General features: G+C 37.0%; 50 protein-coding genes (2 of these 50 cut by a window edge). 11 read left to right on the forward strand and 39 right to left on the reverse strand.

The features are described from left to right. Positions 1 to 38, forward strand: partial view of a M23 family metallopeptidase gene (locus tag QWY86_RS05790; RefSeq protein WP_290239704.1) — the 3' end only. Its footprint begins 604 nt before the window's first position; only the last 38 of its 642 coding nucleotides appear in the window; the start codon falls outside the window, past its left edge; it ends in the stop codon at positions 36 to 38. Next, positions 1 to 1227: the 3' portion of an ArdC family protein gene (locus tag QWY86_RS05795; protein ID WP_290239706.1), read on the forward strand. 15 nt of this gene lie to the left of the window's left edge; 1227 of the gene's 1242 nt are visible here — the last part of the coding sequence; its start codon lies off the left edge, out of view; its stop codon occupies positions 1225 to 1227. Before QWY86_RS05790 ends, QWY86_RS05795 begins: the two co-directional genes overlap by 53 nt. 3 nt (positions 1228 to 1230) lie before the next feature. After that, positions 1231 to 2010: a DUF4099 domain-containing protein gene (locus tag QWY86_RS05800; protein WP_290239708.1), complete on the forward strand. Its 780-nt coding sequence runs from the start codon at positions 1231 to 1233 to the stop codon at positions 2008 to 2010. A 26-nt stretch (positions 2011 to 2036) separates the two neighbouring features. Beyond that, positions 2037 to 2858: a hypothetical protein gene (locus QWY86_RS05805; RefSeq protein WP_290239710.1), complete on the forward strand. Its 822-nt coding sequence runs from the start codon at positions 2037 to 2039 to the stop codon at positions 2856 to 2858. Between the two features lie 318 nt (positions 2859 to 3176). Here the strand turns inward: QWY86_RS05805 and QWY86_RS05810 are convergent, their stop codons facing one another. Next, positions 3177 to 3392: a hypothetical protein gene (locus tag QWY86_RS05810; protein WP_290239712.1), complete on the reverse strand. Its 216-nt coding sequence runs from the start codon at positions 3390 to 3392 to the stop codon at positions 3177 to 3179. A gap of 272 nt (positions 3393 to 3664) precedes the next feature. Here QWY86_RS05810 and QWY86_RS05815 point away from each other — a divergent pair, with 272 nt between their 5' ends. Both QWY86_RS05815 and QWY86_RS05820 read left to right on the forward strand, forming a co-directional pair. Continuing rightward, positions 3665 to 4030: a response regulator transcription factor gene (locus QWY86_RS05815; RefSeq protein ID WP_290239713.1), complete on the forward strand. Its 366-nt coding sequence runs from the start codon at positions 3665 to 3667 to the stop codon at positions 4028 to 4030. 260 nt (positions 4031 to 4290) lie between these two features. Next, complete coding sequence (locus QWY86_RS05820; RefSeq protein ID WP_290239715.1) at positions 4291 to 5016, forward strand: glycosyltransferase family 2 protein; 726 nt, start codon at positions 4291 to 4293, stop codon at positions 5014 to 5016. A gap of 458 nt (positions 5017 to 5474) precedes the next feature. Here QWY86_RS05820 and QWY86_RS05825 read toward each other — a convergent pair whose 3' ends face one another. Both QWY86_RS05825 and QWY86_RS05830 read right to left on the reverse strand, forming a co-directional pair. Next, positions 5475 to 6494, reverse strand: coding sequence for a PorP/SprF family type IX secretion system membrane protein (locus QWY86_RS05825; RefSeq protein WP_353958900.1), 1020 nt, complete (start codon positions 6492 to 6494; stop codon positions 5475 to 5477). After that, positions 6469 to 13044 (reverse strand): Ig-like domain-containing protein, encoded by a 6576-nt coding sequence (locus QWY86_RS05830; protein ID WP_290239720.1) that lies wholly within the window; start codon positions 13042 to 13044, stop codon positions 6469 to 6471. Before QWY86_RS05830 ends, QWY86_RS05825 begins: the two co-directional genes overlap by 26 nt. Before the next feature lie 1001 nt (positions 13045 to 14045). Here QWY86_RS05830 and QWY86_RS05835 point away from each other — a divergent pair. The 3 genes from QWY86_RS05835 to QWY86_RS05845 are packed head-to-tail and all read left to right on the forward strand — an operon-like array spanning position 14046 to position 15517. Beyond that, on the forward strand, positions 14046 to 14261 hold the full coding sequence (locus tag QWY86_RS05835; protein ID WP_290239722.1) for a helix-turn-helix domain-containing protein: 216 nt from the start codon (positions 14046 to 14048) through the stop codon (positions 14259 to 14261). Continuing rightward, positions 14251 to 14586 (forward strand): HipA N-terminal domain-containing protein, encoded by a 336-nt coding sequence (locus QWY86_RS05840; RefSeq protein ID WP_290239725.1) that lies wholly within the window; start codon positions 14251 to 14253, stop codon positions 14584 to 14586. The genes QWY86_RS05835 and QWY86_RS05840 overlap by 11 nt, the downstream gene beginning before the upstream one ends. Next, positions 14579 to 15517 (forward strand): HipA domain-containing protein, encoded by a 939-nt coding sequence (locus QWY86_RS05845; RefSeq protein ID WP_290239727.1) that lies wholly within the window; start codon positions 14579 to 14581, stop codon positions 15515 to 15517. Before QWY86_RS05840 ends, QWY86_RS05845 begins: the two co-directional genes overlap by 8 nt. A gap of 673 nt (positions 15518 to 16190) precedes the next feature. Here QWY86_RS05845 and QWY86_RS05850 read toward each other — a convergent pair. Further along, positions 16191 to 16907, reverse strand: coding sequence for a golvesin C-terminal-like domain-containing protein (locus tag QWY86_RS05850; protein ID WP_353958904.1), 717 nt, complete (start codon positions 16905 to 16907; stop codon positions 16191 to 16193). Positions 16908 to 17330: 423 nt separating this feature from the next. Here QWY86_RS05850 and QWY86_RS05855 point away from each other — a divergent pair, with 423 nt between their 5' ends. Then, positions 17331 to 18710 carry a sensor histidine kinase gene (locus QWY86_RS05855; protein WP_290239729.1) on the forward strand — a complete coding sequence of 460 codons (1380 nt, stop codon included), beginning with the start codon at positions 17331 to 17333 and terminating at the stop codon, positions 18708 to 18710. Between the two features lie 940 nt (positions 18711 to 19650). On the opposite strand, the gene QWY86_RS05860 is transcribed toward QWY86_RS05855, so the two are convergent. The 35 genes from QWY86_RS05860 to QWY86_RS06030 form a co-directional block, all read right to left on the reverse strand. Further along, positions 19651 to 20202 (reverse strand): WcaF family extracellular polysaccharide biosynthesis acetyltransferase, encoded by a 552-nt coding sequence (locus tag QWY86_RS05860; RefSeq protein ID WP_290239732.1) that lies wholly within the window; start codon positions 20200 to 20202, stop codon positions 19651 to 19653. Positions 20203 to 20246: 44 nt separating this feature from the next. Further along, the gene (gene xrtY, locus QWY86_RS05865; RefSeq protein ID WP_290239734.1) at positions 20247 to 20822 is read right to left on the reverse strand and encodes an exosortase Y; all 576 of its coding nucleotides are present in this window, start codon (positions 20820 to 20822) and stop codon (positions 20247 to 20249) included. 17 nt (positions 20823 to 20839) lie between these two features. Next, a complete protein-coding gene (locus tag QWY86_RS05870; RefSeq protein ID WP_290239736.1) occupies positions 20840 to 21691 on the reverse strand; it encodes a glycosyltransferase family 2 protein in 852 nt (283 codons plus the stop codon). After that, entirely contained in the window at positions 21688 to 22893 is a 1206-nt protein-coding gene (locus QWY86_RS05875; RefSeq protein WP_290239738.1) for an XrtY-associated glycosyltransferase XYAG1, read from the reverse strand. The genes QWY86_RS05870 and QWY86_RS05875 overlap by 4 nt, the downstream gene beginning before the upstream one ends. Positions 22894 to 22905: 12 nt before the next feature. Next, on the reverse strand, positions 22906 to 24318 hold the full coding sequence (locus QWY86_RS05880; protein WP_290239740.1) for an exosortase Y-associated Wzy-like protein: 1413 nt from the start codon (positions 24316 to 24318) through the stop codon (positions 22906 to 22908). After that, on the reverse strand, positions 24308 to 25402 hold the full coding sequence (locus QWY86_RS05885) for a glycosyltransferase family 4 protein (protein WP_290239742.1): 1095 nt from the start codon (positions 25400 to 25402) through the stop codon (positions 24308 to 24310). Before QWY86_RS05885 ends, QWY86_RS05880 begins: the two co-directional genes overlap by 11 nt. A gap of 64 nt (positions 25403 to 25466) precedes the next feature. After that, the gene (locus QWY86_RS05890) at positions 25467 to 26759 is read right to left on the reverse strand and encodes a glycosyltransferase (RefSeq protein WP_290239744.1); all 1293 of its coding nucleotides are present in this window, start codon (positions 26757 to 26759) and stop codon (positions 25467 to 25469) included. After that, on the reverse strand, positions 26749 to 27915 hold the full coding sequence (locus QWY86_RS05895) for a glycosyltransferase family protein (RefSeq protein ID WP_290239745.1): 1167 nt from the start codon (positions 27913 to 27915) through the stop codon (positions 26749 to 26751). Before QWY86_RS05895 ends, QWY86_RS05890 begins: the two co-directional genes overlap by 11 nt. A gap of 53 nt (positions 27916 to 27968) precedes the next feature. After that, the gene (locus QWY86_RS05900; protein ID WP_290239747.1) at positions 27969 to 28691 is read right to left on the reverse strand and encodes an FkbM family methyltransferase; all 723 of its coding nucleotides are present in this window, start codon (positions 28689 to 28691) and stop codon (positions 27969 to 27971) included. Position 28692: 1 nt separating this feature from the next. Continuing rightward, entirely contained in the window at positions 28693 to 29706 is a 1014-nt protein-coding gene (locus tag QWY86_RS05905) for a glycosyltransferase family 4 protein (RefSeq protein ID WP_290239749.1), read from the reverse strand. 2 nt (positions 29707 to 29708) lie between these two features. Further along, positions 29709 to 30683: a glycosyltransferase family protein gene (locus QWY86_RS05910; protein ID WP_290239751.1), complete on the reverse strand. Its 975-nt coding sequence runs from the start codon at positions 30681 to 30683 to the stop codon at positions 29709 to 29711. A 60-nt stretch (positions 30684 to 30743) separates the two neighbouring features. Further along, positions 30744 to 31907, reverse strand: coding sequence for a glycosyltransferase family protein (locus QWY86_RS05915; RefSeq protein ID WP_290239753.1), 1164 nt, complete (start codon positions 31905 to 31907; stop codon positions 30744 to 30746). Then, the gene (locus QWY86_RS05920) at positions 31904 to 32851 is read right to left on the reverse strand and encodes a hypothetical protein (RefSeq protein ID WP_290239755.1); all 948 of its coding nucleotides are present in this window, start codon (positions 32849 to 32851) and stop codon (positions 31904 to 31906) included. Before QWY86_RS05920 ends, QWY86_RS05915 begins: the two co-directional genes overlap by 4 nt. Continuing rightward, a complete protein-coding gene (locus QWY86_RS05925) occupies positions 32848 to 33840 on the reverse strand; it encodes a glycosyltransferase family 2 protein (protein WP_290239757.1) in 993 nt (330 codons plus the stop codon). Before QWY86_RS05925 ends, QWY86_RS05920 begins: the two co-directional genes overlap by 4 nt. Further along, entirely contained in the window at positions 33837 to 34772 is a 936-nt protein-coding gene (locus QWY86_RS05930) for a glycosyltransferase family 2 protein (RefSeq protein WP_290239759.1), read from the reverse strand. The genes QWY86_RS05925 and QWY86_RS05930 overlap by 4 nt, the downstream gene beginning before the upstream one ends. 36 nt (positions 34773 to 34808) lie before the next feature. Then, positions 34809 to 36149 carry a glycosyltransferase family 4 protein gene (locus tag QWY86_RS05935; protein ID WP_290239761.1) on the reverse strand — a complete coding sequence of 447 codons (1341 nt, stop codon included), beginning with the start codon at positions 36147 to 36149 and terminating at the stop codon, positions 34809 to 34811. After that, on the reverse strand, positions 36134 to 37129 hold the full coding sequence (locus QWY86_RS05940) for a class I SAM-dependent methyltransferase (protein ID WP_290239763.1): 996 nt from the start codon (positions 37127 to 37129) through the stop codon (positions 36134 to 36136). Before QWY86_RS05940 ends, QWY86_RS05935 begins: the two co-directional genes overlap by 16 nt. 43 nt (positions 37130 to 37172) lie before the next feature. Beyond that, positions 37173 to 38003, reverse strand: a complete 831-nt coding sequence (locus tag QWY86_RS05945; RefSeq protein WP_290239765.1) for a glycosyltransferase family protein — start codon at positions 38001 to 38003, stop codon at positions 37173 to 37175. Positions 38004 to 38312: 309 nt separating this feature from the next. Next, positions 38313 to 39515 carry a glycosyltransferase gene (locus tag QWY86_RS05950; protein ID WP_290239767.1) on the reverse strand — a complete coding sequence of 401 codons (1203 nt, stop codon included), beginning with the start codon at positions 39513 to 39515 and terminating at the stop codon, positions 38313 to 38315. Then, the gene (locus QWY86_RS05955) at positions 39499 to 40617 is read right to left on the reverse strand and encodes a DegT/DnrJ/EryC1/StrS family aminotransferase (protein WP_290239769.1); all 1119 of its coding nucleotides are present in this window, start codon (positions 40615 to 40617) and stop codon (positions 39499 to 39501) included. Before QWY86_RS05955 ends, QWY86_RS05950 begins: the two co-directional genes overlap by 17 nt. Further along, positions 40614 to 41372, reverse strand: a complete 759-nt coding sequence (locus tag QWY86_RS05960) for a class I SAM-dependent DNA methyltransferase (RefSeq protein ID WP_290239771.1) — start codon at positions 41370 to 41372, stop codon at positions 40614 to 40616. The genes QWY86_RS05955 and QWY86_RS05960 overlap by 4 nt, the downstream gene beginning before the upstream one ends. Next, a complete protein-coding gene (locus QWY86_RS05965; RefSeq protein WP_290239772.1) occupies positions 41372 to 41674 on the reverse strand; it encodes a cupin domain-containing protein in 303 nt (100 codons plus the stop codon). Before QWY86_RS05965 ends, QWY86_RS05960 begins: the two co-directional genes overlap by 1 nt. 310 nt (positions 41675 to 41984) lie before the next feature. Continuing rightward, positions 41985 to 42749: a hypothetical protein gene (locus tag QWY86_RS05970; RefSeq protein WP_290239774.1), complete on the reverse strand. Its 765-nt coding sequence runs from the start codon at positions 42747 to 42749 to the stop codon at positions 41985 to 41987. Then, positions 42750 to 43721 (reverse strand): glycosyltransferase family 2 protein, encoded by a 972-nt coding sequence (locus QWY86_RS05975; RefSeq protein WP_290239775.1) that lies wholly within the window; start codon positions 43719 to 43721, stop codon positions 42750 to 42752. A gap of 28 nt (positions 43722 to 43749) precedes the next feature. Next, positions 43750 to 44598, reverse strand: coding sequence for an alpha-1,2-fucosyltransferase (locus tag QWY86_RS05980; protein WP_290239778.1), 849 nt, complete (start codon positions 44596 to 44598; stop codon positions 43750 to 43752). Then, positions 44591 to 45382: a DUF268 domain-containing protein gene (locus tag QWY86_RS05985; RefSeq protein ID WP_290239780.1), complete on the reverse strand. Its 792-nt coding sequence runs from the start codon at positions 45380 to 45382 to the stop codon at positions 44591 to 44593. Before QWY86_RS05985 ends, QWY86_RS05980 begins: the two co-directional genes overlap by 8 nt. A gap of 31 nt (positions 45383 to 45413) precedes the next feature. Continuing rightward, complete coding sequence (locus QWY86_RS05990) at positions 45414 to 46100, reverse strand: class I SAM-dependent methyltransferase (protein WP_290239782.1); 687 nt, start codon at positions 46098 to 46100, stop codon at positions 45414 to 45416. A gap of 1 nt (position 46101) precedes the next feature. Next, the gene (locus QWY86_RS05995; protein ID WP_290239784.1) at positions 46102 to 47373 is read right to left on the reverse strand and encodes an ABC transporter ATP-binding protein; all 1272 of its coding nucleotides are present in this window, start codon (positions 47371 to 47373) and stop codon (positions 46102 to 46104) included. Between the two features lie 58 nt (positions 47374 to 47431). Continuing rightward, positions 47432 to 48286 carry an ABC transporter permease gene (locus tag QWY86_RS06000; RefSeq protein ID WP_290239786.1) on the reverse strand — a complete coding sequence of 285 codons (855 nt, stop codon included), beginning with the start codon at positions 48284 to 48286 and terminating at the stop codon, positions 47432 to 47434. Between the two features lie 21 nt (positions 48287 to 48307). Then, a complete protein-coding gene (locus QWY86_RS06005; RefSeq protein WP_290239787.1) occupies positions 48308 to 49465 on the reverse strand; it encodes a glycosyltransferase family 4 protein in 1158 nt (385 codons plus the stop codon). Next, positions 49455 to 51242, reverse strand: coding sequence for an asparagine synthase (glutamine-hydrolyzing) (asnB, locus tag QWY86_RS06010; protein WP_290239790.1), 1788 nt, complete (start codon positions 51240 to 51242; stop codon positions 49455 to 49457). The genes QWY86_RS06005 and asnB overlap by 11 nt, the downstream gene beginning before the upstream one ends. Before the next feature lie 192 nt (positions 51243 to 51434). Beyond that, a complete protein-coding gene (locus tag QWY86_RS06015) occupies positions 51435 to 51938 on the reverse strand; it encodes a UpxY family transcription antiterminator (protein ID WP_290239792.1) in 504 nt (167 codons plus the stop codon). 12 nt (positions 51939 to 51950) lie between these two features. Next, positions 51951 to 54359 carry a GumC family protein gene (locus QWY86_RS06020; RefSeq protein WP_290239794.1) on the reverse strand — a complete coding sequence of 803 codons (2409 nt, stop codon included), beginning with the start codon at positions 54357 to 54359 and terminating at the stop codon, positions 51951 to 51953. Then, positions 54359 to 55171 (reverse strand): polysaccharide biosynthesis/export family protein, encoded by an 813-nt coding sequence (locus tag QWY86_RS06025; RefSeq protein ID WP_290239796.1) that lies wholly within the window; start codon positions 55169 to 55171, stop codon positions 54359 to 54361. The genes QWY86_RS06020 and QWY86_RS06025 overlap by 1 nt, the downstream gene beginning before the upstream one ends. Before the next feature lie 248 nt (positions 55172 to 55419). Next, a complete protein-coding gene (locus tag QWY86_RS06030; protein WP_290239799.1) occupies positions 55420 to 55773 on the reverse strand; it encodes a hypothetical protein in 354 nt (117 codons plus the stop codon). 937 nt (positions 55774 to 56710) lie between these two features. Here QWY86_RS06030 and QWY86_RS06035 point away from each other — a divergent pair. Further along, the gene (locus QWY86_RS06035; RefSeq protein ID WP_290239802.1) at positions 56711 to 57121 is read left to right on the forward strand and encodes a hypothetical protein; all 411 of its coding nucleotides are present in this window, start codon (positions 56711 to 56713) and stop codon (positions 57119 to 57121) included. Positions 57122 to 57671: the final 550 nt, after the last annotated feature.

The raw sequence follows: 57671 nt of genomic DNA on the forward strand, positions 1-57671 counted from the left end.
TACCAATTGAGCAGGAGGGAGGAGAAGATGCTTACTAAAAATATTCCCCTTCACGAGCAGGTTGCAATTTTGCTAATTGAGCAGTTGCAAAAAGGAACCGCCCCCTGGCTCAAACCCTGGAGCGGAGGCGCTAAGTTTGAATTGCCCTACAACCTCATCTCATCTAACCGATACAGAGGGATAAATGTAATGAATTTGCTTTTAAAGGGATATGAAGATCCCAGGTGGCTAACCTTTAAGCAGGCCGAATCAATTGATGCTACCATAAACCGTGGAGAAAGGGGTACCCTCATCCAATACGTTAAAACCCATCAGCAAAAATCGCTTCGTGATGATAGCGGTAAGCTGCTTTTCGATGATTTAGGGAATCCGCTTATCCAAAAGCTTCCGCTCCAGAGGCCAGTTATTTCCTCAGCATGGGTATTCAATGCAGAACAGGTGAGCGGGCTTCCGGATTTAAAAACCAATCAATCTGCAGAAACTTCCTGGGATCCGCTCACCAGGGCGGAAAACCTACTCAAATCTTCCGGTGCAGAAATTCAACACCGCTATCTGGACGCAGCATATTATGATGTCCGGTATGATACCATTACCCTTCCCGAACGCTCCCAGTTTTCTTCTGCCGATAATTACTATGCTACTGCGCTACACGAGCTCTCACATTGGACCGGGCATCCTTCCAGATTAGACCGCGCCTCGCTATTAACAAATGGGATGATAGCTTATAGTAAAGAAGAACTTCGCGCCGAGATAGCCTCGATGATTATTGGCGCAGAGCTCGGCATTGGCCACGACCCAGCTCAGCATGCATCTTATGTGGACAGCTGGGTGTCGATACTGAAAGATACGCCATTGGAAATTCACGCAGCCGCGGCAGATGCCGAAAAAATCTTTGATTTTTTAATGGACATTGAGCGCAAAAGAATACTTGAAACTGCTGTTGCCCAGGACATCCCGCAGGTAGGGGAAAAACAGCTAAAATTTTTATCGACAGGGGATGAGGTCCTTTATAAGGACAATATCTACAAGGTCGAGGGGCATTTAAAGCAAGGCAGACTTCGAATGTCGCAAATGCCATCGGGTATCCATTTTTCGCTTTCCAGCGCTGACCCGCTCTATGCCGCCTTGTTGGCTGAAAAGCTTAGCCAATCTGCGCATGTGGCTTTGATATTGCCCCCATCCCAAAATGCAGCAGACTACAACATTTTTCAAAACTTAAAACGATGAACTATGAAAACCCAGTTTAATATCAGTGAACTCCCTTTAAGCCAGTTTGAGGCTTTAGGGATATATCAGGACAGGCAACTGCTGTTAGAACCAGAAGAAATTGCCTGTCTGCTTTCCGGCAGAAGAACCACACTGGTTTCCCTGCATGAGCTTAAAGGAAAAGATTTTACGATTGAAAGGCTGGATGCCAGGCTTTCCCTTCAGCGTGCCCCATCAGGGCAGGTAGAGTTACTGCTTCATCCAATTTATAAAAATCCCAGGGCTCATCCTTTGCTTAGCGACGATGAGATGCAGGAATTGATTTCAGGAGATAAGTCGTTTGTCGCCAGAGCTATCGAACGGGAAGAGGGATGGGCAACTATGTATAACATTGAATATGATAAGTTAACAAAAGATTTTGTGGGTTATGATGTATCTAAAGTCCAGGCGCCTGAAAGAGTGAACGGGATGTTGCTTGATGAAGAAGAAAAATCAGCTTTTCAGCGCGGAGAAATACTCGAGCTCGCTGACGGAACAAAAATCCAGCACCGCGCCAGTGAACCCAAGGGCATTCTTTCTGACCGAAAGGCGCTGGTGCTTTCTGTTTTACTGGATGGCGGGATAAGTTATCTGCTGGTTCGCGGCATCCGGTCACTTTATGAAAATACAGAGCAGAAAGACCACCGCAGTCCTGCTTTTAATTCAGCACTTGCAGAGATGGAGGGTGCGAAAGCGGCAAGACAACGCGAATTTGGGGTGCCCGAATTAATACAAGACTCAACTGCCCGAAAGGTAGGCAGGTAATGAACGTTAACTATAAATTAAAAGTCATGGATGAAAATAATTATGAATATTTAAAAAAATCGCTTGACTACCTCGGTTTTGGTACACATTTAAACCAGGTATTAGCCGAGGCAATAAATAGACAGGATGTCTCCTTTTCTATTGGTTTTAATCAGCGTTACATTCCCGCTGAATTCAAGTCAGATCCAAAAAGGGGAATTGACCAGATGCATTTCGAACTTCGGTTCAACAGGTCTAAAATGGGGGAGGCTTATTTTTTGAATGCCATGGAAGCCAAACTCACCCGCTATAATAGTGTTGAGCCAGTTCAGAAGCGATTTGAATTGGATAGCAGGAACCGTATTTCCGCACTTCAGGCTTATAAACTTCTTTGCGGACAGAGTTTTCAGAAAGATATTTTTGTTCTAGATCTGAACGATGTGGAAGAGAACAAAAATAAGCGGATATCGGTCTGGCATAAGCTGGATCTTAAGGTCACCGATAAAGATGGCCAGCATCCTATGAAATTGTTTTTTCCCGAATATGGTTTTGATTTGGCAAAAACATTTGATAGATATCCAATTGCAGAAATGCAGGATATGGAAAAACGGGAAGCCGCAATAAAAGCGCTTCTATTTGGAAATCTGATTTCACTCAATATGGAGTTGGAAGGAAAAGTGACCTCTGTTTACCTTTCAGCTGATCCAGAATTCAAAGCCTTAAAAGTATACGATGAGCACATGATTCCTGTGAGAAAGGAACAAATATTTTCAACGGTTGACTTTAATCAAAACTTACCGCAAAGTTTTACGGCCGGTATAAATAAAAATGAAAGAAGTGAAGAAACCAATGCCAAAATAAAAAGGTAGTATATCCTTAGTCAATCGTCTTTGTGAGATGTATCACTGGTCCCCCCTTTATGATTTTGCATGTTATTGTATTCCTACTATCGGAATAATTAAATGTATAAAAGCCAAAGGTATTATAATGTCAACGTTTAATTATCAGGACTTTTGACTGTATATTTTAATTCGGCAGGTTACAGCAACAATTAATAAAAAAAATACCTGAACTTATTAGATTGGAAGAATAATTGACGCTTGCAATAACGTATCTTATTTATACTGAAACTGCAGTTTTATGCATAGTGCAATCCAAATCTTTCCTAAGCGGCAAAGAAGACTCCATTAGATGTTGCTGACAACTGCTCGATTTAAAAGTTTTAGGTTTGTAGCAATAAGCCTATTATTATGAAATCCAATATCAAAACTTACAACATCACCTTTAAGCGGAAGCAATTTATCGTTTTGTGCATGATATTTTATTGTCTGATTATTTAAGTCCTTTAAAATTCCCACACCAGCCAATTTATTGAAGGATAATATAGTTCCTGTTCTTATCATAAAGTCTGAATTTCTGTATAATTATATTTACAAAATCATTTTGATTTGATAATAACAGTTTATGGTCTTTATGGTTTGGATTTATTTCAAATTGCTACCAATTGTGACTGCTCTTGGAAAGGATCAATAATATACCCCCCCTTGCACCCCTGGTAATGTATAGGGAACTATAAATATTGATTATACAAAGCCTAAACAATCAGGAGATTGCTGTTGTTATCATGAGGTAAAAACTTACCTATTGTAGGCATAAAGTAATTAAAATGGAGTCAATGAAAAGGAAAATTTTTGTTTTGGAAGATGACAATGGTATTCGCGATATCTTAGATTTTCTTCTTAGTGAGGCGGATTATGAGATTAGTACTTTTTGCTGCATAAAAGACCTATTGCGTGCAAAACGAAATTATAGACCTGATTTATTTCTATTAGATGTAAGGCTTCCCGATGGAAATGGTGTTGATGTATGTAGGATGTTAAATAAGAATGCCGATACTGCGCATATTCCTGTCTTGATGATGAGTGCAGACGTTGATGCAAATCAAATTGGCATTAATTGTAAGGCAAAAGCGTTTATGGCAAAGCCGTTTGACATCCACCATATTCTGGACAGCATTAACTTCGCATTGAAAAGCGCGTAATACTGCATAACGAATTCTTTGGTCGTCTCGGGGACATTAAAAACCCTCATTAATTATCAACGGTGAACTTAGCATACTTGATGGACTATTTTTGCAGAGGCTATAGACATACCAAATTTAGGCTATGTATAGCTTCATACACTCAAGAGATTACAACAATTGATATGTCCAAAAATTGGGACTAGTGTGAGAAAGTTATTAGTTATTGCACAATATTAAAATGGCGTACTTTGCATTAAAAGAAAATTAATTTAGCTTTCATGAAAATAAGTGTATTAACGCCATCTTTCAACTCTGGAAAATATATCAGGCGTGCTATCGAGAGTGTTTTAAAGCAAAATTATGTCAATTTCGAACACATAATTGTTGATGGCGCTTCATCTGATAATACCTTGTTGATCTTAGATGAATTTCCGCATTTAATCTACATTTCAGAAAAGGACGATGGTCAATCAGACGCAATGAATAAAGCTTTTGAAATGAGTGATGGTGAGATTATTGTTTATTTAAATGCTGACGATGAGTTTTTACCAAATGCATTTAATGCTATTGAACAGGCTTTTAAAGCCAATATGAGCGCGGACATGGTGGTTGGTAATTTAATATTCAAATCAGAAACTGGATCACTATTAAGAATTCCCTCACATAGATATAATGACATCTTACTTTATTGGTTAAATCTTTTTCCTAATAATCCTGTTAGCTATTTTTATAAAAGACAAGTACAGCTGAATACTGGCAAATTCCCTATTGATGACCATTTTGTGATGGATATATGGTTTTTATTGAAGGCCTATAAAAACAGTAAAATTATCAAAATAGAAAAAACCTTGGGGGTTTTTCACTCGGATGGCGCTAATAAAACATCAAATACAAACATTGGGTATAACCTACATACTACTATTAAAAAGCATTTAATGCAAGATGACCCATTTAAACTCATCTACTTCTACTTCAAACTATTTTGGGGCAAAATATTTTCATAGCGTATTGGAGAGCCCTGCCCCTGAAACAAATTGTCTCGAACGCATCAAACACCTGGCAAAGTTGTATTTAATGATATCCATTAGAAATATTTCTACACTATCGGTGGTTAGGGGATTTGATATCAATTAATTAATAACGTGGATATAATTGGTGTGGTGTAGTACTGAGCTATCTTATCCAATGATCAAATTTAGGTTTAGGCTCGAGGTGGCCTGATTGCCTCTGTGAGCGCTGATACTGCATTGCACAAGACAGCATAATTTAATATTGCGCTTATTGTAGTTATTTCTCCACTTAGCATTGTTGCCGCAACCTGATTTGCTGGAAACCTTTGATAATATAGTATTCCTCTGCAGACTTGCAGGACGGATACAAGGGGAAGGGCAGTAAACTAAAGATATATTTTCTCATCTAATACCCTAATTATCATAATTGATATTAGTACAGCAAATTCAAGTTAAAAAACTGGGCATCTAATACCGCGATAATTGGCTGACCGTCTTTTAAAGAAAGTTAGAGAAATTTCAAATGTGTTGCTTCGAATTCCATTGTTTGCCAGAGCAGGATTTATATCATAGCTTAACCCCAGGGTGAAGTTATCTAACGTAACGCCCGCATAAGGGACAACGGCATCTTTTACTCGCAGATTTGCTCCTGCCAGAAGCGCAGCGCTCTCTCCATAAGGAATAGATACATAAAGCCCCGCCATTCTTTCTTGTGCATTCCCTTGCCTCGCATACAAGAGATGAGGTATTACAGATATATTATTTTCAAGCTTTATGCTAGCGCCAAGGTTGAATAAATATCTCATTGGTAGTTTCATTTTCCCTTCCGAATCCACAAATGGGTCAACTGGCTGGGTGAGATGATTAATAGAAAAGGCGGCATATAAATTGACCATTTTTAGAGGATTGGTATCGAAAAAAGCGATACCGGCACCGGCATCCAAAGCCGTGGATGCCTTATTGTTAAAATTGTCTGCGCTCGGCAAAAACGGGCTAAAACCAGTTCCTTCCTGGTATTGGTCGCCAAGCTGAAATGTTGAGGAGTCGAAACGCCGATTTAAAAATCCAACATTTAAACCAAAGGTAATGTGGTAATCCTCATTGAACCCTAATTTGACACCTGTGTAAGCAAGCGACAGGGCACCATTTAAATATCCATATCCTCCACTTGTTGCCCGTTGATTGAGAATATTAAAACCAATATTAATATTTTGGTTGGTGGAAACTTCTGCAGATAAGCCTGAAGTGCTAAATGTGTTTGCGTTGCCAAAATTTTGGTTTCGATGAATCAAAGTAGCTTTATAATCTATGTCAGTCGCTCCGGTTAATGCTGGATTCATCCATAATGGATATGCATAATACTGTGAAAAGTGGGGATCTACTTGGGCTAAAAGTTTAGCGCAGCAAATACCCATTATGCATAACAAAATTGAAAATGCCCTCATACTACCTAAGCAAATTAATTGCACCATTCTTAGTCATCTCCTCACCATCTTTAAACCGAATCACGCATTTATATACGTAAACACCCACTGGTTGCATAACCCCTCTAAATGTTCCGTCCCATACTGGATCCTGTTGCCTGCCTTTATAAATTAGCTCGCCCCATTGAGAGTATATAAGTAATTCTACCATTTCTATTCCCGTTCCAAAAACCTTAAAGACATCATTTTTACCATCGCCGTTCGGTGTAAAGGTATTAGGTATGAATAAATCCTTTTTGGTATCTGCTCGAAGATCTAATGTGGCAGATGCTAAACATCCATTTTCCGAAATTGCATTTACAACAATTTTCAAATCCTTTTGCATAATGAATGTCTGAGTAGTCGCACTAGCATTCTCAAATAAATTTGATGGCGACCAGCTTAAAATTTTATATTTTAAATTTGAATTCACATTGACTAACACTTTTGATCCATAGGGGATTGATTTTGTGTTGGCATCCAAAGTTATTGCGAATGCTTGCTCCACTACATTTATCGCGTTTGAACTAGGACCTTCGCAGCCTGAGGCGTTTTTATTTCTGACTGTATACTTGCCCGATGAGCTCGCTATTAAAGTTGAACTATTTGCACCCGAAATCATTATTCCATCCTTAAACCATTGGTTATTTTCAGAAGCAGAGGATGTTAAGGTTATGCTACCGCCTTTACATATAACCAGGTTTGCTTCACTATTGATAACGGGGGCTGGCAAGATTGGATTTACTATTACCCTGACTTGATCAGAAACGGGAATTACACAGCTTGCATTGCTTTTGGTTGCAACTGAATACTGGCCAGCAACTTTTGCTAGATAAGTTTGCCCGGTTGCTCCTGCAATAGCTTCTCCATCTTTGTACCATAGATTATCTACTACACTTGATGACTTCAGTAATACCGCCTCACCCTCGCATAATTCCAATTTACCTTGAGCGGTAATCGAGGGTTTGTAGGAATTTGAGACTACGTTAATAGAGATAAAGTCTGAGGATTCGCTCGAACAGTCTGAAAGGTTCATCGTTTGGACACTGTATTTACCTGTCTTGTTGACGCGTAGCGTTTGTCTATTTTCACCAGCTAATGCATTCCCATTGTTGAACCACTGATAAGAAGTAGCGGAGCTCGCTGAAAGCATTATCGAGCTGCCCTCACAGACTTCCGTAGGACCTGACACGGTAATTATCGGCTTTTCAGGTTTTGCAAGTATTGTTACAACAATTTTAGACCTAGCGCTCTCGCAGCCCGACGAAGCTGTTTGTGTAACAAAATAATTTTTACTGCCAGTCGAAGATGTAGAAGGAGTCGGAGGTTTTGGCAGGAAATTTCCGAATTCATCGTACCACTTCAAATTTGCTCCTGTTGCAGTAAGCGCCTGCGCTATTTCATATTGGCAATATTTGATATTTTTAACAACAGGCGGTTCAGGCAATGGATTTATATTTATCCTCACCTGGGTTTTAATACCTTCACAACCAGAAGCAGATGTTGAAGAAACATAGTATATAATAATGCCCGCTATAGCAGTTGAGGGCGTTGGCGCAGCATCCAACCGATTACCTGAAGCGTCGTACCATGCTAACATCGAACCATTAGCACTTTCTGAACTTAAAGGCTCAACATTTTTCTCATTTTGACAGTAGCTAAGGTTCTTAACGATAGGCGCTGCTGGAAGAGCAATAATTTCTACTGTAACTTTAGCCTTTTCACTTTCGCATCCATCTGGGGAGGATTTCTGGCTGACAAAATACGCTTGTTCCCCTGCCTGGGTTGTTGACGGTGTTGGCGCATTATCTAACTGGTTGCCTGAAGCGTCATACCAGATGAAAATCGCATTAACGACTCCTTTTGCAGTCAAGGGCTGGATGTTTTGCTGCCCCTGACAGTAACTAAGGTTCTTAACAATAGGCGCTACTGGAAGGGCAGTAATTTCTACTGTAACTTTAGCCTTTTCACTTTCGCATCCATCTGGGGAGGATTTCTGGCTGACAAAATACGCTTGTTCCCCTGCCTGGCTTGTTGACGGTGTTGGCGCATTATCTAACTGGTTGCCTGAAGCGTCATACCAGATGAAAATCGCATTAACGACTCCTTTTGCAGTTAAGGGCTGAATGTTTTGTTGCCCCTGACAGTAGCTAAGGTTCTTAACGATAGGCGCTGCTGGAAGAGCAATAATTTCTATTGTAATTTTAGCTTTTTCACTTTCACATCCATCTGTTGAGGATTTCTGGCTAACAAAATATATTTGTTCCCCTGCCTGGGTTGTTGACGGTGTTGGCGCATTATCTAAACGGTTGCCCGAAGCATCATACCAGGTGAAAAGCGCATTAACGACTCCTTTTGCAGTTAAGGGCTGGATATTTTGCTGTCCCTGACAGTAGCTAAGGTTCTTAACGATAGGCGCTGCTGGAAGGGCAATAATTTCTATTGTAATTTTAGCCTTTTCACTCTCACATCCATCTGGGGAGGATTTCTGGCTAACAAAATATACTTGTTCCCCTGCCTGGCTTGTGGACGGCGTTGGCGGATTATCTAACTGGTTGCCCGAAGGATCATACCAGCTGAAAATCGCATTAACGACTCCTTTTGCGGTTAAGGGCTGGATGTTTTGCTGCCCCTGGCAGTAGCTAAGGTTCTTAACGATAGGCGCTGCTGGAAGATCAATAATTTCTATTGTAATTTTAGCTTTTTCACTTTCACATCCATTTAGGGAGGATTTCTGGCTGACAAAATATACCTGTTCCCCTGCCTGGCTTGTTGACGGCGTTGGCGGATTATCTAACCGGTTGCCCGAAGCATCATACCAGCTGAAAATCGCATTAACGACTCCTTTTGCGGTTAAGGGCTGGATGTTTTGCTGCCCCTGGCAGTAGCTAAGGTTCTTAACGATAGGCGCAGCTGGAAGAGCAATAATTTCTATTGTAATTTTGGCTTTTTCACTTTCACATCCATCTGGGGAGGATTTCTGACTGACAAAATACACTTGTTCCCCTGCCTTGCTTGTGGACGGCATTGGCGCATTATCTAACTGGTTGCCTGAAGCATCATACCAAGTGAAAAGCGCATTAACGACTCCTTTTGCAGTTAAGGGCTGAATGTTCTGTTGCGCCTGACAGTAGCTAAGGTTCTTAACGATAGGCGCTGCTGGAAGGGCAATAATTTCTATTGTAATTTTGGCCTTTTCACTCTCACATCCATCTGGGGAGGATTTCTGGCTAACAAAATATACCTGTTCCCCTGCCTGGCTTGTTGACGGCGTTGGCGGATTATCTAACTGGTTGCCTGAAGCGTCATACCAGCTGAAAATCGCATTAACGACTCCTTTTGCGGTTAAGGGCTGGATGTTTTGCTGCCCCTGGCAGTAGCTAAGGTTCTTAACGATAGGCGCTGCTGGAAGGGCAATAATTTCTATTGTAATTTTGGCCTTATCACTTTCGCATCCATCTGGGGAGAATTTCTGGCTGACAAAATACACTTGTTCCCCTGCCTTGCTTGTGGACGGCATTGGCGCATTATCTAACTGGTTGCCTGAAGCATCATACCAGGTGAAAATCGCATTAACGACTCCTTTTGCGGTTAAGGGCTGGATGTTTTGCTGCCCCTGACAGTAGTTTAAATTCTTAATTTCAGGCGCTGCTGGAAGGGCGATAATTTCTATCGTAACTTTAGCTTTTTCACTTTCACAATCATTCGAATTCTTGCGGGACACATAAAAATCAATTTGCCCAGCTTCTAAAGTTTTCGGGATATAATTTTCTGATACTACAGCGCCCTTATTATCATACCATATCAGTCCTGATTCATTATAGAGTTTTGCAATGGGAGTGGCAACTTGATTTTGACATAATGCCAATGTTAAACCTGGTAAAGCTGCTGGTCTACTATTAACAGTTACAGTAACAGAAGCAGAAATTTCATTACATCCCGATGCAGTTGCAGTTATAATCGCATTGCCTGCGAAGTCTCCAGCCCAGGTTACCGTTCCAGTTGATCTTTCTACAGAGCCTGCTGTACCCGGACTTAAACTATAAGTGATTGTTTCACTATTCTTTGCGGTTGCTGTATAGGTATCATCACCTAATCCAGAACATCTGGAAAGTGTTAAACCAGGGGAAAATATTGGCATCTCAACCAAGCCCTTTACGACAATTACCCCATGCTTGGATACCCGAATACCCCCAGTTGTAGTAATGGTATACGCTAAACCCGAAGTGGTTGTTGTAGCGGTCGGTACCCCTTTAATTGTCACTGTTTTACTGTCTGAATCATAACTATATGAGATGCCTTCTGGCAGTCCGGTTACTACTGCTCCGGATGCCCCACCGCCAATTCTGTAAACAATATCATCCATTGGAGCATTGATGCATATAGTCCGGTCTGGTGGGCCTATAGAAATTAGTTCAATTTCTCCAGGAACTGTCGAAGTGGATGCCGAGCTAATGTCATTATCAGGATTACTGTCAAACTGCTGGCCAGTTATTTTCGCAGTATTCGTGTGTGTACCTTCAGTCAGCACTTTAGCTTTAATTAAAAGTGTTGATTCACTCCCAGCGGCCATTGATCCAATTGACCAAACCCCTGTTTGCGCATTATAGCTTCCGACCTGAGCGCTACTGGAAACGAAGCCATAATCAGATGGAAGTAAATCACTAACAGATACGCCTATTGCTTCGCTAGTACCCAGGTTTTTGGCTTTTAAAGAAAAGGTAATAACCTGGTCTATTTCTGGAAGAGCTATATCTACTGTTTTTTCAATCCCCCTATCTATGTTACATAGAGAAATGATTAGTGGCAGAGATTGCGCGCTTGTTCCGCATTCCAGATTAGAACTCACCGTATAATTCCCTGATTTTGTAGCAGTGTAGGTATTTTCATGTGCGTCCTTGATTTCGTTTCCATTAAAATACCATATGTAGGGTCCAGGATTGGATGGATCGGCAGTTAGTTTCGCGCTAGAGCAATCCGTTTGTTTTACGGTAGGTTGCAGCGCCTTATCGGGAAATCTGGAAATGAAATTTGACATTGAGAAATCGCTGCTTTGCTGTACCATGGAAATAGTCAATCTGCTAGAACTATATATGGAGAGGATATTAGGCTTTCCTATGCTTATATCTGTAAATTTAACCAAAAATAGCCCACTCGAACCAAGCGGTTTTCGTGTACCTACCCCAGCAATCTGTTCGATATCAGCACCATTATAATTTACTGTCCCGCCCTGGGTCGTTAGGAATATTTTGTCTTCACTTTTGGTCAGAATATATCCGAAATAAGGGAGATTAGTGTTATAAGAAACATCCCGGTAAGAGGTGAACTTGAAGGTCTCTACCTTTCGAGAGCCAGCACACTGTGCGATTGGAACAAGAGTTGCTATATCTACTTCGCAGCCACCACCTGAGGAGACCCCACCGGTACCTGAAAACACAAGGATATTTTTGTCGGCCACTATCCTGGAAGAAGAAAATCTACCTGTATTGTTTGAGGAATTGTATGCCCCATTTATCCAGCCATGATTGAAAGTTTGGAAATCGCCGGCGGTTGGAATAATAATATCTTGCAGGCTTCGCTGAATACCATTTTCATCAAAAAACTCTATATGAACCTTAGTATTGGGTTCGGTAGCGACAATCGTCGTTTGCTCTGCAATTAAGTTTCCTTCCCCTCTAACGATAACATATTCCGAGCCAAGTGAGCTTACCGGGGGAATTGGATTATATGCGCCATCACCACAGCCTCCAGGTGCATCGAGTCTCGCGGAAGTATTCATCACAGATGGACCGGAAGATTCCACCAAGGTTCCAATCGGTCTTTGAAACAGATAACTTTGTCCTGCATTCAATGTGGCAACAACCGCCCCGCCAATTTTTATTGTGGTATTGTCCCCAATCGCCATAATACTATAGATTGGCCTTTCGGTTCCCGCCAAATCTCCGCTGCGATAATAACCGACCCTAAAAGAGGTGCCTATGCCAGCATCTCCAAAACTAAATAGAGAAGCATTACCTTTAATATTGGTATCGTTACCATCGCCCCCAAGTTCATCTGAGGCTATATTTCGAAGATTTACGGAGATTGATGCGTCTGCAGTAACAACAAGACCCGCAGCATTAATTACGGTATTAAGGTTGTGTATTGGAAGGTCTTTTGGAAGCCCACTAAATCTTTGTACAAAAGGAGTGCCTGCGCTGCAGGTAAAGCTAAACAAAAAGGTTCCGTCACTTTTTGTGATTGTGCCGCGAACTGGACCAGTACTTTCAGTGGTAACAACAATCTGATTAGCTTTACTCCAATATTGCCATGGAGCCGGTGCGATGTAATGTTTAGAATAGATTGGTGCTGCTGCTGGAGCGTTTAGAAACAACCTTTTGAAATTGATGTAGGTGTCGAGATTTAGCAGAGAAAATTTTTCAGGAAAATCACTTGTTTTGAGCTTTCTAGCCTCGCCAAAGGAAGAATTAAATCCGACTGCAGATGAAACGCCCGCTACCAGCAAACATGACATCATTAAAGTTAACGTAAAAACTCTTAATCTTATCCCCTTAATCATCAACCTCAATTATATTTCTTCAATGCTATTCGCTGAATTGAAGAATAGCCCAACATAAAAATTAATTTTTTCGGCCAAATAACTTTTTCCGTGCTACCAGTGATATGTTTCAACTCTATAGTCAATTCACAATGATAGAAAATAAAGATAGTTACATAATAATTAGCTGAGAAGCACGTTTAATAAATTTGTGATAAGGTCTGAGTATTAAACTATGACCTCACCATTTTTATTAAAATTTTTGTATTATAAATATTACATATTTTGACGACATTCGATTAACTTAACATTTGTAAGTATTTGAAATTCAATAAGTAAAACAATTGGCTATAAAACTTTTAGTGTTGGCTTTTTAAATTAGCCTCTAGCCGAAAATTTTACACAAAATATTTTAAAGGTGATATTTCAGATGTTTGATTTTAGGTACTATGCTCAGTTCTCGGGTTTCGATCTGAAAGATAGTCTATAAGAAGTTATACGTTAATGAGCGCGATATCTCTCAAAGTCTTCTTGAAGATTTTTTAATTACACTTCTGTGCCATCAATAGCTATTTATTTGAAGGATTTAAACGTAGTGTTCAGTGTATCCATGCAAAGTAGCCGGCGATCCTGATTGCTCTCCAAGTCAAGGATATTTTTAAAACTTCCGGCAATAGGAATATTCGCGATCGCGAATTGAATTTTAAGAGCAGCTTGATGAATACTAATTATTATTAAGCCTCTAATATTTCAGAATAGCAATGCGATAGCCGCATTTTAAACTAAATCTCTATGATCAAATCTTTTTCATAGCCATTATATGTTTTTTTATTTGTTTGCTGATTTATCATGAAGAGTTATATTAAATCCTCCAATCTATTACACCCTAGAGCACATCTTTAATAAGTATAAAACAATATACTACCCAATTAGCTAAAATTTGCGTTGTGAATAAATATTTTATACCCTATAAGGTATATTAAATTTAATTTATTGTATATTTATACCCATAAGGGTATAATATGAGTAATCCATTATCAACATTTGTAAAAACTCAACGCAAGCTGGTTAAACTCTCACAGGAGGAATTGGCATTCAAAGCTGGCGTGGGACTTCGTTTTCTTCGGGAATTAGAACAGGGAAAAGAGACGCTTAGGCTAGATAAGATAAATCAAGTACTTGAATTGTTTGGTAAACAGGTTGGTGTAACAAATATCGAGAACAGACATGTCGATTAGGTCAAAAGTATTATTTGGGAATAATCTTGCGGGATATCTGGAGAAATATGATAATGGTTATAGGTTTACTTATGACTCAAAATACCTAAGCAATGAAAGCGCTAGGCCTATAAGTCTAAGCCTTCCCTTATCACCATATCCCTATCAAAGCAGAATCCTATTTTCATTTTTCGATGGCCTGATTCCAGAGGGTTGGCTACTTAAATTTGCAAGAGAGGAATGGCATATTAAAGGAAGTGATCGCTTTGAGCTGCTCAATGCACTATGCAGGGATACTATTGGAGCGGTAACGGTATTTCCATCAGAGGAGGAAGATTATGAGTAAGTGTTATTTTTGCTATGAGCCGACCAACTCAGATTTAAGCTACCATACCAGATGCTGTAAAAGATTCTTTGGTACAGTCCAGCTTCCTGAACTTGATTTAGATGAAGAAATTCTATCCGAACTTGCAAGGGAAACTGTTCATAACCGAATTGCTATTACGGGTGTTCAACCTAAACTCTCTGTAAATTTGGAAACCATCAAGAATAAAAACCGGTTAACCATTGTTGGACTATGGGGTAATTATATTCTTAAGCCCCAAAGCCCAGAGCGGCCTGCTATGCCCGAAGTTGAGGACTTGACCATGCATCTTGCTCAGCATTTTAAGATCAATACTTGCGATCATGCGCTTATTCCAACCACCAGCGGAGAGATGGCTTACCTTGCCAAAAGATTTGATCGGGTTAATGGCAAGAAAGTTCATGTTGAGGACCTTTGCCAGGTAGGTGGTTTCCAAACAGAACAAAAATATGACAGCTCATATGAACGGTGTGGTAAACTGATAGCCACTTATGCAACCAACGCGCAGCTAGAGGTTATAAACTATTTTGAGCTCTTGGTATTTTCATTCTTAAGTGGTAATAATGATATGCATATGAAAAACTTTTCCCTTCTTCATTCGGGTAATGATAACAAGATTAGTTTGTCACCGGCCTATGATCTTATAAACGCAAAATTAATAAATCCCAAGGATCAGGAAGACACAGCCCTTTTACTGAATGGGAGAAAGAAGAAAATTAGTCTTAAAGATTTTGAAAAGCTATCAGCCTCACTTGGTATTAGAGAAAATGTAGTGATTAGAGTTATAAAAAGATTCAGCTCTGCAACTCCATCAGTTAACCTAATAATAGAGAAATCTTTTCTTAGCGATTCCCATAAGTCCGATTATAAAAATATGTGGGCGGATCGATTGGCAAGACTAAAGAATGTATAGGGCAATTTCAGTAAACTGGATTTTAGAACATCGTCTGAGTGTGCGCACTTAGTGGATATTTCGTCAAATTTGGTTTTCTATCACTTTTGATGAAAACAATGTGATTAGATTTCTAACTCATAAATGACATTCATTGTCTTGAAAATATTCTTAGAAGCCAGATTTCGTATTCTTCACCAAAAGTGACGAAGAAAGCGGATGCTGAACCCACCCTTGTGTATTAAAGATCTAAGAATGGACCATGTTGACCCCCTTCTTCAATTTTTGGCTTACTTAGGTAAATAATCTTTTACCTAAAGGAGTGTGAAATGGCTGGAAAACCGGAATCAATTAGTCAGACAAAACAATTATTACGCCTTCACCGACAGGCGATTCCATCAAAAGCATAGCCTGCAGTCTAGGTATCAATAGAATGCCGTTAAGATGTCGATATTTCTAAACCCGAAAGTTATTTATATCAATAACCATGTTTGGCTATTAGAAAATGCAATGTTCATTTTTTTGTCTGTTGAGGTATCATGAACGTCTGGATTTCTCAATTAGATTATACCCTTAAGGGTACAAATTGATGTATTGAAGGATTAATTATACCCTATAGGGTATCAATGGCCTGATTATATCAGGCCATTGATTGTTTTTCATAAGCAGATGTAACCATGGAGTTGTCTGAATTCTACTTTTTATCAGGCACGAATAGAATCGCATCAGCAGTTATGATTGCATCTGCACCTTTATTATTGAGCTCAACAAAGGCAACCTTTCCAGCACTTAATTCATAGTGGCCAAGTGACACCCATTCACCCGAGGTCTGGCCAACAATATTGATTTTTGCATCTTCAATGACTACCTGTTTTTCTTTTAATCCATCAAATACTTTAACGGTAGTTTGTGTGGAAGCCTTTTTCTGCTTCGGGTAGTAAATGAATAGCTGATAGCTCCCTTTTTTAATGATGTTAGGCTGATAACGAATACTTGAGGGCTCGCCAGTTGCAGGTGAAATATAGTAATCAGGACCATATCCGCCGTATGTCTGGCTCTGCCATGCACCCGTTTTAGTAACCTGGTGCGTATCATCATTATCTACAATGATTTCCAGCGGACTATCATCTAATAGCGGATTGGCTTTCAACGCAGACTGAACTTTGCTTACCTCCACGCGCTGCACTGCCAGTTTATTATTGATTGCTTCCACTGCTGCAGATTGGCCAAGTACCATAAATACAGGCTCCATACGTATCGAGCCATAAGCGATGTGGCTTGCAGAAAGGCACAATGGAACTAAAAGGTTCGCAGCCTGTTGTTCTTTTGGAATAATCGCCCGGTAGGAAATCGGGTAGGGGCCGAATCCGCCCTCTTCAACATTCCCTTCATTTATGCTAATTTGACTTATTTAAAATATCCTTTATCAAAATTAATAAATTTTATTTTTATATTAATGCTAGAGGGAAAAGGCTGCTGCTATATTTTATAAAGCCTTTCACTAAGTTTCTTAGGGCTTTTCATCTTTCTTTGGCAATTTATTTTCAAATATTTCTTTTATAATCCAGTTTAAATTTCATCTTCCATTAATAGTTTGATAATCAGTAAATTTTGGATAATGGATAAATTAGGAAAGATTGATATCATCCAATAGAAATAGATTTGTTATAAATTATTGTTCCAAATAACAGTTAAATAATTAATTTCAGCTTTTATTCAGCTTAACACCTTTTGGATAGCATTCAGCATACGCGTAATAAAATAGGAGAAGAAAATACGTTTCTTCTCCTATCTAAACATGGAACTAGAGCTACTCAGTCTTTGAAACTATACCATGGCGAAACTTATTAATTTTAATTTTCTTTTTTCTCGAGCAAAAAATGGAAAAGCCAGCTTTTGGTTAGCACTCGTTGGCAGCCCAGCCCAGTTTTCTTTGGAAAGGAGGGTATTTCATTCCGTTAGTATCGGCCTGATTGCCGCATCGATGATTTATGCGCCCTACAACTTGATTGCAGGCCTATATGTCGGGTCTGTTTCTGCGGTATTGATATGCCTATTCTTCGTTTATCAGTATTATTATTCCCGATTCCAAAATAAACCACACAATAGTACACTTTTCGGACTTACGGGATTGTTAGTTTTTGGAATTAATTATTTTGCAATTGCTGGTACTAATGGATCCACCGACATCATCTGGCCAGCATATTTGCTGGTTTTGCTGGTTATTTCGCCTTATCAGCAGCACCTGAAGTGGCTGGTTATTTATCTGTTGTGGTTTTTTGCTTTGCATACCGTTGGATACTATTATCCTGAATTTATAAAATATCCCTTTACTACGGTTGAGGGTGAATTTATTGACCGAATGACTGCTTTTCCATTGCCAGTGTTCGTTATTTATATCGTTGTCAGGTTTATCAGACGCAGTTATGATTTTGAACGCATGGACGCCCAGCAAAAGACAATTGCAATAGAAAATAGCAAAGCGCAGATTTTGCGGCAGAAAGACGAGCTGGAACAGCGCAGTTTGGAGAAAGACAATTTGATGTCCATTATATCCCATGATTTGAGGGCACCTTTAGTCAATATTCAAAATTACCTTAGTCTGTTAAATAAAAACAGACTGGGAGCTGAAGAGAAACGTGCGATTGAGAAATCTTTGGAAAATGCCACCAGCCATACCATCACTATGCTTTCCAATTTGTTGAACTGGTCCAAATCTCAGATGGGCGGGTCTGTTGTGCAGCTTGAGAAAGTAAATGTGCTGCAAGTGCTTGAAAGTACCATAGAAATGGCACGTGACTATGCACAAAATAAAGACATTACACTTATTAATTCTATCCCTTTTCATTTAATGGTCTTGGCCGATGTAAATATGCTGCAAATCGTTATGCGCAACCTGACCAACAATTCGATAAAATTTACTGCAAACGGTGGTATGATCCGTATTAATGCTCATATCGTCAACGATGATTGTGAGATTTCAATAATCGATAATGGGAGAGGGATCGCACCCGGCGATCAGGAATCTATTTTTTCGATCAAAGCAGCACCCACTTACGGTACAAATAATGAAAAGGGAGTTGGACTGGGCTTAGTGTTATGTAAGGAGTTTATAGAGCGTATGGGCGGTAAAATCGGATTTGAAAGTATTTTAAATACAGGCTCTAAATTTTTTATTTCCCTACCCATGGCGAATGATGTAAGGAAAGGTTGATAGACGATCTAGCAATTAAAATCTCCGGTCTTTCGCTTTCGGAAAAAGAAGGCTTGGGACAGATGAAAGAGGCCTGAATATCTGTCTTCAGCATTGTGTAAAATATTGATGTAGAACCATGGTTTACGAACATCAATAAAAGGCTGATAAATTGAATAAGGGTACTATGTCATTCTAGACAAAATTGGAAAGACTTTTTCCATTAAGAATAAGAAGGGTGGGATAGAAAGGGAGGTTTGATAGTGAAATATATCCTAAAACTTCAGGACTTCGCTGAAATCCTTATAAGTCGCAAACTTAAAGTATGGATCACAGGGGTAGTATAATGTTCTGGATTAGTCTGTTGGGAAATCTCACCGCGTTATTATAGTAATAAAACTATTTTGCTGCAGAATGCATATTTAATTTTTCAATTTTTCTATCGGAATATCGCTTGAGTAGTTTTGGTCCGACAATTAAAATAAAGAACGCGGCAAAAGAAAAAATTGCTTGAATCACGATATTAATTTTTGCAATAGAATTTATACTGGTATTATCAGTAATGTACAACAGGCGATAAATGCTTCGAAAAGCCAAGATGATTAAAAGATAAGAACTCAACTGGAATCGTCTTTTTATCAGCACATAAGCAAGATATCTTAATACAAGAATTCCTGCCATAATAGCAAAGTCTATCAAGCTACCAGGGTCATCTAAAAAAAGATTCGCAATTCCTAGAACGAAAGTCCCGAATATGAGATTTGAGGATATCGAATACCTATTTCTTTTGAATATAAAATTCATTATCAGCCGAAAAAAATTTAGAGGTAGAAGGAAACTCAAATATCAGTTAAAAGAATTAAAAATCAAATTTATTGTGGTTTTAATGCTACGATGCGTGTTAATTTAATGATATTTGTCAATGAATTAGTCGATATATCCATTGCAAACCTTCTCGAACCTAGGAGATATGCCTTTCCCTTATTTTGACAGCAGGATTGCCTTGGTAGATTCCGTGCGATTCCAAGTCATGGCTTGCTAAGCTGGACATTGTTAAAACGCTATGACTTTCGCACACAACTCCTGGAGCTACTTTCGCTCCTGCGCCAATCCAGACTCCCTCTTTAAGAATGATCGGTGCAGTGATCAAGTCGAAAGACGTCTTTTTGTAATCATGACTTCCAGTCATAAGCATCGCTTGCTGCGAAATACAGCAATTTCTACCAAGCTTAACGGTTTCCAAATTCTCGATATAACAGTCAGCAATCCAGCAGTAATCATCAATCTCTAGTTTCCAAGGATATTTAATATGAACACCAGGCTTTATCCTCACCTCTTTTCCGATTTTTGAACCAAATATGCGAAGCAAGAATACTAACAAGGCACTTGAGGGAACCAATTCGCTTTTAAAAAAGATTAAACGAGTAAGGTACCACAAGATTTGCTTAAATAAGCTCGCACCAACCTTGAAGCTGCCAGTATTAAAGTCTTTTCGTAATTGGGTTTTTAACAATCGATATCTAGTTAATTGCTGTGAAAATGCGGGGGAGATATTGTTTATTTAGCCGAAAATTTAGTATTCTTCTGAATCCAAATATAGAGCATGATGAATATAATTATGTAAACAATTATGTTAAAAATTTCATGATGGTAATCAAAGTAAGAACGACTTGAACTAAATGTGCCAAACAGAATACCTAGGCCTGATATTCGGCAAATGTTCAGAACATAAATCACAACTACCCCAACAACCAACATTTTCAAAGTTTCTTTCCAATTTGCAGGGAATGACAACACGAAAGCGGCAAGAAAGCTCATTACCCCCAGACCTAAGCAAGAATAGTTTATCCGGAGCAATGGGCCGGAAATGACCATCACATCTTGTTGATTATGAATTGCATAAAAACCAGATAGTTTGATCAACCATACCGAAGGTTTTATAAGGGCCGTTTTAAGCGCTTGAATGTAGTTAAGATTATCAGCAATATAGCCATTATAAAATCGACTGCCTGGACTCATTACGCTATTCATAAAAAGGTTCCCTTGGCTAAAAATTAGATAAAGAATCAGTAAACTGACAATAAACTTGAGAGCCTGAATGTTAGCCTGTTTTTTAGCGTCTGCTTCGTTCATAATGATTATATCCTATTTCAAGTTTTTTTTCTAATTGCTTTGATTTTCCTGTCCACCAGCCTTCGGAACCAAAATCCTTGTAAATAATGAAATCTAATTCCTTTCAATCCATCTAATATACCTAGTTTAAATAAAATTCGGTAACTAAAGTATAAATGAGGGCGTAAGCCTAGAGGCAGTTTCCGCCATATCTTTTTTAGAAAAGCTTTTTTCTCGTCTGGATTACCAAAAATATCGGGTTTTATTGTTTGCACTCTTAAATGTTTTGAGCGTTCAATTTCCTCTATCGCTACCAAATCGCTGTATCTCTCATGTTTCTCAATCCAGAAGTCAATATTGTTTTCCTTCAAGTTTTCTTCAATTAGATAACCATCTTTCCAAACAATGGATTTTCCAGCAGTAATGAAACGGTGGTCCATGTTTTCATTTAAATCTGAATAACCGGAACCAGTGCGAAACATTTTGAGCAAGTACATTGGGAAATATCCACCAAATCTAATCCAACGTCCTTGAAAATAGTTTTTTCTATTGAAATATATTGCATTAATAGATTCATATTTTCCATCCTCAAAATACCGCAGTTTGTCAAATAATTCCTGGCTGACAATTTGGTCAGCATCTAAGCCAATCGTCCATGGCGTTGTGATTTTGAAGGTTTTCAGGGCATAGTGCCATTGCTTAGGATGATTTTCAAACTGATGTTGTCTGACAGTTGCGCCAAAACTCTCCGCAACGGAGATGGTATTATCAGTACTTCCACTATCAAGAATGAATGTTTCCGCCTTTAAACCCTTAATGGAATTAAGTAGTCTTGGCAGGTGGACTTCTTCATTATAGGTCAAAATAATGAAACTGAAATTCTTATTCATTTAACTGTTGAAGAGCATGTTTGGATTTGATTAACATCATTATAAAGATTTAAATATTTTTTTATCAGACTTTCATCATCGAAATCCTTGCGAATGATTTCGGCAGCGGTTTGCCGAATTTTGACTCTTTTTTTGGCTTCAAATTTTGCCGTCAAAAGGGCATGTTTAATGTTTCCATGATCAAGATCACAGATCCAGCCTAAGCTATTTTTCTCCACATAGGATGCTAACCCTACCTCCCGACTAAGTAGAACAGGAGTGCCTACACTTAAACTTTCTATTACTGTATTTGCAAAATTTTCATTATAGGAGATAAGCGCCATTAAGTCGTGTTGAGCAAGTAGACTAAATTTATCATCATTATTCACTTGTCCTATCCAGTTTATGTGCTGTTCAATTTGAAGAATCTTAGCTTTTTCCTTTAGGCTTTCAATGTATTGGCTTGTTCCTGATCCTGCGATTGTAAGTTTATATTTTATCTCGATGTCTGACAAGGCTTCAAACAATAATTCTAACCCTTTTTTCTCCTCAATTCTCGAAAGAAAAATCAGTTTCAATAGTGTCTCAGGTTTGTCTGAACTAGTCGATAATTTCAAACGATTCTTATTAGAATCTTTGCTTAATAAGCTCACTAGGTTTGGAATTATAGTTAGACTTTTTGGGGTCACGATTTTTAAAATATCCTCTTTTTCTTTTTCGCTGGTCGCATGGATGTGGCAATATTTCAGTAAATTTTCACCGAGAAACTTTTGAATTAATTTTTTCGAAAATGAATTCCTGTTATCGAAGGTGTATGAGGTAAGCATACCTCGTGGAGAGAGCACAACAGGCACTTTATACCATCTCGCGATTAAGCAGCTCAGTACGGACACAAGATTCCACCAACCGTGGATATGGACAATAGTATTATTGATTGGCGTAGAATGTATCTCTCTCCTCAATCGTAGCAAAAGCCCAGGAGAAAAATGACTGTGATCTTTCGTCCAGCGTTTAAAATAGCTAACTGATACACCATCGATTAAATTGACTGGACCTGTTTTTAATTCCAATTCATGGTGTCCATTGGCACTTGTCGTGAATACCTGTATATCTTCGACATCGACGACTCTCACTAGTTCCTCGCATAGCTTTGCTACACTGAAAATTGGACCCCCGTAAATGTAGGCCGGTTTATAAGAGGCAGTTATCTGTAAGATTTTCAATTATTGATATGTTTAGTTAAATTTTGGCCTTAAAACCTTTATCGTCCTAAGCAGGTAGAACAGCGTCCACATAATTATGTATCCCCAAAAAATATTATTGAACATAAATTCAAAATTGTTACCTCTCCAAAGTCCTTGGAAAATACTGTTGAACATGATAACACATCCAAGTTCGTAACCACCGAATAAGCTTTCCGCTAGATCGGAAAATTGTTGTACGATTAAGCCGTATAATAGCATGAAAAAAAATACTCCAGCAATTCCCCAACTTAAATAAGCATCTACAACCGGGCGGGTTTTTGCAGACACTGGCGACAATTGATTCGCCACTCCTGCCTCATATACTCTCTGCATTGAAACGGTCTCCATATTGGGCTTCCCTGACCAAAAGATCCTGGGAATAAGTCCTTCCAAAGAATTTCCTACTATCTCCCAGTCGTAGTATGGATGATGCTGGGGTACGAAGTCTATAAACTGGGTAAACATTTCTATCTCACTTAATCTCCTAGTCAAGAAACCCCAATTTGTATCCTTAATCTGCTCTTCATTATTTGAGTCAAAATCCTTAAATGCCTGGCTTCGGGCCTCTTCTGCACTTACCTCACCATTCCAGCTTTGACGAACTGTATTATTATAGGTTGGCAAGAAATAAAGCAATACATAAGCTACAGGTATGGCAAGGTAGAGGATTAACTTTTTGTAATAAGGAAAAAATACACAGGCAATAACGATAATGTTGATGATAATTGGTTCCTTATAGCCAGATAACGATGCGTGAATAAAGTTGAGGATGAAGATTGTGGCACCTATACTAAGGTATTTTACGTTTTTTGCTTTAAAGCCTTTAACAAATAATACAGCTGCACAGGAAATACCTACTAATGTAAGCGGCAGGGCAATTTGGCTGAGCCCAGAGAAATTTTGAGCTAATGAACCAATCGCGAATACGATAATGCTCAGCCAGATCAAATAATCGTCACCTTCGAAGGTTTTTACACTTTTAATTATGATACGATTCTTTTGAACCATGAGCATACCTGTGACCAAGGCCGCATGAGCCAGTAAACTCATTCGTTGGCAACTGGCAATTAGTTCCGTCTGTTCACTTTCTTTAAATTGCGCCCCATAATTTACTTCTGTTAAATACCGATATCCCAAATGATCCATAAAATAAAAAATGGAAGTAGTACACATAAAACCTGCAAAAACGAGTTGAGTAAGAAACATTGGTCGCATTATCTGCTTATGGATGGGCAAATCTTGCTTGATAATCGAAGCTGGTGATAATATGGTGGTATAGAATATAAATAGTGAGCCAGACCAAGCTACAAAATAAGAGATAATCGGGCTATTAATTAATAGGTATGAAATTAGAACAGGAAAGTAAAGCGTTAAAATAAGTCTTGTAGGGTTATTATTTTGCATCGTCGTTGTAAACAGTATCTACCATTGCTTTGACCTGCCTGTCAAATGTCCAGTCTTTAATAATCTTTAGGGATTGAATGCCCAATTCTACTAATTTTCTTTTACTACTTGTCAATTCTTTTAACTTTTGCGTGAGATCATTTACATCATCTGATTTAAATATTTCTCCGTTCACACCCGGCTTAACCAAATCTGAAGCACAGCCAGTTTTGGTCGAAACCAAAACTGCCTTTCCTGCTGCCATTGCCTCATTTACAGCTAAGCCCCATGTTTCTTTCGGTCCTTTCGATGGTAAGCAAAATAAATCGCATGTTTGGTAAATTGCAGGCATTTCGCTTTGATTTTGAAAATCAATAAAATGGACATTGGAAAGATTACCAGCCATTGTTTTTAATTCTTTTTCCAACTCTCCATTACCTACAAATAAAAGGTGAACATCAAGGTTTGCAAGTTGTTTAAAGGCTTTTAAGAGCAAAAACGGAGCCTTTTTCGGCTCTAGCTTGCCTGCAAAAAGAACAATAATGCTACTTGAGCTAATGTACAGTTTTTCTCTTATTTTGTTTGTCTTCTGCTGCTCAATTTTTCCAAATCTGTGATTGTCTATTGCATGCGGTGCAAAAACCAACTGCTCTTCAGTTAAACCAAGGTGATTGTAATACTTTTTATTTGCATTTCCTACGTAAAATGCTTTATCTACATGGCTGTAAACCCATTTAAGAAACAATTTCCGTAGTAAGCCCCTAAAGTCTTTTTGTTGATCAAGCAAGGTAGAATCGCCTCTAAAGTAAATTGGGATTTTGCCTTTGAAAAACCGCAAAGTCTTTAGATGGCTTTTCCATGCCCAACCATAAATCAGGATAGCGTTTGGTTCAAAATCCCGCACTTCTCTGAGCAAAGTTGGATTGATGATGCCGCTGAAGTGATGAGTTCCCGGTTCTTTTGAAACATTTTCTAAAAACTGATAATCGTATCCATCTAATAAAGGAATATCCCACTTAATTGATTGACCAAAACCATAATCGTATATAGTCAATGATTGCTCACCCCAGGTATAAAATACTTTCAGTTGGATTTTTTTTGCCAACAGTTTAAAAACCGGTGCGTAATATTGGATAGGATGGGTACTAATGATCGCCAGTTTCTTCAAGCTAGTTATTTGATATGACTCTGTTAAAAAGGTCAACTTGTTTTTTCGTTAGATAATCTGATCTGTATCTCTCAAACTCCTTCCAATTAGTTGATGGGGTGACTTCCAGTTTTACATTGTTTAGATAGGACCTGAACATATCAAATGCTTGGTCTATATCGCTATCTAAAGTGATTAAAAAGCCAGCATTACAATCCTCAATTATTTGAGCTGCACTACTTTTAGGGTGTAGGATAGCCAAAAGATTTTTTTTTGCAAAAATGTAAGGATAGATTTTAGAAGCCGAGTAAGCCGGGTCATTGGATCCTAAAACAATTAAACCATTAGCACATTGTAAATGATTTATGCTCTGATAATAGCCGATTCGATCTGTATATTCAGTAACATAATTTGCAAGCTCCAAATTGTTTGCAATAGGCATAAGTGTTGCTATACCACTTCCCTTTGGTGCATAACTGGTTCCAATAAAATGTAAATGGATATCTTTGAATCTATCTACATTCTGATCTATTCCTCTTTTAAAGGCTTTTAGTAATAAACTCACTGATTGTTGCATATCGAAGCCTCCCCGGCCAATATAAACCAGATTAATTTTACCGTTATCTTTATTGTAAATAGACTCAGATAAAAATGAATTTTGTTCTGCAATATCGAAATCCGGTTCATGCGCACCAAATGTTATAATATCGTAAGGTTTGTGTAGCAAACTAGGATATCTATTTTTGAGTGTTTGAATATATGCTTCAGACACAGTAATTAAGCCATCCACATATCGCATGGCTATTGGTTCTAAGTATTTATTTAACCGATAAGAGAACCAATATTTTTTAGGACGTTCAGATTTTGGTTTGTCATGATAATAATCAGAATGCCATTGATCTTGAATATCAATAACATAAGGGATACCGAATTTTTTTTTCCAAACTGGCCCTAAAATGCAGATAGGAAATTGAGTTGTTGAAAAGTAGATTAAATCAAAATGTTTATATTTTAAAAGTTCGTTTACTTTTCTTCTATAAAAAAATAAAGATCTTAAAGCAATGCTTCCTAATCCAAATTTGCTGGTCCATTTTTTAGAGAAAGCTTTTACTGGATGTACTTGTATATCTTTTGGCACAGAATCCAAAAGTAGAAAATCCTTAATCATATCGCTATAGCTTTCTTCGGCAACAATTACTTCTGGTTCCCAGCCAAACTCCTTAAAATATGGTAAACTCATTCTTATGCGTTGCATATCTGCAGCATTAGAAGGAGGGAAATATGGAGAAATTATTAAAAGCTTTTTATTTGCCAATTGTATCTATAATGTTCTTAAGGAATTTTTTTTCTTCGTGTTCCCAGTTTAATTTACTCTGGGCATATTTTAAAGCTTTTGCCTGGTGCTCTTCCAGTAATTCTGGATTTGATAGATAATTCTGAATAATACAGGTTAGCTGACAAACCTTAGACTTATTATAAATGAAGCCCATTTCGGAATAGCGTTTAAGGAATTTTGTTTGTGCAGAAGTATCAGATGCAACTATAGCCTGGCCCGCTTGTATATAAGTAAATATTTTGTTTGTTAAGCAGATATCCCGATTTAACGGGAAGCCAGTTTCTGTAGCCAAACCGACATCAAATTGAGAAGCAAATTTTATGATTTCGGTTGAAGGAATAGGGGAATAGTAATAGATATTTTCAGGTCGGAATGAACTTTGTTCTGCCAGTTTCTTGAAATGGTTCCTGATTGGTGCTGTGCTGCAGCCAAGTAAGTGCAATTCTACATTTTCCTGATAGGCTAAAGAATTTATTACACCTTCTAAACCTCTGTTTTTTCCAATATTTTGAGAGAACCAAAATAATTTGAGTCTTTCTTTCGTCTTTTTTAAGATTTCTCTTTCAGATGGAAAAACGTTTAGAATCGTTATTGGATTGATTGCTGGGTATAGTTTTTTATAAGCTTCACTAATTAAAGGACTGGCAGTAGTTAAGTAATCTATCTTGGGCAGATATCTGTCCTCAATAATTCTTTTAAGCTTAAAATCTATTGAATTGTAATCGTTGGTAACTTCTTGCCTGTGGAAATCCTCTGCATCAAATCCACATTTAACCTGATGAGTTTTAGCGGCTAAAACAGCTGCAGGCAATGCACCTAAATTATGTGCTATATATAAATCTGCTTTCAAACTTTTGGCTTTACGTATAAGATTTTGGCTGCCTCTTGCAATACCATGTTCAGCTACATTAAGACGATTACTAAATTTAGAGATCAATATATTGGCAAGTTTATGCCTTGCTCTGCTCAGCAAATATATCCATTTATTATTTTCTGGATTGCCGCCAACCCGAATTGACTTCCACTTTTTCTCCGCTAGCAATAGTTTATCTAAATCAGTTCCCCAATTGTTCCAATATAGATATACAACCGTAACATCGTACCCTGCTTCAAATAAGCTGTCTGCTTCTTTCACCAAACGCGGATTTAGTGACGGCTGACCGGATGTAACAAGTACTATTTTCCCCCTTATGCCCACCTTGTTGATGATCTCAAGTTAAAATCCTTCTGTAGAAAGAGAAAGTCTGATTGAAATAGTGCACGGTCATATGGACGCCTCATCAAAGAACAAATATCATAAACCACGAAACTGTTTTTTTCCATAAATGCAATCACTTCAGAAGCTAAAGGTGCCCCTTTATAAATATTGAGGAATGATACTTCTAACAGAACGGCCTTGGCAGATTGGAGAGTTTTTGCCGCACCTTTTAATATTTCAAGTTCATACCCCTGGGTATCTATCTTGATGAAATCTGGTTTGCAAAAAGCAGTGGTTAATAAGATATCATCTAAGAGTTGTAGTTCCATTTCTTCAATCAAAGCTCCCGTTTCATTATCTTCTTTATAAATCGAACTGGCCGTATCATAAATATTAAAGTTGACCGTCTTATTTTCAGCACCTAACAATGCAATTTTGACTTCTGAATTTGGTAGCTGTTTTTTCTTTTGTAATAGTATTTCACGTTTTTGTCGCTGGCCTTCAATCATCATGATTTTTGACTCGGGAAATATTTGATTAAATTCTATCGCCCAGTTACCGTCGTAAGCACCGATGTCTAGTACATAATTGGGAGAAAACCCCAGCTTTTTGAGGGCCTCTAAACTTTTCCGTTGCGATGGCACACCTAAATCATTTCTTAACTTTTGGACAAATTTAGCAGGGATCAATTTGGATATAAGTTTTGTAAACATCTTATAGATTTAGATAGTGTTTAGCAATAATTGAGACATCGAATTTGCTAAAGGCAAATGCTCTGCAAGCAGCTCGGTTAATTGTTATAATTTTTTGAAGGGCCCGGATCATAGCTTCTTTGTTTTCGACAATAAATCCATTTTTGCCTTCGGTAATTACCTCTGGTACTGAACCTCTTCTAAATCCAATTACAGGCGTGCCGCATGCCATGGCCTCGACCATCACCATTCCAAAAGGTTCGTTCCACTCTATTGGGAATAGTAAAGCTTTAGCCTGGCTCAGATAATGACTTTTCTGCCTGTCGTCTAGAGGACCAAGATAAATGATCTGCTTATCATCAAATTTTGGTTCAATTTGCTCTTTAAAGTAGCTCAAATTGTCAGCGGTATCTGGAATGTTTCCACCAATTAAAAGCCTGTTCCCCGTTTCAAGTGCGACTTCTATGGCGGTATGCAAGCCTTTGATCTGATCCATCCTGCCCAAGAACATTAATGGAGCATCAGGCTTCACCTGATCGGCAGGATCATACTTTGAAAAATCGATAGCGTTATAAACAGTTTCCCAACGGCCCGATACGTTACCCGTTGAAACGCAATAGTCGCTGCATGCGGTAAAAATTAGGTTCTTATGTGGACAGGCGGTAACGACTTTTATTCCTTCCTGCGCCACAGGTCTTCCATAGGTCATTACCTTTTTTACATGGCTTTTGAGTACCGGAAGAAGGTAGGCTAAACGCCCAAAATTATGGATCAGGTCGAAATCTCCTTTTTTTATTAATAAAAACTCCCAAACCAATAATAGCTCTTTTGCTTTTTGCCATTTTGACCTTTTCAGATTGTTTTTTCCGAAAGGATACACCTGTCCGGAGATATGAGATTCAGGCCCCGCCAATAAGCTCACCTCATGACCTAAACGGGTATATTCTTCTGCAAACATATAAACCAAACGTTCATGGCCACCATATTGAGGTGGTGGAATAGGGATGCCTGGATCCATGATTAATAAAATCTTCATCCTTAAGCTTTGTTTAAAATCGCTAGTATTCTTTCAGCGCTTTTTTCCAATGATAGGTTTTTCAATATGTAGTCTCTAGGTTCATATTTTCCTTTTATTGAGAATTCTATAAATTTTGGTAGTTTAGTATTGAATTCTTCTAAGTCCTTAAATTTTTCTCCACAAGTTTCATCAAAATAAGGAACAGAACTAGCTGGTACAGGTTCTTTTTCTTCCCAGGTAAAACGATTGGCATCTAACCAAAATCCTTGATCCCAGGCAAATATAGGAACATCCATAGCCATTGCTTCCTGATATGCAAGTCCTTGGCTTTCATGCTCGCAAAGGAAGATCATCCCAATACTGCTCTTTAATATTTTTTTGTATTGCTTAATGGTGTAAGATCCATAAATTATCAATTTATAATTTACTTGGTGGTTGTCAAGGATATTAAGAATTGGTTTTAAAATTTCGGTTGTATTCCTTTCCTTATCCCATAAAAATTTAACATAAACTAAAATGTCTTTTCTGGCAGATGTTTTTTTGACTTGCCAATAATAAGTGTCAATGCCAACTGGCCATATTTTACAGGTATTTTCTCCGTACCATTTATTATATATTCTTGCTGTCCATGTAGAATGCTGCAGATATGTTGTTATTGGGTAATCCTCAAATAAAGTTGGCCACTCATTTGGGTGAGTCATTAAACCTATTCCAGCTATAATCTTGTTTTTTTTATGGTAACCTCTTAACACATTTTTTCCTATTCCAAGTACTAAAATTTTATCTTCATCTTTAATTTTGTCAAAGGGTAGGTTTTTAACGAATGATATTTTTTTTGCTTCAAGTGCTTTGCAAAGATTTATGAAAACCCGCTCTAAACTGCTGATGTTTTTTTTTCTGAAAAAATGAACTAACGGCCGCAGATAACGGTCTCCCCAAAACCATCGGTCTTTTAGATGTTGTTTTTTAAAATATATGATGAGCCTACCTTTCAATTTTTAGTGATTTATTTTCTGAAATTTTTAGTAATTACTCTACTAAATGGTTAAGCCAGATCATTTGGTATGGAATTGATTTGATATGAAATAATTGTTTATTTTTGCTATTGAATTAGGTATAGATAAGGTTTGCAAAGCCTTCTGCTGGCCGTTTATTCTCATCATTTTTCTCTTTTTAGTGTTCCCCTCTAATTCTTTAATTTTTTCGTAAAGTTCTGTATGATTTGAAAATACTTCGATGTCATTTCCGATTTCATAAATTTGATCTAAGCCTGGTGCTAATTCGGTTAAATAACATGCACCATACATGGGGGCTTCAATATCTCTTAACCGCGAGTAAGTATTTGGGGTATTGATTGGATAATCAAAGCTTTGGTAACGATTTATGCCAAGGGTGATCAGGCTTTCTCGCGTTATTTTAATGTAGTCATTAAAATCTGGCTTTGCTTTTAGCTTGCTTTTAATTGCACTGGACGATACTTGACTAATTCTGCCATCTTTAATTTTGTTTAAATAGGACTTAATCCCGAATCTGGAAATAAAATCAATTTGATTTTTTGCTTTTTTCCAGATAGGGTTATATAGTTTTTTAGCGTTGTCATTCTCCTCCAGCCAGCTTGTACCACGTATATTCAAATCAAGATTTGGATATTCCTCTAATAGTTTTTCGAACAATAAATGTCTTTGAACATCTTTTGAACCAATAAATGAAATTTCTTTTTTTTCTATAACAGGTTGCCCACGGTATTGATAATCGACCCACATTGGCATTGGGAGATTAATATATGGATACCCTGCATTTTGATAAAGCGTTGTTGCCATGTATTCAGGTACCCAATTTAAATCAAATATTGCATATTCTTTTGGTGCCTGTTTAAACATCCTGATGTTATCGCAAAAGAAGTTAACACACGGAATACCCATTTTTTTTATTTCGGAAATTGCCTGTATGTCTATTTGTTCGGGATATAAATAGCTTAAAAATAAGTCGGGTTTATTTTGTTTAATAAATTTTACAGTTTTCTCCCAGGTAAAACTCTTCCACTCATCCAGCTGATTTTTTGATTGCGGTATTAAACCTGTTGCCCAATCTACTTCCTTACACTCTGTCCAGTTACATTTTGCCTCTTCAATGCCATTTTTGATGTAGTGTTCCCAAAAGCTATAAGCAGCTATAGGATGTTTAGTGGTAGATTGTAAAAACGAAAGAAATATTTTCATTTGACTCTTTTATTGCCATGAACCTTTGAAGGTCCAAGAAAGAAATGATAAATGGGCCTAAATACAAATTTGAATATCGAAGTTGCCCTTTCTTTAAAGTAATACCTAAACATAATGTCAATCTCAGTTAAAGTGCTGTTTTTGCCTGCAATTTTTAATCGTGCTTCTTCCATCAAATAATTTGCACCTTCGCTATAACTATCATTAAAATGCACTATTGCGGGTTCACACACTATCGTCGATCGATCAGCTTGATTTACTCTTTTCAGTTTAGTTTTACCTTTTAAAACATTGGTATTAGAGTTATTGTAGAACATTCTATCAGCTTTTATAGTTTCATTATCTGGAATAGGGTGTTGATTATATAAAGCCATTGATAGTGCAAATAGAGGCTCTTCGTTCTCCTTTCCTCTAAGCCGAATAAAATCTAGTTCATCATATTTCTCCTTGAGCTCTAATGCTTTTGCAAAAACCGATTTGCTAATGTGATTGTTCTTAAAGTAGTAAACAGATCCTACAAAAACCGGCATGGACATAACGTTAAATTTATTAATCATCTCCTTTATGTCGCAAAAAAAATCACCAGACGTTTGTTCCTCGCCAATCGCTGTAAAATCATAGGCAGACATGGTATCGAAAATAGAATCTAAAGGTTTATAGATCAGACAATCACAATCTATAAAAAGATTTTCTTCAGCAATAATATGGTCAATTAATAAGAATTTTGAAGTGAATGATTTTTGAGATTCTTTCAATTTCAGTAATTTGACAATAACCTTTGGGTTGTTCCTGAACTCTTCAAAATATGTAGTGTTATCCGTTAGCACTAGGAATTTGATTGCCAATTCTCCATTCCAAATAAGGAAAGATTTTATTAGGTTTTTCGCTAGCTGAAGATAATAAATTCTTCCAACCGCAATTGTTACTACTGCTTTCTTTATCATCTTATTCTATTCGCCAAGTTTTGATAACTATATTGTATTAAACGTATGGATTTCCATCCTAAAACTGAAGCCAACTTGCTTAAAACCTTTCTACCAAAATCTAATTTATAGGTTAAGGGAGTTATCAATGGCAATTCGTGTATTGCTTTTTTTGAAATATCTTTAAACTGGGGGTAGCTTCTAACGGCCACATCATATAGGAGGCGGTAAATCGCAAAACGGGCTGCTAATGAATCGTCTTTTGATAAAAGTTCTTTTTTTTTAGATAAGATTGATGCCAAAAGACTTGATAGATCTTTATAGGTCTTTTGACTAGACAAGTTTCCTTCTTTCTTATATTTTCGATAGTAATTAAAGACGTCGCTTACTTTTACAATTTTTGTTGAATTCAAAATAATTCTTGCAAAGAATTCGCCATCGTCATCTAAGCTTAACTCTTCGTTCCATAGTCCTGATTTTCTAATCAGCGGCATAGGTATCAGCCATGCATTCGGTTGGATCATCGAACCTTTTCCATCAAATCCCCCCCAAAGTTTGATTAGAAACTTAACAGGCTCATCACTTGTTTTCAGAAATTCCTCTTCGTAAAGTGAAGGTTTAAATAAAGCATGTGCCTGGTGTTCATCGAAATGAACGGTACTGCAGACAGCCAAAGTATTAGCATGATTTGCAATGGCTAACACCTGTTTTTCTATTTTATCTGTTGAAAGAATGTCGTCTGCATCTAAAAATTGTATAAAATCGCCTTTTGCTTCTAATAGTCCTTTGTTTCTAGTGGCGGCAGCACCTTTATTAGCCTGCTGAAAAACCTTTATCACCGGGTTATCGAATAACTTTATAATGTCGATCGTTTCATCTGTAGAGCCATCATCAATTACAATAACTTCTTTGTTAGCCCAGCTTTGGCTAATTACCGATTGTATAGTTTCTGCAATATGTTTTGCTGCATTAAAAGCAGGAATAATAATCGAAACCAATGGTTTTTTCATCTTCTCAACCTGGGTTTTAATAACCTAATCATTTTTTCCCTGATCCAAAAGGCGGCGAAAGGACTAAATTTGCTAACAACATTAAACAGAATATTACTGTCTGCACTTATAGAATTTTGGCCTAATTTTTTTGCAAACATTAATGAAACTTTGGTTTTCTCCCAATTATTTATCGAGGCCAGGTTGGTTGCAATTTCTATAAATCTTTGCGCAATATCGATATAATATTTGGGAGCCGCGGCACTGGCCGTTTTCTCCATTACATAGAACTGCGCCTGAAAACATTTGTCTTTGTTGTTTTGCGACATAGAATTAGCTATCCTGTAATTGATAATGCTTATTTCATCTTCACTTGAAAAGCGAAGGTGATGAAGCGCAAGAGAAATATGCAAGGCACAATCTTCATTATATAAAACTTTGGGATCCAGATCATAACCTCCGGCATTTAGAAATGCAGTTCTATTATAAAGACCGCAAAAAGGATTGATCTGTTCTGCAATTGAGTATTTAATTGGATCGGTTTCAAGCATATGCTTATCGAACTTTCTTAAACTTATGAATTCGTTTGTGATATGATCCCGATATTCATAATTGAAAAGAACAACTTCCGGACATTCTTCGCTAGCCATCCATTTGTGCGCCAGGTTTGTAAAATTTGGGAGTAATTCATCGTCTGCATCATGAAAATGAATCCATTCAGACTTTACCATTTCTGCAAGTTTATTTTTTCCGAAAGAGCAACCGCGGTTAACATCGCCATCGATAACAACAGCACCATATTTTAGGGCTATCTCATGGGTATTGTCTGAACTGCAATCATTATATACCAAAATTTCATCAAACTTTATGTATTGGTTTTGCGCGGATGTTAACAATCTTGGCAAACACCATGCTGCATTGTAGGCAGGTATACAAAGTGCTAGAGATTTCATTGATGCAAATTGTTGTAAACTAAGTTTTTCATTGGTCTATCCGCCAAAAATCTTTTTCTTCAATCTTTTGGTAATATATTTTAAAAGCTTATTCAATGGCTGTTGGTTTAGAACGATATCAATGGCGTATTTTTTATCTGATGGGAGATATAATGCCTGGTTAAATAGATTGGGAGCAATCAACTCAAATTTTTGAATAGCCTGAATCATTAATTTAATGTTATCATTAATAATATTGGTAGACATCAAACTTTTAACCGTTTTTAATGCTTCGCTTGTCATCTTTTCAAAAGCACTTTGATCCATGTTATTTACCGCATCTATACACGAGGCAAGCGCAATATGATCATTGGATGCATACTTAAAGCCATTTACTCCATTTTTAATGAGTGATGAAACACCTGCGCCATCTGAACAAATTACTGGCGTGCCAATGCTCATGTATTCTAAGCAGGTGAAATTGTACATATCCCATGTGGATGGAATGATGGCAAATTTTGCTGTTTTTTGAACCGCTTCCAATTGACGGTGAGAAAGTTGTCCTTGAGGTATTACTGTGTGGTTCCAGACTTCTGGGAATATTTGGAGAAGTTGATCTGATTTGGATAGACTCTCGGTAAACATGGTGTTGCGCCCATACCATTTGATTAATACTGGTTTAGCTATTGTTTTAACTGCCCGGCATAAAATATCCGGCCCTTTCCATTCCTGGATTCGGCTGCATACGATAGCGAAATTCTCCTTTTGAATAAATTTAGCAGGAGTAACGTTCGTTTTAAATAACGGTGAGATAACATTAATCTGTTTATGAGGAAAAATATCTCGCCAAAATGTATAATTAGATTGACTGTGAGTAACAAGCGCATCTGATTTTTCCAGTAAGGAAAGTTCTGTCTGTCTACACTGGTCTCCAAATAAAATTTCCTGAAGTTCCCGTTCATGTAATTCAATTTGGCCCGAACTTCCGTGCAAACGGGTTACAACTGGGATGTTGTGGTGAATTAGCCAGGGAATGAAGCCAAGTCCAAAATCGGTACATTCTACCAGATCAAACCCTGCACCTGCGTTAACCTGTTCCCACATGGCCCATGCAGAGGCAATAGCTTTCTTATATTGTGGTATAAAATCGAATTTTTTGAATCTGTCGAGGTATTTATGGAAAAGGTCTGGTTTGAGGTATTCGACTTCAATATCATGATGCAGAAAGCGATCTAATGATTGGGTATAAGCACTACCTACTACAACTTTTATTTTTGCAACATGAGATCTCATAAAATCAATGTGTTGCAGGTAATATGTCGAAATTCCTCCTCCTGAATGAGGGTAATATTCAGGCAGGATAAAGAGAATATTTAATTTTTTTATTTCCTGATCCACATGCTGTTAAAATTTCTGCCGAATTTATCATCGGTTAAACTCAGGTTATCTTCCTCCATTTTATATTCTTCTGGTAGATCAGATTTTAGCGTGCCAAAAAAACAATAGGTATTAAAATATGCTAGGGAAAGTCCCTCTACCGATTTCTCTATATTTTTTAAAGAAATGCCATTGCTGGCTGAATAGGGTAGCCCTTCTACATGGATATCTGTAATACTCCATATTTCTGCCGGAGTAAGGTGGCTATTGATAACATTTAAGTGTATCAATTCTTGATTTACCTCTGCGATATAGGTTTCTAGTTTAATATTCCCCTTTAGCATGCGTATAATTTTTCCAGTAATCCTTTGTTTAAGCGTCCTGTTCTTAAAATTAACCCTCGTAGTTTGAATAAAGCGTGCTGTTCTGTTTTGGTATGTTTTGGAGTCGATTGCTTCTGCAAGAGGATCATGCAGGCTTATAAAGATCCCATTTGCATTTAACCTATTTTCTATTTCCGAGATGAATTGTGGAATATTTGGAATATGATGCAAAACGGAAGAAGTAATAATTAGATCGAATTTTTCGTTTACATCTTCAATATATCCACATTTTGAAATTATAGGTATATTCCATTTCAATGAGCGTTTGTTTGCTCGCTCTAACATAGCATGAGATGGATCTAACAGAAACACGGATGCTATTTTTCTGCCAACCAAAGAGTCTATTAAAAGCTGAGCGGCCAAACCTGTTCCGCAACCCAGATCCAAAACTTTAATTTTTTGTATTTTTTGCTTGTCTAGCCAGGCACAAAGATGGTTAATAATGCGGTCAATCTGTTCGGGAAGATTAATCCACATTTCGGCATGGATCTTATCATAATATTTTGCTTCAATATTATGGAAGGTAAGATTAACCTTTTCATGAAAATCTTTTATCGAATCAAGATTAGATTTTTGCTCAAAAAGTGGGATTAAAGATTTGAAAACATCGGTTGTCATTTTAATTGTAAATTAGCTTTAATGTACATCTCAATGGGCTCAGTTAATTTTCTATTAATAATTTTAGCCTGTTATGGATTATTACAGGGTTAAAATCCTCTTCTGCAAAATACCGGCATTGCTTAACACATGCCGATCTGAAATCTGGATTTTTGAGCTTGTTTATGATAGTTACCAAATCTGTTTTTGTCTCACTGCTAACATAGCTTAACCAAGAGTTTTTAATGGCCCATTTGCCTATCGCTGCAGATTGGGGAGCTATTATGAGTATTGGTATACCTAAGTGACAGAATTCGACAAATCTACTTGGAAAGCTGTATCTCGATCTGATTTCTTCATTTGTATCTGAAGAATAAAAAACAATGATTACATCCGTTTCTTCAACCATGAAGTTGAAAAGCTCATAGAGTTCTTCAAATTTTTTGTAAAAAGAAATTTTGCTCGCATTCTGTAAAGAATCTTTGTAATCCTGATTAAAAGAACCAATCAGGATTATGTTTGTATCAGTTTCTTCAACAGCATCATTAATTTTTTCCACTGTTTTTTCAAAAAAACAGGGTAAAAGCATGCCTGAAATAACAAAATTGAATTTTTCGGATTTTATTCTTTTGCCCTGAGCTATAAAAGAACCATCGGGTATTGGATAAACAACAGATACATTTTTCCCGCCATTCAGAGAAATAATCTCTTTCATGGGTTCCGAAACCACAAAAAAATGCCCGCAATTTTCAATTATTCTGGTGATTTGTTTTTTAGAGAGAATGTTTTCTTTAAAATATCTGTTGAAAATATTATCATCGTGAAAAAAGAGATAAAATGGGATATTAGCTTGTTTTGCAAGGAAATAGACCAAGTAACTTACATAATCTTCCAATAACCCGATTAAAATATCTCCTTTGGTAAAACGAAGTGCCTTGGCAAGAGATCTTGCTTGTAACCGCGTTCTCATGTTGGTTAAAATCGGTGTCGCTTTTCTTAGAGGCGGGTGCCAGATTTTTTTTTCGAGGTTAATTTGCCTGAAGCTGGTATTTCCCTTGTTAACCGGGCTGCAATTAATAAAGGTAACCTGATAACCTTCCTGTTCAAACAGTTTTAAATGCCGATACAGCACAATACTTCCGCCAGCAGCGTTATTTAACGGATAAAGTGAACTTGAAATAAAAAAAATCCTTTTTTCCAAAAATTATGAAATTTCGTCTACTGCACCCCAGGTTCTTTTAATATGTTTTACCTTCTTAAAAAGAGAATTTAGCGCAGCGATTGTTATTGTTTCGTCATAGTAGATTTCGATAGCCTTTTTTTGATCTCCAATCGACTCTTCGTAGAGGCTTTTCATTTGAAGAAAAATTTCGTTCGGATTTAACGGGTCAAAATATCGGGCTGCTTCGCCCAGTTGTTCAACATGTCCGTCTAATTGGCTACAAATTACTTTACAGCCCAGGTAGTAGGCTTCAAGTAGTGGCATATTGGTTGGCCCAAGAAAAGTTGGCATTACCAGTGAAATGGCATTTTTGTATAACCATTTCAGTTGCGGCAGGCTGACCACACCGAGTTGGATAACATTGTTTTCGAGGCCTAAGCTTTGGATGACACTACTAATGTAATCAATATTATTTTGATTTGCTCCTGTAAATACAAGTTTTACTTTTGGAAAATAAAATATAAATTGCTGGAATGCAAGTAGCAGATTGTAATGGTTTTTATGTGGCCAATACCTGGCAGGGTAAATGAAAAACTTGTCCTTCGCTAAGATATCTACCTGCTCGGTAGCAATCTGATCTTTGACGATCAGGCCTGGAATCATCGGTATCACGTGGATTCTGTCGGGATTAACTGGGCAATACCGGATCAGTTCTTTTTTTCCCGACTCAGATTCTGCACAAATAATTAGTGCTTTATTGATATCCCGGTTTAGATTTTCGATTCTGCTTCCCAGCTTTCCATGCATACTTACTTCAGGGAAAGCAAACATAGAAATATGGCCAAGATCCCAAAGGGTTGATATGTGTGGAAAATTGTCAATCTCAATTCCCGGATTGATGTAGTAAATTACTTCAATTCCAGCCTGCTTTAAATTGTCAATTAACTTATTATTGTATTTTTTTTTGATCCTATTGCTTAATTTAATTCCGAAAAATGGTATCCGAATACATATAGAGTTGAGTAGTTTTGGCCATTTGGTTCTGTAAATAGGGGTGAGCGACAATGCATTTGACCCGGATTTAAAGATTTGATCAATATTGTATCCAACATGGACAATTTCTGTACCTGAAAACGAGGTTTTGGTTAGGATTTCTTGCAATGCTTCCGTATATGCAAATGCACCACCATTTGCATAGCTTCCGCCATGGTAATGCCAGATACCTATTTTAAAAAATTTTTTCATGAATGCATGTTGTTATTGCTGTAAGCTCATCAATCGTTAAACCTAATCCACTGGGTAGATAAAAACCATTTCTGGCCAATTTTTCAGCCACCGGGTAACTTTCATCAGCAAATAATTTCATTTTTTTAAATACAGGTTGTTCATGCATACACCAGAAAAATGGTCTGGTGCCAATTTTATGTTTTGTTAAGTAATCAACCAAATCTTCTTTTTCACTTTCAGTTGGTGCTACTATTCCGAAAACCCAATAAATATTTTCTGCATATGATGTGCTGGTAAGTGGTAGCTGATATCCTTTCTGTTTCAAATAAGAAAGGGCGCTATGATAGTTTGACCCAATATTGCGCTTGATGCTGATAAATTCTTCTAGTTGTTCCAGTTGTGCTAAACCAACTGCAGCCTGCATATTGGTCATCCGATAATTCCAACCCAATTCATTATGGACGAATCTTGGCCCATCGGGTTCAAAGCAAAGATTGCGCAATTTTTTGCATCTGGCGGCCAGATGTTCGTCATCAGTTAGCAACATACCACCCTCACCCGTCGTAATATGTTTATTGGGGTAAAAGCTAAAAATACTGATATCGCCAAAACTGCCACACATTTTACTGTTATAGTTTTGCCCGTGCATTTCGGCCGCATCTTCAATTATTTTAAGTTTGTATTTTTTTGCTAAAGCTAATACGGGATCCATATCAACCGGAAGACCGTAAATATGCACGACTAAAATTGCCTTAGTTTTAGCGGTAATCTTGGTTTCAATTTGCGTTACATCCATATTCCAGGTGAGTGGATCACTATCAACCAAAACTGGAATTGCACCTGCCGTAACCACAGATTGAGCTGGCGAAATAATTGTAAAAGTGGGCATAATAACCTCATCCCCGACACCAATACCCAAAGCCTTTACGGCGATATCTAATGCTGCCGAACCATTGCATACTGCTGTTCCAAACTTACGATTGTTGTAGGTGCTGAAATTCTCTTCGAATGCACCGATAAACGGACCTTCACTGCTTATCCACCCAGTACTGATACATTCTGAAAGGTACTTTAACTCATTTCCTTTTAATAATGGAGTATTTACCGGAATTGGTTTCATGAATTAATTTTTTTAAGGACGTAGGCAACCCCCCAAGTCAAATTTGAGGGTACATTCTTTGTTAAGAATTCTTCACTGTTTAAAATTTCAAAACCTGTACTGTAAGCTAATAGGTAGATTTCATTTTTGCAAAAGTGTCGCATCGGATGAATTTCCTGAAAAGAAAGTTGTGTCGGATCTTTTAATGAACTTACTTCTATATCGTAGTTTACTTCAACAATATTTTCTTCACTAAAGATAGATGGTGTTGCTCTTCGGATAATTTGAATTTGATCATTGCTTAATTTTTTAATCCGCTCTTCTGGTACCTGAGATACAACTGCTGGTGTATGCCAAACATCGAAAATAAACAGTCCGCCATCACAGAGTGACTCATGAACAAGTTGAAAAGTTCTGATCAAACTTGAATTGTCAGTTAGATAACTAATTACATGAAAAAGCGATAGTGCAATTTCAAACTTCTGATCGACTTTAAAATTAGAGATGTTAGCTTTTTGGAACCTCAGTCTGGTATTTTCATTTTGCCTTGCAATATTGAGCATATCTTCACTTAGTTCGATTCCAAATACTGAAAACCCCTTTTCTGCAAAGACTGATGCATGTTTTCCTGTACCACATCCTAATTCAATAATATTTTGAGCATTAGGAAAGTATTCTTGAATGAGATCGATTATATAAGCTGCTTCCGCAGGATAATCTTTATCGTAATACAGTAGGTTATAATACTGACTGTAAAGTTTGAAGTTTTCGATCATTATTTGATGTTTTTAAGAATGGGATCGAAATGCACTTTGTCTTCGTCGCCGCAGTACGGACCTTGTTTAATTTCTATGAGCTCTGATGTCTCTAACATTTCAAAGCCGTGCCCACCTGCAGCAAGTAAAATTACATCTCCTGTTTGTACAGTCCTGCTCTCGACATAAACCTGGTCATCATTGTAAAAATCTACACGTACTTTACCTGCTTTAACATATAGAACTTCTTGTGTAAGGGTTACTTTTCGTTCCACAAGCTTGTGCACATGCGGCGGTATAATGTAACCTTTAGGTCGGTTCATGTACCCCAACTGTTGCGAATAATCTTCTGGGGTGAAGAAAGTTATCCCTTCTTTATGGAAATTTGACCTTATGATTAGTGCGAGTAACAGTCCATTTATGGTGATGCTTTCTATCATAGTTAAGCTTGATTAAAAATAAATTTACTTCTTTCAGTACTTAATGAATTGATTTTTTTTTTGAAGATTTTTGAGATCAATTTTCGCGCAATTCTATTAATTAGATTAACAACTTTTATGTTTGTCCATTTACGTATCGGACCAATTTTGCAAGTGATCATTAACTTACGGTAAAAGGAAATGTTAGACTTATTTATAGATATATTTTTTGACCCGGCCCCGTAATGAATAAAATTTGCCTGGTATTTAATGGGAGATGGTAAAATTTTTTGCCTGGTATTTTTCTTAATTCATTTTGAAAATATGCGGCGGAATCAAATGCATGTACCTCGCCATCACGGATTTCCTCGTAATAAAAGTGAGATCTTTTGGATAGCTCAAATGCTTCCTTCTTATAAATACAAAACCAGGTATGGTTTCGTTCGTATAGATGCATGTTTCTATTAGAATAACTATCAAAACAATATGCGGTTTCATTGTAACAGGTACTGGCGAATAGACAATCAGGATTTTGTAAAGCGAGCAGCAGATGAAAGTAAAATTCTGCATCTAATACTTCAAAATCTGCATCAACAGTTGCAATGTAATCTGTGTTAAATTTGGGAAGTTCTGAGGTCCAGAGTTCATCATAATTTTCGTTAATATCATCCCTCACACGATCAATTCCTTCAGGAGAAGTAATCGTTTCACCAGCAACAAAATTTTTAGTCCTTATTTTTTCTGTATTGTCAAAGATCTGAACATAAGGATATGCCGCCCATTTTACTGCATATTCATTAAGATTTTCTGTGGTGAGGGCATTCAGATAAATGAATAATTTAAAATGTTGTTTTTCAGAATGATTAAGCCTGTCGTATATTTTTTTAAAACTTTTAACACCATAATCTCCAAACATGCAGTCCCGGTTGGTTACCAACATAAAAAACGTAATAGACTTTCGCGTTATGCTATCTTTCATTTAGTTGGTTTGTTCAATCCAGTTATCTCTCAATACAAGATCTCTCATATGATGTCTGGTCATCAACTTGATGTCGTAAGCAATGCGATTGCTATGATAAAAAGCCTGGGCCATTGTAATTCTCCAATTATCTTTGGCTCTTATGAAGTGCCAAGGTGTAGCTAAGGATTTATATAAAACAGCAATAAAATTATTAACAATGTTGGTGAACAGTTTTGAATTGTTTAACCCATTGGCAGCCCTGTAAATTGTAAAACTATCGCAATTAGCCTGGTTTGCAAATCTTTTATTTAAATAACTTTGCGTCATCCTACTTTTTGGAATAATATGGTTAATGACAGATAAACCATTGTAGGCCTGCAGATAACCCAGATCAAGAATTTTTATGGATAGCCCTGTTTCTCCATTTCCTATCCATTCGCCTTTGGTGTTTTCTGGGTTAAAGCCCCCGGCATTTATTATTGCTTCTTTTAAAATTGCTTCATGACAGCTAAAAATATTAATCATCTGATCGGAAATGATTAACGGAGTTTCATCTAGATTAAGGCTTAAGTGAGCATTTAAGCAGTATTTTAATATCCAGTCAGGAGGATGAATATCCCATTTTGGCAGTATCCGCCCACTTACTACTGCAATTTTATCGTTCAGTTCGAAAGTTGGAACCAGGTTCGTTAACAAATCTGGTTCGGCAATCATATCGTCATCTGTATAATATAATACTTCACCTTTTGCGTACTTTATTGCAGAATTGCGTGCATAGTGAACGCCTTGCCTTGGTTCCTCAAAATACTTTATTATCGGGTATTTTTCAGACAATTCTTTTACTACCGCTAATGTATTGTCTGTTGAGTTATTATCGATTACAATAATTTCGAGCATATTAGCATAGTTTTGTGTTACAAAGCTTTCCAGGGTTAATTTTATGAAAAAATCTCTGTTATAGGTCGGAATAATAACTGAAACAGTTTTCATTTTTTAATTTGTGTAAATATGCAAACCATTAGACCGGGATGAGATTCCAATTCTCTAATAAAATGTTGCAAGGAGATTCTATTTTTCCAAAATCAGGAAACCATTTGTTTGGTGCATACACAGGTGCATTTTTAACATTTAAATAAGCACCCCACCAACTAAAAGTACTATTGGAAATGATACAAATGTCTGCCTGCATTAAAAACTGAAGATCGATAATTTCCGTTGATCGGGAAATATATTTTTTATTCAGGTATCCAAATTCGGACTCTAAAAAATCTGTATCATCACTAATTAATATGTAGTAATTGTTTTCGCTCTCAGTGGCCGAAATCGCATTGTGATAATATTCTGCTGGTAATTGTATATCATAGTTAAAATAGTCCGATCGTCTAACATGCACAACCACATATTTGTATCCCGGGGGCAGATCGTTAAATATATTTCTAAAATCTGTCTGATATTTTTCTTTAATAACAAATTTGGCTTTTATTTCATCTTTACAGGCAGCGAAATAATACTCCGATTGGAAAAAGCCTGTATATAATTTCTGATCCTTGAGTTTCAAGCTTTCTAGGTGTGGCTCCAATTGATCAGATATATGTACTTCTTCAAAATTTAGGATTTTTCTTAACAGAGCATAAAATTTTCTTTTTAGATAAACCGAAAAAAAATCATCAAACCCTTTTAAAGAAAATATTGTTTGATCTAAGTAATAGAAGATATCTTTTGTTTGGTCAAAATATTGAGGAATAAATAAAGATTGTAGGCTCCTGTCAAAATAAAAACTAGAATTTAGCTTTTTAGCGGTAGCGTAAGCAAAGGCATACTGGAATAACTGATTTCCCAATCTGCCTTGTAATTCAACACTAATCATTTAAACGTTTTTTAAACCAAAAACAGCCACAGCCCCAGCTTTGCTCATCTGCTTGTTTTTTGCTGGCATTTCTAATTATACCAATATTTTCGAACTTATCAGGAATCAAGGAAAACTCAATAAGTTCGAGTTTTGAAAAGTAAGAGATGATCTGATCATATGCGTAAATCCGGTGTGCGTTAAATGCTATTTTGGCTTTGCCAATCGGAGTAACTATAAGTAAATTTCCATTAACAGCCAATACCCTAACCAATTCGTTAATTGCCTTGAGGTCGCCATCATAATCAATTTCATCTCCATATCTTCCAAGTCCAATATGCTCAAGTGTATGCATACATGATAAAGAGTCGATCGTATTACTTCTGAATGGCAATTGTGTTAAATCGGCATGTTTGGTATCTAGTCCCTCCAGCTTAATTTCCGCAGGCCTGTAATCATAAAATTCTACGGGTATAAATGCAGATACTATGGTGCTAAAGTGTAAGATTGAAGAAATATCGACGTGTTTTTTTGGTTGGGTTTTCGCTAAAATTCTCGCTGCCCATGCAGGATGATAAGTATAGTGAGGTTCTATTTCGGTGATAGATGTTCGGTCATCTAATAATGGGTAATGGTCGTAATTTTGATTGAATCTGAGATTAGTATTTCCTTCACTCAGTCGGAAATTAGCTAAGTCAGCATTAAAAGTTTCAACCTTTTTTCTAAACAATTTTCTTAAAGTGAAATAACCATACAGCTTTCCTACTGCAGTATAACGAAGTTTATTTTTAATTTTTCTTAGCAATTTTTTCTTTGATGATTTTTTAAGGAAAAATTTATCTTTTCCGGGTTATTATTGTTGATATTTTATGGCTGATTTTTCTAACAATTTGTTTTTTGATTGAAGGTATTGGCACTATATCAACTTTTAAATCTTCTGTAGCCAGGTTTTGAAGCAGAATACTAAATTCGTGCTTGTAGGATTTCGGAACGGCCAGTATAATATCGTTAAATACATAAATTTGACGTTCGGGGGTGAGTGCTTGCACGATTTCAGCGAGATCAGGATAATCTGTTAACGAATGCGGATGATGAGGTGGGGATAAAAACAAACGAGCATCATCAATCATGATAAACAATCTGTTGAACAGATGTTTAAACTTGTTAATGATTTCCAACTCAACTAATAAGGGGCATTGATCTTTTTCTCCAAAAGAATGGTCACCGCACCAATGTGCATCGAGCCATAAAATGGCGTTATTTACTTTTGGAAGGAGATCTGGAAGTATACTTTTTGTATCGCCAAATAAAAGATGGACATTTTCCCTTGATTTTAGTCTTTCTTTAGTATAGTTATACCAATGTTCAGAAAATTCAATTGAATATACATTTTTGAAAACATTAGCTGACCATTCGGTAGTACCGCCTTGGTAGGTGCCGGTTTCTATAAAGTTGGTAATTTGATATTTTTCTTTTATAAATTCAACAAGCCTTTTATCAGGCCCCATTGTTATCGATCCCATTTCATTTTTCTAATTTCCAGTTAAATTTTTTTGCGAGAATCCCTGGTCTCTTTTCCGTCCAAAAGCTTGAAAAATCAAAACCGCCATTAATTTCAAAATATATTCTATCATTGTTATTATCAGGATCTATAATCCAAAACTGGTTGAATATTGCAACACCTAGGGAAATGTAGTATTTTCCCTCGTTCAACAAGTAAGGAGTAATGGAAGTTGTCAGTTTGATTTTGCCTTTTGGAAAGCTATTTTGAGTAATTGTGTCTGTGTGAAATGACCATAATAGGTTATTGCCATCAGCATCAGATAAGGAAAATCCTATTTGCAACGAGCTATTAGGTTCCAAAACTTCCCCCAAAATAGAAATTTCAACTTCTTCATTCAGGCTATATGAAGCTTTTTTAGTATTTATCATCATGGGTCTGAAATATTGATTTTTGTATTTTTCGCCATCAATATTAAGGCTGTTTGACAGTTCTCTATCTTCTGTAGTCAGGTATTTATTAATAACTTCAGATATAACATCCGACTTGTAACTCACAAGGCCATTTTTAAGTACTATTCCACTGTTGCAAAGTTGCTTTACGGCGCCCATATTATGGCTCACAAACAGCACAGTCCTGCCTTCTCCTTTACTCACTTCCCCCATTTTGCCCAAACATTTCTTTTGAAATTCTGAATCGCCAACAGCTAATACCTCATCAACAATTAAAATTTCGCTTTCTAAATGTGCTGCAACAGCAAAAGCCAGGCGAATATACATCCCGGAGCTATATCTTTTTACCGGCGTATCTAAATAACGCTCTATCCCCGCAAAATCTACAATCTCGTCCAGTTTCCGCTGAATTTCTTTTTTACGCATGCCTAAAATAGCACCATTCAGAAATATGTTTTCACGGCCACTGAGTTCTGGATGAAAACCTGTTCCAACTTCAAGTAAACTCGCTATACGACCTTGACCAGAGATTTTCCCAGTGGTTGGGGCAGTTACTCTACTTAAAATTTTAAGCAAAGTACTTTTTCCTGCACCGTTTCTGCCAATAATGCCAACTGCGTCTCCTTGCTCAATTTCAAAATTAATATCCTTTAAACTCCATACTACATCACTTGCGCTTTTGATGTTTTGATCGTTGCTTTCACCGATCCTTAGAAAAGGATCCTCCTTATCTCGAATTCGTGCATACCAACGCTCTAAATCGCGGCTGATCGTCCCTGTACCTATTTGGCCCAGTTGATAAGCCTTACTAAGATTCTCTACTTTTATAACGATGTTAGACATTTAAAATATGCTTAAAGTCATGCTTTCCATCATCCATATTACATCTTCGATTTCCCATTTATACCGTATCAACAAAATTGCGCTCTACTTTATTGAAAACTACCGTACCAATCAACAATAAAAAAATCGTAACAATTGTAGCATAACCTAAACGAAACCAGCTAAAGCTGCCTTCGCTAAGAAAACCATACCTAAATGTTTCAATGATGGGAGTCACGGGATTGTATTCTATTATCCAGGCATAAGCAGCGTATTTTTTTATCGCCTCAGATAAAGGGTAAATTACCGTGGTGGCGTACATTAATAACTGCACACCAAAACCGATGAGAAAAGCCAGATCCCTGTACTTTGTGGTCATAGCAGAAATAATCATTCCTCCACCTAAACCCAATAAAGCCATTAATACTACGATGACTGGAAATAGGCAAATTGCCCAGCTTATGTTAAAGTTAGCACCAGCGAAATAATAATAAGCCATTAGGATGAGAAAGAGAAGCATTTGTACTCCAAAACGCACCAGATTACTCACCACTATACTCAAAGGCATAATTAGCCTAGGAAAATAAACCTTGCCAAAAATGCCCGCATTATCTCTAAAAACAGACGAGGTTTTGGTCAAACAGTCAGCAAAATAGTTCCAGGCGGTGATGCCTGCCATATAAAATAAGGGTTTAGGTAATCCATCGGTTGATATGCCAGCTAAATTACCAAATATAAAGGTGAAGATGATTGTGGTAAACAATGGTTGTATAAAAAACCAGAGTGGCCCTAGAATAGTCTGTTTATAAAAGGAAACGAAATCCCTTCTTACCAAGAGTGCTAACAAATCCCGGTATGCCCAAACTTCATTCAGTTTTAAGTCGAACAAAGAAGAGTTTGCCTCAATGACCCACTGTTGCTCTTCTTTAACCATAAATCTTAATCATCCACTTCTTTATATTAGTTCTACTTGATTAGTGGATAGGTTTATCATCCCAGTCACAATCAAGCTTTTTATAGATTCACGATAAGACGCATATCCAAATGCCTCTAGGCATTTTTCTTGAAGGATTTTTTTTTCTTTTTCTGTTTGAACATGCCTTAGCAAATTACAAATATTGGTCAGAAGGCTTTCTTGATCATCAGGATCGACCAGAGCACCAAGAGTACCTCCTTTTAATGCATCAACGCTTCCATCTTTATTACCTGCAATAACCCTAAGACCGCTAGCCAGTGCCTCAATAAATACAATCCCGAAACCTTCTTTTTTACTTGGTAGGATAAACATGTCAGACAGTAAAAAGTGTTCCGTAATTTCTGTTTCATCAATAAAACCGACCATTCTAATGTGATCCTGAAGGTTATTGTTGATGATCAGTTCGTCCAGTCTTTTTTTTTCGATTGTATCCCACTTACCACCCAATAAATAAATCAAAGTTGGGTATTTTTCCAAAAGTTTTGGTAGAATTTCAATGGTGTGGTCGTATCCTTTGTATTTTTCAGAAGAAGATAGACGTGATAATGAAAACATAATTATATTTTCATTAGTTAACAGGTACCTATCTAGTAGATTCTTAGGTTTTTCAAACTCTGTAGAGAGATAATAAAATGGGTCTAGGCAATTGTTTAATATCTCAATTTTCTCGATAGGGATATGATGCATAACCATTATTTTTTGTGCAGTAAAATCACTGACGCAAATAATTTTATCCAATTGGTTTAAAATACGGAGTTTCGAAACTGATAATTTTTTCCAAATTTCTATCCCGTGGGCGAGAAGGTAAACCTTTTTGCGAGGGTATACCTTTTTGATCAGATAGGCGGTACTGATCAAATGGATATGGCTGAGTAGAATAACGTCGGCTCGTAGTCCGTTTAAAAAGGAATGAACCACAAATTGCTCTTTTTTACCGCCAAAACCCCGAAACTGTTGTTTGCTTAAGTATCTGGAATCACGGTCCGTATTTTTATCGTACATAGAATATACAGTAGATTTAACAATTTTCTCTTCGCTCAAATCATATAACACACGTGATAAACACCGGCATACTTTTTCAATTCCGCCAGTTAAACTAAAAGTTTTGAGTGTTAAAAATAATACTTTAACTGGCATGGTAAATTCGGTACAATGCTAAGGCTGAACTCCAATGTAATTTGTTTTTTCCAAAACTTTTTATCAGCGATCTTGCCCGTTTATTGTGATATCTTGATGGATCTGCAATTTCATTGTTTTTTCTCATCCACTCCTGAAAAGGGAAAGTGAAACCCATTTTTGATCTTTTCCAGGTTTCTATCGGTAAATCCTCCTTATATGCCTCTACCAGGAGTTTCTTTTTTTGTTCATAGCTATATTTGATCTCCGTGGAGATGGAAAGAACGAGGTCGACAAACTTGCGGTCGAGGAATGGGACCCTCACTTCAACGCCGTGGCTCATGCTCATAAAATCAGTATCTTTTAATAACTGGTTTTGCATGTACATGTTAAACTCGAACCAGCTTGCCCGGGTTTCGTTACTGGTTTTTTTGATATCAGGCTGCAATGGGATTTCTTCCAGGCAATCGATAACGGTTTGCATTTCAATATCCAGTAATTCCGCTATTACATCTGGAGAATACACGCCCCTTAAACATAAATACTCACCAATGGGAGAATTTAGGCTGAGGTAATATAACCTTTTAAACTTGGTATCGTTGGAGAAACGCATGCTCCGTAAGACACTTTTACTTAACCAATTTAAGTTCTGTATCTTATGGATCCGGTCAAAAGAGGGGTATCCGCCGAAAAGTTCATCTGCGCCTAAGCCTGACAATACAACTTTAATTCCCTGTTCTTTTGCTGTTTTACATACAAACCAGGTGTTAATCCCATCATTAGTGGGCTGATCCATATTACTTAAAACCGTCTCAAAATTCTGTACAAAATCGCGGTAGGTGATGAGTTTTTCTATATTTTGTACTTCAATTTTTTGAAGCAGGCTATTTCGTTGTTTTTTTTCCGAAAAATCTATTTCATCAAAATTGGCCGAAATGCATGAAAGTTTTCTACCATTATGCTCATTGGCTAAAATAGTAATAATGCTCGAATCAAGACCTCCGCTAAAAAGTACACCAACATTAACATCCGAAATCATCTGTTGTTTAATAGAATTTCTTAACTGTTCGCGGATGAGCTCGATGGCGTAAGTTTCGTTTCTAATGTAAGAAGTGTTTTCAAATTCGTGATAGGATTTTATAAAGTGTTCGGCGCTCCTGATATGATATTTTAGAAAACAACCTTTGCCTAAACTATATACGTTTTTTAAAGTGGTGTAGGGTTCGGGAATATGGCCAAATGCCAGATAGTAAATCTTCCAATTTTCATTTTCTTGTGAGATATTGGCATATTGAAAGGCCTTTACTTCGGAACCAAAAGTTAAGGTTCCACTATCGAAATTATAGTACAATGGCTTTATCCCATTCTGATCGCGGACCAAATAAACAAATTGCTCCCGTTTATCATAAATACAGAAAGCAAAAATCCCATCTAATTTTTCGAAAGCACTTTCTCCCCAGTGTTGGTAGGCGTAAAGTATTACTTCTGTATCTGTTTGGGTCTTGAAGATATATCCTAAACTATTTAATTCAGTCCTTATTTTTTGATAGTTGTAAATTTCGCCGTTGTAGGTAATCGCAATATCTTCTTTATGGCTAACCATTGGCTGATGACCATTACTGCTGAGGTCTAAAATAGCTAGTCTTCGATTTCCCAAACAAACAGATTCGCTACCGTCCATATAGATACCATAGTCATCAGGTCCTCCATGCTGCATACTATCGCACATGGATTTTACCTGTTGGTCAACTTTTTCTAAAGAATTTTTACTATTTATAATACCTGCTATACGGCACATTAGTATTTTGTTCTTAATGAATTTTCAATGGTTAGGATCACCCTGGATACAGCTTCGCCCTTTCAGTCACATCTTGTTTTTCAAAATGAACCGATTGTTTCTATAATTAGAACCTGTGCCTAAGCATCAGTATTTATTAATTTAACGTTTATTCTCCCACCTCCACATTCTCCACACTCAGTTTTAACATTTCTACAACGGTTCTACAAAAGCTATCGATGTATTGATATTAATCGAGTAGCCCATATTTTGTAAACGTAAAATAATACGCTGTTTGTTTTGTAGAGATACCAGTTCGGCAATTATTCCCTTAAAAGGCCCAGCCTTAATTAATACCCTTTGTCCTGGTTTAATATCAAAATCAATTAGCTCAAGATCTGCATCCGTAGCGAGTAAGAGTTTAAGATCATTGATTTGTTGGTCAGGGATAGAGGCGATTTGGCTAGAGAAATAAATAAACCTGGCTACACCATTGGTCATTAAAACTTCTGCATATTCTTTAGCCGAAATATACGCAAACAGATACGACTTTATCAAGGGCTCTTCCACGATTTTTTTACGGTCGCTCCATTGTTTAACTGTCTTTTTTAGGGGTAAATAGCTTAAAATACCTTTTCTGTTTAATTCTTCATGGGCTTTTTTTTCTGCCCTCGAATGCGTATAAACTGGATACCACCTGTAATTTTGCTCAATCATTAAGCTTAAGTTTTATCCTTTTTTCTTCCAAAATTCCCACCAGCTTTTCTCATCATCGTAATAGCCACTTTTCCCATAACCGGTATAATTTGAGTAGTAATAAGTTCCTGTATTGCTATGGGCATAATTGGTGGTGTAGATATTGGCATGTAGTTTTTCATCGCCAAACGAATTTAAGATAATGGCGATATTGTTAAGCCCATATTCTTTTGACAAACGGTCTGGAATGGTTGCGGCCCTGAACTTCGAAACACCCGAACGGATTATAAAAAGATTAACATCAGCTTTTCTGATTAAGGGAATTGAGTCTGATACCAGTCCAACGGGTGCTGTATCTATAATGATATATTCATATGTTTCCCTAAGGTTTTCGATAAGTGTTTCCATTGCTTTATGGTGCAAAAGTTCTGATGGGTTTGGCGGTACAGGTCCAGAAGTGATGTAATCAATATGGTGCCTTTCGTCTGTAAATATAATTTCAGACAGACTGGCTTGCTTTGATAAATAGTTGCTAAGACCAATCTGGTTATCAGACCCAAAAGCATAGTGAAGTTTCGATTTACGTAAATCAGCAGCTATTATGATCACTTTTTTCTCAATAATAGAGAGTGTACCGGCAAGATTTATGCTGACAAACGATTTCCCTTCACCTGAGACTTCAGAAGTGATGCAAATAACTTTCGTATCCCTGTCACTTGCCATAAAGCTTAGGTTAGTTCTAACCGATCTAACGGATTCAGCAAATATTGATTTTGGCCGCTCGATCGATAAAATGGTTTCACCTAGTTTAACTTTTTTCGGATATTTTAAAATTACGCCAATAATCGGTGTTGCTGTTAAGCCTTCGATGGTCTCAATATCGTAGAGGTATGGATTTAAAATTCTAACTAATAAAATTAAGCCCAATCCCGAAAATAAACCCATAAATAAGTAAGAGGAGTAAATCTTTTTAGGTACCGGAGAAATAGGGTAGAAAGAAGGTTGAGCGCCGCTAATAATGGTAGCACCGGCTATCACCGCTGCGGAACTGATTTGTGCTGAAAGTTTTCTTTCGAACAGCATCGAGAACATTCTTTGGTTAATATCAAAGTTACTCTGCAATTTGGCGAAATCATTTTGTTTAGCAGGTATGCTGCCGAGTTCGTGATTTGTCTGACCGATCTGTCCATTAATATAATTAATGGTTTTCTGGTTGCGCTCATGCAATAACCGGATATTGGTAACAATGGCCTGTTTTACTTCATTAATTTGCCGATTAATATCTTGAATGGGAGGAGCATCAGCATTGAAGTTTTGCAATTTATTTTCCCGAGTCAGAATAAGATCATTTAATTGCGTAATTAAACCTGTCAAAAGAGTACTATTTGTACCTTCCAGGTTAAGGTTTAGTTGTATTCGATCTTTATTGTTTTTTACCTGAATTTCTAATTGTTGAATGCCAAGTTCCTGCAATTGAAGCTCAGCAATCTGGTTTTGTAAGTTGCTAAGTTTTGAACTTCCGATCTGCCTATCACTATTAGGATCAATCAATTTATTGGAACTTTGAAAGCTAGAAAGTTTGTTTCCTGATTTATTGACTTGGTCATCCAGAAATGCTATCTGGCTGTCTAAATAATCAATGGTTTGTCTGGCTGATCTTTTCTTAAGCTGAGCATCATTTTTTACATATTGTTTAATGATTTCATTGAGCACATTGGCAGAGAAAACCGGATTACTATCCGTATGGGTAACGCCCATAATAAAGGTATTTTTTTCCTGTTCAAATATGTTTAATCCGCCTGCAGCCCTACCATACAAATCTCTGAGGCCATTGAATCTGAAGCTGTAATTACCGGCGGCTGGGACTTCGGTTTTAACCGTAAATACCATGTTTCCAGCATTAATAGCTTGGCCGTACCGATACTTCTTGAAAATCTTATTGTTATCGTCGCTACTTGATAATTCAAAAGTTTTGTTATCAATTGGCTTGACAGAATAGGTAGCCCTACTAAAATTAACTGAATCTTGGGTTAAAATATCTACCTGAAAAGGTTGTTTAGGGTAAAGTTCGGTTACTCGAACTCTTCCTTCTAAATAGTAACTAATTTTATAGTCAAGGTTTTTCAAGGCATTTAAAATTACATCCTCCGAACGCATAATAATTCCCTCAGTCTGTATCTGGTTCTGGTTGAAAGGGCGGTAATTTACTGGCGAGCCAGGAAGTGAAGCCATTTGTTGCTGATGGTCGCCATCTAGCTTTAGTGAAGCGGAGGTAATGTAAATAGGGGTAATGCTACGTACATATAACCAAGCCAGAATAAAGCTAATTAGTACCGTTCCTGCAACCCAATACCATCTGCTCAGGAAGATTAAAGCAATTTTCCAATAATTAATATTTTGGCTGGCTAATTTATTTTTTTCGATTGAGGTAGTATTATCCATTAGCGGGTGAGGGTAAAGATTAATACAGCTAAATTAACTACCACAAGAATGGGCTGTACGATATTGTTTAGGCTCGTTAGCTTTTCACTAAGTGCAGCATTTTTAGTTTGCTGAAGGACAATAATATCATTATTTTGAAGCACCAATTTCTTACTGGCTAAACTATTGATGTCATTTAGGTTAACATATATGATTTCCGGGCGGCTTCTATCACCACGGATAATTTTAAGTGTTTTAGGATCACCTGTTTTGTTTATGCCACCTGCTTCACCAATAACATCAATGAGGGTGGTATTTTCCCTTTCTAATAAAAAATTTCCCTGCTTGCTAAATTCACCTAATAAGGTAACCTTTAAATTTACCACGCTTAATTCTATAATCGGATCCCGCAGTAGTTGCTTGGCATAAAGGTCTTGTATTTTTATAGCTGTTTCTCTTCTGCTCAGTCCTACTACATCCACCTTTCCGATGGCGGGGAGGTTTACCGTCCCATCAATATCGACTAAATATGAAAAAGTATTATTGATGTTACCACCTACTTGGCTACCATTTGAACTACCATTCGAAGTGGTACTAGCTCCAAATTCTTTATTTTGCAAATTTCTTATAGCCAACTGATCATTCACCTTTATTTTATAGTAAGCATCACTGATGCCCTGATCATTTACAACATATACCTGTTTGATTGTATCAGTAACAATATCACTGGGCGCGTTAAATAGACTATGTTCTTTGCGCGAAGCGCAGCCTAGAAATATTGCGCAAATAGATGAGACGAAAAGGAATTTTATAATTGCTTTTGTTGGAATCATAATCAAGAATCGGATTGCACAATGAATGTAAATTTCAAAAACAAAAAATATTGCTCAAAGATGCTTAAAAAAATTAAAGTGGAAAAGAGCCACACTTAAAGTAATTATCTGTAAAATTATTAGGAGAGTATAATCTTGATTAAAGAAAGTAAACCTGTTGCCAGTACTTAAGCTATTTAAATGACTACTGTACTTAAACCCCATAGTTCAAATTTTTCTCTCTATTAACATAATTTAATGCCATTTCATTACTCTGAAGAGTTGATATTAATATAATGGTTTTTTCTTTTAAAATGAAAATAAACCATAATAGAGGAAAAAAAAAGTAAAAAATATGTATTTGTATCTAAAGGGCATACAATTGTAAATCCACTTTTTGATGGGTTATGTACTGTTGACGCGTAATCAAGCTTGTTAATGTCACAACCAATCGCAACTGTGCCGCCAGATCCATCCGGACTCGGTCCATAAAAGTCACTGCCACCACTCACACAAGCCTCTGGTGCAGATGTATCATCGCTAAATATATAGCGATATTCATTTGCATTATTAGCGTTATTTGGATCATCAATATAAACGTTTCTAATCCACCGGGTATACATTCTGCCACCGACAAGGCACCCACTTGGGGGTGGAGGAACACTGCTCTTAGGAATTGAAGCCAAACAGTTTAAGCTGCACAACAGACTCATGCACATTATCGAAGCAGCTCTGGATACAGAGTTAAATTTACGCATCTTCTAAAATAAATAACGATAGGAGCAAATATAGAATTTTATAATGCTTTAGAAACAAAATCTTAAAAAGTTTAATCGATCGAGTTAACTTTCGATAGGGAGATCATCCTTACTTAGAACTTTATTCTATTAAGATGAGTAAATCAGATTCTTTGTCAAAATAATGTTTATTATCATTTTAGTTATGGAAAATAACTTATGGATAATCTCTTTTTTGCGGTGCTATCCTTGCTCTATTGAAATTACTCCCAATAATTAGTGCTTTCAGTATAATGATAGCGAAAATTGATACTGTATGTACTCCAGCTTATTCATTTTGTTCATGAAAATTGTCGACTCATTCGTTGATTCTTACACTAAAACTGATCTGAATGCACGCTTTGTTTACTATAGGATTTATTTGATGCATGCCAATCAAAATCGCACCCAAAAGTTTTAAAACTTATCTATAAGTTACAATGGTTAAGCATTATTTATGCTCTCTCTCTAAACTCAAGATAGAGGATAGATGCGAATTACTTTGCGTTTATGCTATCTTTATTTTTTAAATCTCTGATCCAGATTAGCGAATAATCCGGCATATCCACACAATCTCGCTACTAGTAGTTTATGGAAGCGAAGCATCATCTAAATGTTTCTTATAACATACACTCTCGAATTTCAGAAAATTGCATACAAATCTGAAGACATTTAATTCAAAGTCCTTGGGCTATTAATCCTGCTTAAACATCGATATTGAACAAAACGAACGTAGATTATAGTTCACAACCATAGTAACTTCGGTTATCAAAATATATGAAAGATGAGACGGGTGTGCTTAATTATTTTAATGTGTTTAACTTCTACTTATTCCAACGCTCAAGGTACGGCTGACGGATGTCTACTTCCAGATAATAGGGTTTACACAAGCTATAGTTCACTACTTGGTGCAAGATTATATTCTGGCGCTGAATTTACTTCACTTACTCCAAATTACTGTTCATGGAGCGCTTCGTCATCATCTTCATGCAATGTGTGTTTTGGCAGTATCAACGTTCTCGCACTATTATGTGTTGATGGACCAGTTGTTAGCGGTCAAAGAGCAATTTACACCATGGTCGAATGCGGACTGGACGATTACTTATGGACCTTTGGTGCCGCATTAGGCCTAACTGGAATATTCGGAATCAGAGGGAGGACAACATTAGCAATCTTAAATCACAAGAATAGGTAGATTAATTTTAATCTGTTGTACTTACTATAATTCCTTTCTGTCAGTTATAAACACTACAGTGCGTTTTAAAGGTTCAAGCCGTGAAATAAGCCTTAGAATGGCTTTTTATACTGGCAACTCATAAATTTGATGAAATTATTTCCTTGGTAACTCAATAAACTCGCCTTGATGTAGACTGTAATTGTAATCGATGCAAGTGAATACGCAACATTGAGAGCATTAATATCCAGCATCACCTAACACCTTTTTTTTATTATTTGCAAAGACAATGGCTCTGGGAATTATTAGCAAAGATGTTCAATAGACATCGGAAATATTTCAGGAATCCTGAATACTTTCATTGCATTTGCTAATAACTGTATGTTGCTTTTTTTTGTAGTAAGAATTTTCCTAGCTAATTCAGAGTTGATGGGCTTTATAGTAATCTGATTAGTCGCATCCATCCAGATATAATGTTATTAGAAAATGGATTCAGAAACAACAATAATTGGTATTTTAAATCCGAGATGATGATGATTGCAATGGCAAAATGCTAAATTATGCTTAAGCA

It is taken from the genome of Pedobacter aquatilis, assembly GCF_030409415.1.
GTDB lineage: Bacteria > Bacteroidota > Bacteroidia > Sphingobacteriales > Sphingobacteriaceae > Pedobacter > Pedobacter aquatilis.

Bases quoted from the DNA above. Each gene is read 5' to 3' on its own strand.
- QWY86_RS05800 (WP_290239708.1), top strand. From the start codon at position 1,231: ATGAAAACCCAGTTTAATATCAGTGAACTCCCTTTAAGCCAGTTTGAG.
- QWY86_RS05805 (WP_290239710.1), top strand. From the start codon at position 2,037: ATGGATGAAAATAATTATGAATATTTAAAAAAATCGCTTGACTACCTC.
- QWY86_RS05810 (WP_290239712.1), bottom strand. From the start codon at position 3,392: ATGATAAGAACAGGAACTATATTATCCTTCAATAAATTGGCTGGTGTG.
- QWY86_RS05815 (WP_290239713.1), top strand. From the start codon at position 3,665: ATGAAAAGGAAAATTTTTGTTTTGGAAGATGACAATGGTATTCGCGAT.
- QWY86_RS05820 (WP_290239715.1), top strand. From the start codon at position 4,291: ATGAAAATAAGTGTATTAACGCCATCTTTCAACTCTGGAAAATATATC.
- QWY86_RS05825 (WP_353958900.1), bottom strand. From the start codon at position 6,494: ATGGTGCAATTAATTTGCTTAGGTAGTATGAGGGCATTTTCAATTTTG.
- QWY86_RS05830 (WP_290239720.1), bottom strand. From the start codon at position 13,044: ATGATTAAGGGGATAAGATTAAGAGTTTTTACGTTAACTTTAATGATG.
- QWY86_RS05835 (WP_290239722.1), top strand. From the start codon at position 14,046: ATGAGTAATCCATTATCAACATTTGTAAAAACTCAACGCAAGCTGGTT.
- QWY86_RS05840 (WP_290239725.1), top strand. From the start codon at position 14,251: ATGTCGATTAGGTCAAAAGTATTATTTGGGAATAATCTTGCGGGATAT.
- QWY86_RS05845 (WP_290239727.1), top strand. From the start codon at position 14,579: ATGAGTAAGTGTTATTTTTGCTATGAGCCGACCAACTCAGATTTAAGC.
- QWY86_RS05855 (WP_290239729.1), top strand. From the start codon at position 17,331: ATGGCGAAACTTATTAATTTTAATTTTCTTTTTTCTCGAGCAAAAAAT.
- xrtY (WP_290239734.1), bottom strand. From the start codon at position 20,822: ATGAACGAAGCAGACGCTAAAAAACAGGCTAACATTCAGGCTCTCAAG.
- QWY86_RS05870 (WP_290239736.1), bottom strand. From the start codon at position 21,691: ATGAATAAGAATTTCAGTTTCATTATTTTGACCTATAATGAAGAAGTC.
- QWY86_RS05880 (WP_290239740.1), bottom strand. From the start codon at position 24,318: ATGCAAAATAATAACCCTACAAGACTTATTTTAACGCTTTACTTTCCT.
- QWY86_RS05900 (WP_290239747.1), bottom strand. From the start codon at position 28,691: ATGTTTACAAAACTTATATCCAAATTGATCCCTGCTAAATTTGTCCAA.
- QWY86_RS05905 (WP_290239749.1), bottom strand. From the start codon at position 29,706: ATGAAGATTTTATTAATCATGGATCCAGGCATCCCTATTCCACCACCT.
- QWY86_RS05915 (WP_290239753.1), bottom strand. From the start codon at position 31,907: ATGAAAATATTTCTTTCGTTTTTACAATCTACCACTAAACATCCTATA.
- QWY86_RS05920 (WP_290239755.1), bottom strand. From the start codon at position 32,851: ATGATAAAGAAAGCAGTAGTAACAATTGCGGTTGGAAGAATTTATTAT.
- QWY86_RS05925 (WP_290239757.1), bottom strand. From the start codon at position 33,840: ATGAAAAAACCATTGGTTTCGATTATTATTCCTGCTTTTAATGCAGCA.
- QWY86_RS05930 (WP_290239759.1), bottom strand. From the start codon at position 34,772: ATGAAATCTCTAGCACTTTGTATACCTGCCTACAATGCAGCATGGTGT.
- QWY86_RS05940 (WP_290239763.1), bottom strand. From the start codon at position 37,129: ATGACAACCGATGTTTTCAAATCTTTAATCCCACTTTTTGAGCAAAAA.
- QWY86_RS05950 (WP_290239767.1), bottom strand. From the start codon at position 39,515: ATGAAAAAATTTTTTAAAATAGGTATCTGGCATTACCATGGCGGAAGC.
- QWY86_RS05955 (WP_290239769.1), bottom strand. From the start codon at position 40,617: ATGAAACCAATTCCGGTAAATACTCCATTATTAAAAGGAAATGAGTTA.
- QWY86_RS05960 (WP_290239771.1), bottom strand. From the start codon at position 41,372: ATGATCGAAAACTTCAAACTTTACAGTCAGTATTATAACCTACTGTAT.
- QWY86_RS05965 (WP_290239772.1), bottom strand. From the start codon at position 41,674: ATGAACCGACCTAAAGGTTACATTATACCGCCGCATGTGCACAAGCTT.
- QWY86_RS05970 (WP_290239774.1), bottom strand. From the start codon at position 42,749: ATGAAAGATAGCATAACGCGAAAGTCTATTACGTTTTTTATGTTGGTA.
- QWY86_RS05975 (WP_290239775.1), bottom strand. From the start codon at position 43,721: ATGAAAACTGTTTCAGTTATTATTCCGACCTATAACAGAGATTTTTTC.
- QWY86_RS05980 (WP_290239778.1), bottom strand. From the start codon at position 44,598: ATGATTAGTGTTGAATTACAAGGCAGATTGGGAAATCAGTTATTCCAG.
- QWY86_RS05990 (WP_290239782.1), bottom strand. From the start codon at position 46,100: ATGGGATCGATAACAATGGGGCCTGATAAAAGGCTTGTTGAATTTATA.
- QWY86_RS05995 (WP_290239784.1), bottom strand. From the start codon at position 47,373: ATGTCTAACATCGTTATAAAAGTAGAGAATCTTAGTAAGGCTTATCAA.
- QWY86_RS06000 (WP_290239786.1), bottom strand. From the start codon at position 48,286: ATGGTTAAAGAAGAGCAACAGTGGGTCATTGAGGCAAACTCTTCTTTG.
- QWY86_RS06005 (WP_290239787.1), bottom strand. From the start codon at position 49,465: ATGCCAGTTAAAGTATTATTTTTAACACTCAAAACTTTTAGTTTAACT.
- asnB (WP_290239790.1), bottom strand. From the start codon at position 51,242: ATGTGCCGTATAGCAGGTATTATAAATAGTAAAAATTCTTTAGAAAAA.
- QWY86_RS06015 (WP_290239792.1), bottom strand. From the start codon at position 51,938: ATGATTGAGCAAAATTACAGGTGGTATCCAGTTTATACGCATTCGAGG.
- QWY86_RS06020 (WP_290239794.1), bottom strand. From the start codon at position 54,359: ATGGATAATACTACCTCAATCGAAAAAAATAAATTAGCCAGCCAAAAT.
- QWY86_RS06025 (WP_290239796.1), bottom strand. From the start codon at position 55,171: ATGATTCCAACAAAAGCAATTATAAAATTCCTTTTCGTCTCATCTATT.
- QWY86_RS06030 (WP_290239799.1), bottom strand. From the start codon at position 55,773: ATGTATACCCGGTGGATTAGAAACGTTTATATTGATGATCCAAATAAC.
- QWY86_RS06035 (WP_290239802.1), top strand. From the start codon at position 56,711: ATGAGACGGGTGTGCTTAATTATTTTAATGTGTTTAACTTCTACTTAT.